The 54,816-nt window shown below is 63.6% G+C and carries 57 protein-coding genes, 1 tRNA gene and 1 riboswitch (1 of these 59 only partly in view); of the genes, 28 read left to right on the top strand and 30 right to left on the bottom strand.

Going from position 1 to position 54,816, the window contains the following annotated elements:
• On the top strand, positions 1–509 hold the 3' end of the coding sequence (locus tag FJ979_RS24190; RefSeq protein WP_140584041.1) for a TIGR02302 family protein. It extends 2,086 nt beyond the left edge of the window; the window shows 509 of its 2,595 coding nt (coding positions 2,087–2,595); the start codon falls outside the window, past its left edge; its stop codon occupies positions 507–509.
• 41 nt (positions 510–550) lie between these two features.
• Positions 551–922: a glyoxalase superfamily protein gene (locus FJ979_RS24185; RefSeq protein WP_140584039.1), complete on the top strand. Its 372-nt coding sequence runs from the start codon at positions 551–553 to the stop codon at positions 920–922.
• On the opposite strand, the gene FJ979_RS24180 is transcribed toward FJ979_RS24185, so the two are convergent.
• Positions 901–1,782, bottom strand: a complete 882-nt coding sequence (locus FJ979_RS24180; RefSeq protein ID WP_140525428.1) for a LysR family transcriptional regulator — start codon at positions 1,780–1,782, stop codon at positions 901–903. The two genes, FJ979_RS24185 and FJ979_RS24180, sit on opposite strands and share 22 nt — an antisense overlap.
• Positions 1,783–2,004: 222 nt before the next feature.
• On the opposite strand from FJ979_RS24180, the gene FJ979_RS24175 reads away from it, so the two are divergent.
• A complete protein-coding gene (locus FJ979_RS24175; protein ID WP_181168586.1) occupies positions 2,005–2,946 on the top strand; it encodes a DMT family transporter in 942 nt (313 codons plus the stop codon).
• Here the strand turns inward: FJ979_RS24175 and FJ979_RS24170 are convergent, their stop codons facing one another.
• The 3 genes from FJ979_RS24170 to FJ979_RS24160 all read right to left on the bottom strand — a co-directional run bounded on the left by FJ979_RS24170 (position 2,947) and on the right by FJ979_RS24160 (position 4,701).
• Positions 2,947–3,318 carry a response regulator gene (locus FJ979_RS24170; protein WP_181168585.1) on the bottom strand — a complete coding sequence of 124 codons (372 nt, stop codon included), beginning with the start codon at positions 3,316–3,318 and terminating at the stop codon, positions 2,947–2,949.
• Positions 3,319–3,427: 109 nt separating this feature from the next.
• Positions 3,428–3,970, bottom strand: a complete 543-nt coding sequence (gene hpt / locus FJ979_RS24165) for a hypoxanthine phosphoribosyltransferase (RefSeq protein WP_140525426.1) — start codon at positions 3,968–3,970, stop codon at positions 3,428–3,430.
• An 89-nt stretch (positions 3,971–4,059) separates the two neighbouring features.
• A complete protein-coding gene (locus FJ979_RS24160) occupies positions 4,060–4,701 on the bottom strand; it encodes a hypothetical protein (protein WP_140525425.1) in 642 nt (213 codons plus the stop codon).
• A 301-nt stretch (positions 4,702–5,002) separates the two neighbouring features.
• Between FJ979_RS24160 and ftsE the strand changes: the two genes are divergently transcribed.
• From ftsE to FJ979_RS24145, 3 genes are all read left to right on the top strand, one after another.
• Positions 5,003–5,662, top strand: a complete 660-nt coding sequence (ftsE, locus tag FJ979_RS24155) for a cell division ATP-binding protein FtsE (RefSeq protein ID WP_027023302.1) — start codon at positions 5,003–5,005, stop codon at positions 5,660–5,662.
• Positions 5,655–6,641, top strand: coding sequence for an ABC transporter permease (locus tag FJ979_RS24150; RefSeq protein WP_140584038.1), 987 nt, complete (start codon positions 5,655–5,657; stop codon positions 6,639–6,641). Before ftsE ends, FJ979_RS24150 begins: the two co-directional genes overlap by 8 nt.
• 99 nt (positions 6,642–6,740) lie before the next feature.
• Entirely contained in the window at positions 6,741–7,454 is a 714-nt protein-coding gene (locus FJ979_RS24145) for a YdcF family protein (RefSeq protein WP_140513884.1), read from the top strand.
• 9 nt (positions 7,455–7,463) lie between these two features.
• Here the strand turns inward: FJ979_RS24145 and FJ979_RS24140 are convergent, their stop codons facing one another.
• Positions 7,464–8,096, bottom strand: coding sequence for a pyridoxamine 5'-phosphate oxidase family protein (locus tag FJ979_RS24140; protein WP_140525423.1), 633 nt, complete (start codon positions 8,094–8,096; stop codon positions 7,464–7,466).
• A gap of 25 nt (positions 8,097–8,121) precedes the next feature.
• Positions 8,122–8,592 carry a DUF1348 family protein gene (locus tag FJ979_RS24135; RefSeq protein ID WP_140525422.1) on the bottom strand — a complete coding sequence of 157 codons (471 nt, stop codon included), beginning with the start codon at positions 8,590–8,592 and terminating at the stop codon, positions 8,122–8,124.
• Positions 8,593–8,705: 113 nt separating this feature from the next.
• Here FJ979_RS24135 and FJ979_RS24130 point away from each other — a divergent pair, with 113 nt between their 5' ends.
• The gene (locus FJ979_RS24130) at positions 8,706–9,608 is read left to right on the top strand and encodes a LysR family transcriptional regulator (protein WP_140525421.1); all 903 of its coding nucleotides are present in this window, start codon (positions 8,706–8,708) and stop codon (positions 9,606–9,608) included.
• A gap of 122 nt (positions 9,609–9,730) precedes the next feature.
• A complete protein-coding gene (locus FJ979_RS24125; protein ID WP_140525420.1) occupies positions 9,731–10,519 on the top strand; it encodes a 1-acyl-sn-glycerol-3-phosphate acyltransferase in 789 nt (262 codons plus the stop codon).
• A gap of 40 nt (positions 10,520–10,559) precedes the next feature.
• Here FJ979_RS24125 and FJ979_RS24120 read toward each other — a convergent pair whose 3' ends face one another.
• The 3 genes from FJ979_RS24120 to FJ979_RS24110 form a co-directional block, all read right to left on the bottom strand.
• A complete protein-coding gene (locus FJ979_RS24120; protein WP_140525419.1) occupies positions 10,560–11,186 on the bottom strand; it encodes a LysE family translocator in 627 nt (208 codons plus the stop codon).
• Positions 11,187–11,272: 86 nt separating this feature from the next.
• Positions 11,273–12,220, bottom strand: coding sequence for an aldo/keto reductase (locus FJ979_RS24115; RefSeq protein WP_140525418.1), 948 nt, complete (start codon positions 12,218–12,220; stop codon positions 11,273–11,275).
• Positions 12,221–12,338: 118 nt separating this feature from the next.
• Positions 12,339–12,860 carry a gamma-glutamylcyclotransferase gene (locus FJ979_RS24110; RefSeq protein WP_140500781.1) on the bottom strand — a complete coding sequence of 174 codons (522 nt, stop codon included), beginning with the start codon at positions 12,858–12,860 and terminating at the stop codon, positions 12,339–12,341.
• Positions 12,861–12,997: 137 nt separating this feature from the next.
• Here FJ979_RS24110 and FJ979_RS24105 point away from each other — a divergent pair, with 137 nt between their 5' ends.
• Both FJ979_RS24105 and FJ979_RS24100 read left to right on the top strand, forming a co-directional pair.
• The gene (locus FJ979_RS24105) at positions 12,998–13,996 is read left to right on the top strand and encodes a DUF2125 domain-containing protein (RefSeq protein WP_140525417.1); all 999 of its coding nucleotides are present in this window, start codon (positions 12,998–13,000) and stop codon (positions 13,994–13,996) included.
• Between the two features lie 9 nt (positions 13,997–14,005).
• Positions 14,006–14,935 carry a sugar kinase gene (locus FJ979_RS24100; protein WP_140525416.1) on the top strand — a complete coding sequence of 310 codons (930 nt, stop codon included), beginning with the start codon at positions 14,006–14,008 and terminating at the stop codon, positions 14,933–14,935.
• Here the strand turns inward: FJ979_RS24100 and FJ979_RS24095 are convergent.
• The gene (locus tag FJ979_RS24095) at positions 14,932–15,867 is read right to left on the bottom strand and encodes a prephenate/arogenate dehydrogenase family protein (protein WP_181167284.1); all 936 of its coding nucleotides are present in this window, start codon (positions 15,865–15,867) and stop codon (positions 14,932–14,934) included. The two genes, FJ979_RS24100 and FJ979_RS24095, sit on opposite strands and share 4 nt — an antisense overlap.
• Before the next feature lie 6 nt (positions 15,868–15,873).
• Entirely contained in the window at positions 15,874–16,983 is a 1,110-nt protein-coding gene (hisC, locus tag FJ979_RS24090; protein WP_140584036.1) for a histidinol-phosphate transaminase, read from the bottom strand.
• Between the two features lie 136 nt (positions 16,984–17,119).
• Positions 17,120–17,197, top strand: a riboswitch (SAM riboswitch).
• A gap of 119 nt (positions 17,198–17,316) precedes the next feature.
• Here hisC and FJ979_RS24085 point away from each other — a divergent pair.
• Positions 17,317–18,486, top strand: coding sequence for a homoserine O-acetyltransferase (locus FJ979_RS24085; protein WP_140513895.1), 1,170 nt, complete (start codon positions 17,317–17,319; stop codon positions 18,484–18,486).
• Between the two features lie 58 nt (positions 18,487–18,544).
• Positions 18,545–19,159: a methionine biosynthesis protein MetW gene (gene metW / locus FJ979_RS24080; RefSeq protein WP_140500775.1), complete on the top strand. Its 615-nt coding sequence runs from the start codon at positions 18,545–18,547 to the stop codon at positions 19,157–19,159.
• Between the two features lie 111 nt (positions 19,160–19,270).
• Here the strand turns inward: metW and FJ979_RS24075 are convergent, their stop codons facing one another.
• The 3 genes from FJ979_RS24075 to FJ979_RS24065 form a co-directional block, all read right to left on the bottom strand.
• Entirely contained in the window at positions 19,271–20,074 is an 804-nt protein-coding gene (locus tag FJ979_RS24075; RefSeq protein WP_140584034.1) for a DUF1194 domain-containing protein, read from the bottom strand.
• A 105-nt stretch (positions 20,075–20,179) separates the two neighbouring features.
• Positions 20,180–22,003 carry an ABC transporter ATP-binding protein/permease gene (locus FJ979_RS24070; RefSeq protein WP_140584033.1) on the bottom strand — a complete coding sequence of 608 codons (1,824 nt, stop codon included), beginning with the start codon at positions 22,001–22,003 and terminating at the stop codon, positions 20,180–20,182.
• A gap of 139 nt (positions 22,004–22,142) precedes the next feature.
• Positions 22,143–22,931: a methyltransferase domain-containing protein gene (locus FJ979_RS24065; protein WP_140500772.1), complete on the bottom strand. Its 789-nt coding sequence runs from the start codon at positions 22,929–22,931 to the stop codon at positions 22,143–22,145.
• A 153-nt stretch (positions 22,932–23,084) separates the two neighbouring features.
• Here FJ979_RS24065 and gloB point away from each other — a divergent pair, with 153 nt between their 5' ends.
• A complete protein-coding gene (gene gloB, locus FJ979_RS24060) occupies positions 23,085–23,852 on the top strand; it encodes a hydroxyacylglutathione hydrolase (RefSeq protein WP_140560165.1) in 768 nt (255 codons plus the stop codon).
• Positions 23,853–23,875: 23 nt separating this feature from the next.
• Positions 23,876–24,316 carry a cupin domain-containing protein gene (locus tag FJ979_RS24055; protein ID WP_140584031.1) on the top strand — a complete coding sequence of 147 codons (441 nt, stop codon included), beginning with the start codon at positions 23,876–23,878 and terminating at the stop codon, positions 24,314–24,316.
• Positions 24,317–24,331: 15 nt separating this feature from the next.
• On the opposite strand, the gene FJ979_RS24050 is transcribed toward FJ979_RS24055, so the two are convergent.
• The 3 genes from FJ979_RS24050 to FJ979_RS24040 are packed head-to-tail and all read right to left on the bottom strand — an operon-like array spanning position 24,332 to position 26,733.
• Positions 24,332–25,006: a lysoplasmalogenase family protein gene (locus FJ979_RS24050; RefSeq protein WP_140525411.1), complete on the bottom strand. Its 675-nt coding sequence runs from the start codon at positions 25,004–25,006 to the stop codon at positions 24,332–24,334.
• Complete coding sequence (locus tag FJ979_RS24045) at positions 25,003–25,917, bottom strand: EamA family transporter (RefSeq protein ID WP_140525410.1); 915 nt, start codon at positions 25,915–25,917, stop codon at positions 25,003–25,005. Before FJ979_RS24045 ends, FJ979_RS24050 begins: the two co-directional genes overlap by 4 nt.
• Positions 25,918–25,944: 27 nt before the next feature.
• The gene (locus tag FJ979_RS24040; protein ID WP_140500767.1) at positions 25,945–26,733 is read right to left on the bottom strand and encodes a DUF3108 domain-containing protein; all 789 of its coding nucleotides are present in this window, start codon (positions 26,731–26,733) and stop codon (positions 25,945–25,947) included.
• A 251-nt stretch (positions 26,734–26,984) separates the two neighbouring features.
• Here FJ979_RS24040 and rpmB point away from each other — a divergent pair, with 251 nt between their 5' ends.
• The 3 genes from rpmB to FJ979_RS24025 all read left to right on the top strand — a co-directional run bounded on the left by rpmB (position 26,985) and on the right by FJ979_RS24025 (position 28,812).
• Positions 26,985–27,281, top strand: coding sequence for a 50S ribosomal protein L28 (rpmB, locus tag FJ979_RS24035; RefSeq protein ID WP_140500766.1), 297 nt, complete (start codon positions 26,985–26,987; stop codon positions 27,279–27,281).
• Positions 27,282–27,444: 163 nt separating this feature from the next.
• The gene (locus FJ979_RS24030) at positions 27,445–28,128 is read left to right on the top strand and encodes a queuosine precursor transporter (protein WP_140500765.1); all 684 of its coding nucleotides are present in this window, start codon (positions 27,445–27,447) and stop codon (positions 28,126–28,128) included.
• Between the two features lie 3 nt (positions 28,129–28,131).
• Positions 28,132–28,812 carry a hypothetical protein gene (locus tag FJ979_RS24025; protein ID WP_140584029.1) on the top strand — a complete coding sequence of 227 codons (681 nt, stop codon included), beginning with the start codon at positions 28,132–28,134 and terminating at the stop codon, positions 28,810–28,812.
• Positions 28,813–28,948: 136 nt separating this feature from the next.
• On the opposite strand, the gene FJ979_RS24020 is transcribed toward FJ979_RS24025, so the two are convergent.
• The 4 genes from FJ979_RS24020 to FJ979_RS24005 all read right to left on the bottom strand — a co-directional run bounded on the left by FJ979_RS24020 (position 28,949) and on the right by FJ979_RS24005 (position 33,614).
• Entirely contained in the window at positions 28,949–29,977 is a 1,029-nt protein-coding gene (locus tag FJ979_RS24020; RefSeq protein WP_140584028.1) for an esterase-like activity of phytase family protein, read from the bottom strand.
• Entirely contained in the window at positions 29,974–31,872 is a 1,899-nt protein-coding gene (cobT, locus tag FJ979_RS24015; RefSeq protein ID WP_140513907.1) for a cobaltochelatase subunit CobT, read from the bottom strand. Before cobT ends, FJ979_RS24020 begins: the two co-directional genes overlap by 4 nt.
• Before the next feature lie 11 nt (positions 31,873–31,883).
• Positions 31,884–32,870, bottom strand: coding sequence for a cobaltochelatase subunit CobS (cobS, locus tag FJ979_RS24010; RefSeq protein WP_140500761.1), 987 nt, complete (start codon positions 32,868–32,870; stop codon positions 31,884–31,886).
• Between the two features lie 123 nt (positions 32,871–32,993).
• A complete protein-coding gene (locus FJ979_RS24005; RefSeq protein ID WP_140500760.1) occupies positions 32,994–33,614 on the bottom strand; it encodes a J domain-containing protein in 621 nt (206 codons plus the stop codon).
• A 183-nt stretch (positions 33,615–33,797) separates the two neighbouring features.
• Here FJ979_RS24005 and FJ979_RS24000 point away from each other — a divergent pair, with 183 nt between their 5' ends.
• A complete protein-coding gene (locus tag FJ979_RS24000) occupies positions 33,798–34,100 on the top strand; it encodes a BolA family protein (RefSeq protein WP_140500759.1) in 303 nt (100 codons plus the stop codon).
• Positions 34,101–34,155: 55 nt separating this feature from the next.
• Here FJ979_RS24000 and FJ979_RS23995 read toward each other — a convergent pair whose 3' ends face one another.
• Positions 34,156–34,962, bottom strand: a complete 807-nt coding sequence (locus FJ979_RS23995) for an alpha/beta hydrolase (protein WP_140584026.1) — start codon at positions 34,960–34,962, stop codon at positions 34,156–34,158.
• A 341-nt stretch (positions 34,963–35,303) separates the two neighbouring features.
• On the opposite strand from FJ979_RS23995, the gene FJ979_RS23990 reads away from it, so the two are divergent.
• Genes FJ979_RS23990 through FJ979_RS23980 form a run of 3 tightly spaced genes read left to right on the top strand, consistent with a single transcriptional unit; the run spans position 35,304 to position 40,138 of the window.
• A complete protein-coding gene (locus FJ979_RS23990) occupies positions 35,304–37,253 on the top strand; it encodes a PrkA family serine protein kinase (protein ID WP_140584138.1) in 1,950 nt (649 codons plus the stop codon).
• A gap of 19 nt (positions 37,254–37,272) precedes the next feature.
• Positions 37,273–38,583, top strand: a complete 1,311-nt coding sequence (locus FJ979_RS23985) for a YeaH/YhbH family protein (protein ID WP_140565840.1) — start codon at positions 37,273–37,275, stop codon at positions 38,581–38,583.
• Positions 38,584–38,593: 10 nt separating this feature from the next.
• Positions 38,594–40,138 carry a SpoVR family protein gene (locus tag FJ979_RS23980; RefSeq protein WP_140500756.1) on the top strand — a complete coding sequence of 515 codons (1,545 nt, stop codon included), beginning with the start codon at positions 38,594–38,596 and terminating at the stop codon, positions 40,136–40,138.
• A gap of 47 nt (positions 40,139–40,185) precedes the next feature.
• On the opposite strand, the gene FJ979_RS23975 is transcribed toward FJ979_RS23980, so the two are convergent.
• Genes FJ979_RS23975 through FJ979_RS23965 form a run of 3 tightly spaced genes read right to left on the bottom strand, consistent with a single transcriptional unit; the run spans position 40,186 to position 42,868 of the window.
• Positions 40,186–41,079, bottom strand: coding sequence for an HlyC/CorC family transporter (locus tag FJ979_RS23975; RefSeq protein WP_140500755.1), 894 nt, complete (start codon positions 41,077–41,079; stop codon positions 40,186–40,188).
• Entirely contained in the window at positions 41,076–42,260 is a 1,185-nt protein-coding gene (gene aroB / locus FJ979_RS23970) for a 3-dehydroquinate synthase (protein WP_140584024.1), read from the bottom strand. Before aroB ends, FJ979_RS23975 begins: the two co-directional genes overlap by 4 nt.
• Positions 42,257–42,868 carry a shikimate kinase gene (locus FJ979_RS23965; RefSeq protein ID WP_140584023.1) on the bottom strand — a complete coding sequence of 204 codons (612 nt, stop codon included), beginning with the start codon at positions 42,866–42,868 and terminating at the stop codon, positions 42,257–42,259. The genes aroB and FJ979_RS23965 overlap by 4 nt, the downstream gene beginning before the upstream one ends.
• Positions 42,869–43,076: 208 nt before the next feature.
• On the opposite strand from FJ979_RS23965, the gene FJ979_RS23960 reads away from it, so the two are divergent.
• The 5 genes from FJ979_RS23960 (at position 43,077) to FJ979_RS23940 (ending at position 47,032) form a co-directional block, all read left to right on the top strand.
• Entirely contained in the window at positions 43,077–43,229 is a 153-nt protein-coding gene (locus tag FJ979_RS23960) for a histidine kinase (protein WP_140513945.1), read from the top strand.
• A gap of 22 nt (positions 43,230–43,251) precedes the next feature.
• Complete coding sequence (locus tag FJ979_RS23955; protein ID WP_140584021.1) at positions 43,252–44,169, top strand: site-specific tyrosine recombinase XerD; 918 nt, start codon at positions 43,252–43,254, stop codon at positions 44,167–44,169.
• Between the two features lie 98 nt (positions 44,170–44,267).
• Entirely contained in the window at positions 44,268–45,218 is a 951-nt protein-coding gene (locus FJ979_RS23950; RefSeq protein WP_140500751.1) for an acetyl-CoA carboxylase carboxyltransferase subunit alpha, read from the top strand.
• Positions 45,219–45,470: 252 nt separating this feature from the next.
• Positions 45,471–46,790, top strand: coding sequence for a murein L,D-transpeptidase family protein (locus FJ979_RS23945; protein ID WP_140513913.1), 1,320 nt, complete (start codon positions 45,471–45,473; stop codon positions 46,788–46,790).
• Between the two features lie 11 nt (positions 46,791–46,801).
• On the top strand, positions 46,802–47,032 hold the full coding sequence (locus FJ979_RS23940) for a sulfurtransferase TusA family protein (RefSeq protein WP_181168327.1): 231 nt from the start codon (positions 46,802–46,804) through the stop codon (positions 47,030–47,032).
• 12 nt (positions 47,033–47,044) lie between these two features.
• Here FJ979_RS23940 and FJ979_RS23935 read toward each other — a convergent pair whose 3' ends face one another.
• Together FJ979_RS23935 and FJ979_RS23930 are read right to left on the bottom strand one after the other, a co-directional pair.
• Positions 47,045–48,166 carry a GTP-binding protein gene (locus FJ979_RS23935; RefSeq protein ID WP_140560155.1) on the bottom strand — a complete coding sequence of 374 codons (1,122 nt, stop codon included), beginning with the start codon at positions 48,164–48,166 and terminating at the stop codon, positions 47,045–47,047.
• Positions 48,167–48,169: 3 nt separating this feature from the next.
• Positions 48,170–49,330, bottom strand: a complete 1,161-nt coding sequence (locus FJ979_RS23930) for a D-alanyl-D-alanine carboxypeptidase family protein (RefSeq protein ID WP_140525774.1) — start codon at positions 49,328–49,330, stop codon at positions 48,170–48,172.
• 201 nt (positions 49,331–49,531) lie between these two features.
• Between FJ979_RS23930 and FJ979_RS23925 the strand changes: the two genes are divergently transcribed.
• Together FJ979_RS23925 and FJ979_RS23920 are read left to right on the top strand one after the other, a co-directional pair.
• Positions 49,532–50,695, top strand: coding sequence for a M20 aminoacylase family protein (locus FJ979_RS23925; protein ID WP_140525775.1), 1,164 nt, complete (start codon positions 49,532–49,534; stop codon positions 50,693–50,695).
• 85 nt (positions 50,696–50,780) lie between these two features.
• A tRNA-Arg gene (locus FJ979_RS23920) sits at positions 50,781–50,857 on the top strand.
• A 218-nt stretch (positions 50,858–51,075) separates the two neighbouring features.
• Here FJ979_RS23920 and FJ979_RS23915 read toward each other — a convergent pair.
• The 3 genes from FJ979_RS23915 to FJ979_RS32860 all read right to left on the bottom strand — a co-directional run.
• On the bottom strand, positions 51,076–52,857 hold the full coding sequence (locus tag FJ979_RS23915) for a hypothetical protein (RefSeq protein WP_140525778.1): 1,782 nt from the start codon (positions 52,855–52,857) through the stop codon (positions 51,076–51,078).
• 368 nt (positions 52,858–53,225) lie between these two features.
• Positions 53,226–54,365 (bottom strand): helix-turn-helix transcriptional regulator, encoded by a 1,140-nt coding sequence (locus tag FJ979_RS23910; protein ID WP_140584019.1) that lies wholly within the window; start codon positions 54,363–54,365, stop codon positions 53,226–53,228.
• Between the two features lie 204 nt (positions 54,366–54,569).
• Positions 54,570–54,816: hypothetical protein (locus tag FJ979_RS32860; protein ID WP_210239737.1), on the bottom strand; the 247-nt coding region annotated here is incomplete at its 5' end.

Here is a 54,816-nt window from a genome sequence, read left to right as displayed (position 1 = left end):
AGCCGATGACGCCGCAGGAATTCGCCGACGCGCTGAAGCAGTTGCAGGAAGGCCAAGGCCAGCTGAAGAACGACCTCGAACAGTTGAAGAAGGGGCTCGAGGGCATGGGCATGGAGCCCAATGAAGGATTTGGCGAGGCGGGCAAATCAATGGGCAATGCCGAGCAGGCCCTGGGCGATGGTGAAGGTGATCAGGCCGTTGGCCACCAGGGCCGCGCTCTGGAGGCGCTGCGCAAGGGTGCCAAGGACATGATGAAGCAGATGCAGGCCATGCAGGGCGACGAAGGCGGCAGCGAGGAAGGCGGTCGCCAGCAGAACGCCGATCGCGATCCGCTCGGCCGGCCGCGTGCCAGCCAGGGTCCCGATTTCGGCGATTCGGTGAAGGTGCCGGACGAGATCGACGTGCAGCGCGCCCGCCAGATCCTGGAAGCGATCCGCAAGCGGCTCGGCAATGCGCTCAGCCCCGATATCGAGCGCAGCTATCTGGAACGGCTGCTGGAACTGAAATAGGGATCGCCGCCGCGGCATCCGCTGGGAGCGGCTGCAACATCATGCCCAAACTCGGAACAGTGACGCCCATCCTGCGCATCTTCGACATTGCCAAGGCCCACGAGTTTTACGTCGGCTTCCTCGGCTTCCAGGTGCTGTGGGAGCACCGCTTTGACGACAACGCGCCGCTTTACATGGCGGTCGGCCGTGACGGCTGCATCCTGCATCTGAGCGAACACCATGGCGACGGCGCGCCCGGCATCGCCATGCGCATCAAGGTCGAGGACATCGCCGCCCTGCATCGCGAGCTGATCGGCAAAGCATACCGTTTCGCCGGGCCGGGCCTGGAAAAGACGCCGTGGAAGACCCGCGAGGTGTCGGTTGCCGATCCGTTCGGCAACCGGCTGCATTTCTACGAGGATGCGGCCGGCTGAGTCTGCCTGTTGACGAACGCCTCGCGGATCGCCTCTTGCATGCCGTCGATCGCCTCGCCCGACGCATTCGGGTTGCGATGCATCACCACATTCGAGGAATCGATGTCACCGAAACCGTCGGCCGACGTCAACTCCCGGCAGCCGTCCGGAATGTTGCTGCGCGAAATCGGTGCGATCGCCAGTCCTGAGGTCACGGCAAGCTTCAGGCCGCCGGTCGTGTCGCTGGTGTAGGCGACACGATAGCCAAGCCCGCGCTGCTCGAGCGATTTGATGGCGAAATCCTTGCACCAGCCGGCTCGGTTATAGAGAGCGATCGGCACCGGACGCTCCTCATGCATGTTATGCAGGATCGATGTCACCCACACCGTCGGATCATGCATCAGCACCTCGCCGCCTGAAGGATCCTGCCATTCGAACACCACGCAAAGATCGAGTTCGCCGGCGGCAAGCGCCGCTATCTGCGCCCCCGAATGGGCATAGCGCACGGTGACCTCGACCTTGGTGTGACGCTTCGAGAACGCGCCGAGCGCGCGCGACAGGATGGCATGGCCGTATTCTTCCGGAATGCCGATCCGCACCGGCCCGCCGAGCGGCGCCGCCGCCATCGACGCGGCCGTCTCGTCGAGCAGCGAGACGATGCGGCGGGCATTGACGATCAGCTCGCCGCCGCGCCGCGTCAGCGCCACGCCGCGCGACCCGCGCTCGAACAGGCTGTCGCCGATGACGCTTTCGAGCTTCTTCATCTGCATCGAAACCGCCGATTGGGTGCGGCCGGCCTGCTCGGCCGCCTTGGTGAAATTGCCTGCTTCGACAATGGCCACGAAGGTGCGCAGGAGATCGCTGTCGAGAGTGGGCCGCATCCCGTCCGCCATAAGGAATTTTGATTGCTGGTATCATTCCAATTCGTTTGCAACATGTCAAACACGGGATGATAGTTGCTTCACCCATTGGATATGTGGCTGAGGATTCGGCCACGGACCAATCAACAGTCCTCACTCATGCCCGCTGCCCGAAACGGTGGCGGGTTCTTTTTAGCTTGCTGCAAGCTTGCTTGCGTCCTGGTACGGGAGCTTGGGATCCTTATGCGCAATCGGATGGTGCTCGGCATGCTGAGCCTGTGCCTGGGCGTGTTGGTCTTCTCGTTGCAGGACCCGCTGGTCAAGGCGGTGTCGGGCGGCTACCCCGTGACCGAGGTGATGGCCATCCGCGCGGTCGTCGCCCTGCCGATCCTGATCGTGCTCGTCCATGCCGATGTCGGGCTGCGTGCGATCCTGTCGCGGCGGTTCGGCGTGCTGACCATGCGCGCCTTCATTCAGTTCACCTCCTACACCATGTACTACCTCGCCATCGCCGCCTTGCCCCTGGCCGATGCCGTGGCGCTCTATTTCATGGCCCCGCTCTGCATCATGGTGCTGGCCGGGCCCTATCTTGGCGAACGGGTCTCCTGGCAGACGCTGGCGACCGTGTTGATCGGGCTGCTTGGCGTCGTCGTGATGCTGCGCCCGGGTGCGGGACTGTTCGACTGGGCGGCGCTGCTGTCGCTGGGCTCCGCGGTGCTCTACGGCTTCTCGCAACTGATGGCGCGTAAGATCGGCGACACCGAATCCTCGACCGTGATGGCTTTCTACCAGAACGGTGCCTATCTCGCCGGCGCCGCACTGGTCGCAAGCCTGTTCTGGCTTGCCGGCATCAATCATGCCGCCCATCCCAGCCTGGAATTCCTGGTGCGGCCCTGGCTGTGGCCGACGCTGCCGGATTTCCTCAAGATGGCCGCCTGCGGCTTCGTCGCCTCCGCCGGCATGATCTTGCTGTCGCAGGCCTACCGGATGGCGCCGGCCAACCGCGTCGCCACCTTCGAATACACAGGCATCCTGTGGTCGCCGCTGTGGGGTTTTCTGTTCTTCGCCGAAGTGCCGCGGTCGACGACCGTGATCGGCGCTGCCCTTATCATCGGCGCCGGCCTGCTTGCGCTCAACACCGGACGGCGCAAGCTCCCGGTACTCGTCGCTGCCGATCCCGCCTGATCAGGCGAAAATGCTCAGCGCCCGTTCGACGCGTGAACGGATTTCGGCCAGCGTGAACGGCTTCTGCACGACGTCGAGGATGATGCCGTTCAACTCCTCGGCGCGCTCGCGCTGATCGGCATAGCCGGTCATCAGCAGGATCTTCATCGACGGGAAAAGACCCGAAGCTGCAATCGCCATCTCGATGCCGTCCATCTCGGGCATGCGGATGTCGGAGACGACGAGATCATAGCCGCCCTTCGCGGCGCGTATCAGCGCCAGTCCTTGCGCGCCGTCGGCGGCGATGTCGATTGCGTGTCCGGCGCGTTCGAGCGCCCGGGCTGCGAGGGTGCGGACGGACTCATCGTCCTCAACGATCAGAAGCTTTGCCATGGCCGGCATGTTTGGCGAGCAAACGTTGACTTTTTCTGAAGGGCCCGGCGCTCCGGCATGGGTTATTTTCTTGAAGCCGTTAAGGCCTTTTTCAGTATTTGCCGCTGCCTCACGCATCGCCTTTGACGACGCCGACGAACGGCAGTTCGCGAAAGGCGTGCGCGACATCCATGCCGTAGCCGACGACGAAATAGTCGGGGCAGTCGAATCCGATATAATCGGCATTGAGGGTGGTCTGGCGGCGCATGCGCTTGTCGAGCAGCACCGCGATGGCGCAGCTTCTGGCGCCGCGTGACAGCATCAGGTCGCGGGTGAAGCTCAGCGTCTTGCCCGACTCCAGAATGTCGTCGATCAGAAGCACGTCGCGGCCGGCAACCTCGTTGTCGATGTCGCGCAGCACCCTCACCTCGCCGCTTGTGGTGCCAGCGCCGTAGCTGGAGATGAAGATGAACTCGACCTCCGGCGACAGGCCGACATCATGCATGGCGCGGATAAGGTCTGCGGCGAAGATGAACGAGCCCTTCAGCACCGAGATCACCAGAAGATCGTGATAGTCGTGCCCGGCGATCTCCTTGGCGAGTTCGAGATTGCGCCGGGCGATGGCCGACGCCGAAAACAGGACCTCGATGTCCTTGCCGCGCACAACTGGCATTCTTCGTCCCTTCAAGATTTTCAAAGGCCTTCGCGCACAGGAAGCGCTGACATCAGCCGTTTGCGGGCCGGCCTCACCTGTCGCACATGCTATTCCGCGAAGGTGACCGACACCGTCCTTACGCCGTTTCTAGGCACGTCAAGCCGGCTGGCAAAGCCGAATCTTTCACTTGGCGCCAATGAGCGGCTGGATGTCCCCAAAGTATAGCGCGTTGTGCGCCCGTCATTGCCGGTGACGCGGATCTCGAGCGGCGGCAGCGTCGCCGGACTTGCACCGTCATTGGCGGCCTCGCCGTCGACGAACAGCACGGGGTTCGCCCCAGACGCGTCCACGCGGGACGTCACCCCTGAAATGCTCAACGCCGAGCCCGGTCCGCCCGCGGCGGGCGGCGCCTGGCGCACCAGTGCATGCCCGCCGGAGACCCAGAAGGCGGCAAAGGCGGCGCCGACACCGGCGATCCAGAAGATCGGACCGCCGCGCGGCGCCGGCGGCCGCACTGGCGGCGGCTCGGGCTTGCGCAGCATGTCCATGCCTTCGAGGGATGGCATGGACATCACGCGCCGCGGTGAAATGGCTTCGGCATGGGGCGCGGCCCGCGGCACCACCACATAGTCGGCATCGACGATATCCGCCGCGCCAGCGCGCAGGATACGCTCCGGCGCGGCATTTGCCGGCGGATCGGTCATGATTTCGCCGGAAACCGGGCGCGCGGTTCGATCCTCAGCCATCATGGCCCCAGCATTGCAGCACGTTCGCTTTTCGTTTCTTTTGCGTAAAGGCAAATGGTTAACGCTTCCCCACCGGAGCCCTTGTGACGAGCCGAAACAACCCGCTAATTAACCGCCGGTTAACCATGCCGGCCGATGGTCTTTTCCCAGAACAGGCCGGCTTGCCGCCGACGGATTCCGATTTCAGGTCAAATCGACCTGAAATCTGAATCCGCCTCCGAACTAGAGTGATAGAGAATGATGTCGCCCGAAAACCGCCTCACACTTTTCGGCATCACGCTCTAAGAATTTCAGGTCGCCGAAAGTGATTCGCTTCGAAAATGTCGGCCTCCGCTATGGCATGGGTCCGGAAATCCTCCGCGACATTTCCCTGCACATACCGGAGCGCTCGTTCCAGTTCCTGAGCGGGCCTTCGGGCGCCGGCAAGACGACGTTGCTGCGGCTTCTCTTCATGTCGCTGAAGCCGACGCGTGGGCTGATCACCATCTTCGGCAAGGACCGCTCGCGCATCTCGCGCGCCGAACTGCCGCATCTCAGGCGTCGCATCGGCGTGGTGTTCCAGGATTTCCGCCTGCTCGACCACATGACCACCTATGAGAATGTCGCGTTGCCCTTGCGCGTGCGCGGGCGCGAGGAAGCGAGCTACCGCACCGACGTCACCGAGCTGTTGAAATGGGTCGGGCTCGGCGAACGCATGCATGTGCTGCCGCCGGTCCTGTCGGGCGGCGAGAAGCAGCGGGCCGCGATCGCCCGCGCCCTGATCGAGCAGCCGGAGATCCTGCTGGCCGACGAGCCGACCGGCAATGTCGATCCGCCGCTGGCGCGACGCCTGCTCAGGCTCTTCATCGAACTCAACCGCCTGGGCACCGCCGTGGTGATCGCGACCCACGATCTCGGCCTGATGGAGCAGGTCGATGCGCGCCGCATGATCCTGGCCGGCGGGAGGCTTGATATCTATGACTGAGCTTTCCGCCGAACACCTCGACGCACAGGCCGACGAAGCGGCCGCGCCAAGGCCGCGCGTCCAGCGCAGGATGGCGCCCATCGTGCCGGCGCAGAACATCGCCGGCCGCGCCCTGGTGCTGGTCATCGCCATAATGACCTTCCTGTCCTGCCTGACCTTCGGCGCGGTTACCCTGGTGCGCGACACCGCCTCGGTCTGGGAAAACCAGATCTCGCGCGAGGCGACGATCCAGATCAAGCCGGTCGACGGCCTCGACATGGAGGCAGCCCTTGCCCAGGCCTCGCAGATCGCCGGCGAATTCCCCGGCGTGAAGGCGACCAGGATCATCGACCGCGACGCGACCGCCAGATTGCTGGAGCCGTGGCTGGGTTCGGGCCTCAACATCGACGAACTGCCGGTGCCGCGGCTGATCATCGTCACCATCGACGAGAGCAACCCGCCCGATTTCGCCGCCATGCGCGCCGCGATCACGCCGAAGCTGCCGAGCGCATCGCTTGACGATCACCGCACCTGGGTGGACCGGCTGGTGGCCATGGCCCGCACCACGGTGACCATCGGTATCGCGGTGCTGGCGCTGATGCTCTCGGCGACGGTGCTGACCGTGGTGTTCGCCACGCGCGGCGCCATGGCCGGCAACGGCCACATCATCGAGGTGCTGCATTTCGTCGGCGCCGAAGCGCGTTTCATCGCCCGCGAGTTCCGTCGCCATTTCCTGATCACCGGCATGAAGGGCGCGGCCGCCGGCGGAGCCGCCGCGGTCGCCGTCTTCATCGTCTTTTCCTGGTGGTCCTCGCGCAACATGGCGACCCCGCAGGCCGACCAGGCGACTGCGCTATTCGGCAACTTCGCCATCGGCTCGGCCGGCTATCTCGGTGTCGTGCTGATGGTGCTGGTCATCGGCGCGCTGACGGCTGCAACCTCGCACGCCACCGTCGTCGCCTATCTCAGCGACATCGACGTGCGCCAGCCTGAAGCATGACGACGTCGAATAACCAGGATCGATCACGCATGAAGAACCGCCGTAACGCAAATTGCGATTTTTACCTACCAAAGGCCGCATTTCGGGATTAACCATGCCATGATGGAGGTGCGGGACTCGACCAGTACCGTTGGACCGATGCCGGCGTTGGCGGCGCGTCCGCATGGACGCGGCCGGGTTTCGGCCGTGCTGCGCGTTTCTTCTTTCGCCTTGCTTGCCCTGGTCGCCCTGTTTGCCGGCGGCTTCGGCTGGTTCGCCAACACCGTCAGCCATCTGACCACCCCTGCCAACCCTGCCAGGGCCGACGCAATCATCGTGTTGACGGGCGGCCAATCGCGCCTCGATGCGGCGATGGAACTGCTGGCGTCCGGCAAGGGCGCGCGGCTTTTGATCAGCGGTGTGCATCCCTCCGCCAGCCGACGCCAGCTTCAGGCCGCGACTGGCGGCGACATCAGGCTGTTTTCCTGCTGCGTCGACATCGACCGCGCCGCGCTCGACACGATCGGCAATGCCGAGGAAAGCGCCAAATGGGTCGAGAGCCATGCCTATGGCACGGTGATCCTCGTCACCAACAATTACCACATGCCGCGCAGCCTGCTGGAAATGGGCCGGCTGCTGCACAAGGCCAAGCTCGAACCCTATCCGGTGGTCAACAGCAATCTCGACAATGGCGGCTGGCTGACCAAGCCGCGGGCGCTGCGCGTGCTGTTCACCGAATACAATAAATATCTGCTGGCATTGGCGCGCGGCATCGTTCCGGTGAAGCCGACGCCGGACGGCATCGCGTTGGCCGAGATCGCCGCCGGCAGCTGAACCTGCTCGTCATTTGGTGACGACGGATCCCGGCGCCTGCCGCAGGCGAGCGACTTCCTGTTCGAGCCGTTCGATCCGCCTGTCGCGTTCGGCCAGCGCCGCCGCCACGTCAGCGGCCTCGAAACGCTGCGGAATGTGCTGCGGACAATTGGCATCCCAGGTCGCCACGGTGAACAGGATGACCTGTTCGGGCCGCGCCGCATAATCGCGCGGCATCAGCCTCGCCGTCAGCTCGGCGTCGCCCTCCACCACGCGCGCGCTGCCCCAGATCTTGACGCGCTGGCGATGGGCATAGTCGATGAGGAACAGGAAGGCCTGCGGATTGTCGGCCAGATTGCCCTGGGTGATGAACTGTCTGTTGCCGGCGAAATCGGCGAAGCCGATCGTCTTTTCATCGAGCACCTTGAGGAAGCCGGCGGGCCCGCCGCGATGCTGGATATAGGGCTGGCCGACGCCGTTGGCCGTCGACAGGAAGACGCTGGTCTGCATCTCGATGAAGGCGGCAAGATCGGATGCGATCACCGACTGCCAGCCACCGCGCTCCTCGACCCGGGAATAGGCTTGGCGCGAGCCCTTGCGGGCCTGGATCGCCTTGACGGTCGGCGTGAAAGCCACGTCGCTGGTGAAAGCATGCGCGCCCATCGATAGCCTTTCTTGCCCGGAGGGGTTAGAGCCCGAGTTCCGACAGCGACGGATGGTCGTCGGGCCGCCGGCCGAGCGGCCAGTGATATTTACGGTCGGCAGTGCCGATCGGCAGGTCGTTGATGCTGGCGATGCGCAGTCGCATCAGCCCGTGTTCGTCGAATTCCCAGTTCTCATTGCCATAGCTGCGGAACCAGGAGCCGCTGTCGTCGTGCCACTCATAGGCGAAACGCACGGCGATACGGTTGCCGTGGAAAGCCCAGACCTCCTTGATCAGCCGGTAGTCGAGCTCCCGGCTCCATTTGCGCGTCAGGAAAGCCTGGATGGCATCGCGGCCTTGCAGAAACTCGGCACGATTGCGCCAGCGGCTGTCCGCCGTATAGGCAAGTGCGACACGGGCTGGATCGCGCGAGTTCCAGGCATCCTCGGCCATGCGCGCCTTCTGCGCGGCGGTTTCCGCGGTGAATGGCGGCAGCGGCGGGCGATCTTGCGACATGACAATTCCTTTCTTGACCCAGGCCGTCTGCGTCACGCCCAACATGGAGGCTTCCATCAAGCAGATGTAGATGCCATATTTGTAATCTATCCTTCCAATTTCCGGAAGAATCGATGGACCGGCTCGAAGCCATGTCGCTTTTTGTCGCCGCGGCGGAGGCCGGCAGCCTGTCTGCCGCCGCGCGCCGTTTTCGCATTCCGCTGGCGACGGTCAGCCGCAAGGTTTCCGACCTGGAACGGCATCTCAAGACCCGCCTTCTGAACCGCTCCACCCGCCGGCTGACGCTGACCGATGCGGGCCAGGCCTATCTTGCCGCCTGCCGCCGCATCCTGGGCGAGGTCGGCGAGGCCGAGCGCATGGCGGCCGGCGAATACAGCGCCCCGACGGGCGAACTGGCCATCACCGCGCCGGTCGTCTTCGGCCGCCTGCATGTGCTGCCGGTCGTGACCGGCTTCCTCGCCGCCTATCCCGACGTAGACATCCGCCTGACGCTGGCCGACCGCATAACCCAGTTGGTCGAGGACCATTTCGACCTCGCCATCCGCATCGGCCGGCTTCCCGACTCCAGTTTTGTCGCCATGCGGATCGGTACGATCCGCCGTGTCGTTTGCGCGAGCCCCGGCTATCTGGCCGAACGCGGCGCCCCGACGGCGCTTGCGGACCTCGAGTCCCACAGCTGCATTACCTTCGAAGGGCCGGGCGCGCTCTCGACATGGAGCTTCACCGTCGGGAAGGCCGAGATGCCGATTCGGGTCCGCTCGCGGCTTCAGGTCAACACCGCCGAAGCTGCGATCGATGCCGCGCTCGCCGGCGTCGGGCTGACGAGGGTGCTGTCCTACCAGGTCGACGCGGCGGTGCGGTCAGGCGCGCTGCGCGTGCTGCTGCGGGAGTTCGAACCGGAACCCTGGCCGGTAAGCCTGGTGCACGCAGGCCACGGCTTGCTGCCGGTCAAGCTGCGCGCATTTCTTGACTTCGCCGCCCCGCGCCTGAAAGAAAGGCTGGCGCGGCTGATGTAGCGCGGCTGGGCCGTGGGCGAAGCCGAAATGTCTTTCGGCGCCGTTCGGGGGCATCTTCGGCCATTTCCTTTTTGCGCCCGCTTGGTGTAACCAACGCACACCTCCTTACCGGGCCTCCCCCAATGCTCCAAGTCCGATCGCTGGCGTTCAACTTCGTCTTCTACATCAATCTGATCGTCCAGATGATCCTCTGGACTCCCTATTATTTCCTGTCGCCGCGCCATCGCGCCTGGTTCGTGCCGAAGTTCTGGTCGCGCACCTCGATGTGGCTCTACGACAAGATCGCCGGGACCAAGAGCGACATCACCGGGGTGGAAAATCTGCCCGAAGGTTCCTTCATCCTGGCGCCCAAGCACCAGTCCTTCTGGGACGCGATCGCCTTCTTCCCCTATCTCCAGGATCCACTCTACATTCTGAAGCGCGAGCTGACCTGGATTCCGTTCTTCGGCTGGTACATCCTGAAAATGCGCATGATCCCGGTCGACCGCGGCAGCCGCTCCAAGGCGCTGAAGGCGGTGGTTGCGGCGACCAAGGAAGAAATCGCGCGCAACCCGCGGCAGCTCATCATCTATCCCGAAGGCACCCGCCGCGCGCCCGGCGACGAACCCGCCTACAAATACGGCATCGTCGAAATCTATGCGCAGCTCGGCATTCCCGTGGTGCCGGTCGCCCATGTTGCCGGCCTCTATTGGCCGCGCCGCAAGTTCCTGCGCTATCCCGGCACCATCAAGGCGCGCTTCCTGCCGCCGATCCCGCCGGGCCTGGACAAGGAGGAATTCATGCGGCGGCTGATCGGCGAAACCGAAACCGCCTGCGACCAGTTCCTCATCGACGCGTCCCGTGCACCCAATCCGCCCGCCTTGCCGCCGACGGCGGTCAAGCGGCTGCGGGAACTCGGCGCCAAAGCCTGAAGTGCGGCCTTCGGCGCGCCGATGGCGGCTCGCGCAACGTTCAAGCGAACACAGCCAGTGCGGTCGTCAGCACCAGCGTCGCGGCAAAGACCAGATTGATGATGCGCGAAGCCACCGGCCTGCGAAGAAAGCGCGCGAAAGCAGCGCCCGCAAGCAGCCACACGGCATGGATGGCGACGATCATGCATGCGAGAGCGGTCAGCTTCGGCCCGGTGCCGATGGCGCCGGCGCCCGAATCCGCGGACGCGCCGGCGAACACCGCGGCGATGGCCACATAAGCCTTCGGGTTGGCCACCGCCAGCAGGAACCCGCCGGTGAATGTCGGTCGCGCGGCCTCGCCGGCATCCGCCGCCAGGGGCGGCGCGCTGGCAATCTTGAACGCGAGATAGAGGATATAGGCAGCCGACGCCGCGACAAGCAGCGGCGCGAGCGGCGGCATCGCGGCAAGCATGGCGCTCACCCCGCTTGCCACGACCAGAAGCACGGTGATCGTGCCCAGGATGACCCCCAAGGCGTAGCTCAGGGAACGGCGCAGGCCGAACGCCGCGCCGACGGCGATGACGCTTATCGTCGCCGGTCCCGGGCTGCCCATGACGGCCGTAGCGGCAAGCATCAGCGCAACGAGCTGACGCCACATATCCGGCTGCGAAAAAAGCGGGCCTGCCATCCGCGCCTCCTGTCTTGCCAAGCGTCAATGACGGTATGGCAAGGTCGGGGCGACCGTCTTGGACGATCGTGCGCGCTGCTGACGGCTCAGCCGCTCGCCTTGTCGAGCTCGGCCATGTCGTCGGCGCTCAGCTCCAGCGACACCGCCTTGATCAGGCTGTCCATCTGTTCAGGCTTGGTGGCGCTGGCGATAGGCGCGGTGACGCCCGGCCGGGCAATGACCCAGGCAAGCGCCACTTCCGCCTGTTTGGCCGAATGCCTGGCGGACACCGCGTCGAGTGCCGCGAGGATGCGCATACCGCGCGCATTGAGGTAATCTTTCACGCCGCCGCCGCGCGGGCTTTGACCGAGATCGGCCTCGCTGCGGTATTTGCCGCTCAAGAAACCCTTGGCCAGGCTGAAATAGGTGATCACGCCGATGTCCTCCGCCATGCAGAGATCGCGCAGCGGGCCATCGAACGACGAGCGGTCGTAGAGATTGTATTCCGGCTGCAGCACTTCATAGCGCGGCAGGCTGCGCAGGCTTGCCACGTCGAGCGCGGCGCGCAACTGGCCGGCGTCGAGATTCGAGCAGCCGGCATAACGGATCTTGCCCTTGGCGAGGAGCTTTTCATAGGCGCCGAGGGTTTCCTCATAGGGCGTGGTTGGATCCGGCCAGTGCGACAGATAAAGATCGATGAACTCGGTCTGAAGCCGCTTCAGCGAAGCATCGACGGCCTTTTCGATGTAAGCGGCGGACAGGTCCTTGTGGCCCTGTCCCATGTCCGAGCCGACTTTGGTGACCACCACGACCTTATCGCGGTTGCCGCGGTCCTTCATCCATTTGCCGATGATGGTTTCCGATTCGCCGCCCTCGTGGCCGGGCACCCAGCGCGAATAGGCGTCCGCTGTGTCGACCGCGTTCAGGCCGGCGCCGACGAAGCGGTCGAGCAGGTCGAACGACGTCTTCTCGTCGGCGGTCCAGCCGAAGACATTGCCGCCCAGAACCAGCGGCGCGATGGAAAGGTCGGTGCGACCGAGACGGCGTTTCTGCAAGGCTGATCTCCGTGTTGGTGGGATTGGGCGGCTATCGCCCGTTGAGAGTCGGAGCCTAACCTAGGTCTCGCCGCATCGAGGTCAAAGACCTCGCCGGATTTTTCCGCAAGCCAGCGCTTCACAAAGGCGCGATCCGCCTGGCCACGTCTTCCAACCAGTGATCGCGGATGCCGAGCGCCCGGAGATGGTCCAGCGTGCTCGACACATAATCCTCATTATTGCCGGACTGGCCGACAGCGCCGCGCACCACATCAGCGGCGTGGGCCGCATCGAGCGCACCGGCATACTGCTCATGATTGCGGTCGACGATATAGGCCACGGCCTCGACCGTGCCGCCGCCGTCAAGGCGGACATTGAGCATGCGCTCGAGATAGACATTGGTGACCAGCTCGCGCTCACGCAGATAGGCGATGACCTCGTCCCGCAACTCGCCCGGCACCCGGAAAGCCAGCCCGACGCAGGAACCCCCGCGGTCAAGGCCGAGCACCAGCCCCGGACGTTCCCGCGTGCCGCGATGCACGAAGGAATAGACGCACAGCGCGCGACGATAGCCATGCAGGCGCGCCCGCCTTGTCTCGACATGCGCGAACCCCGGCCGCCATATCAACGAACCATAGCCAAACACCCAAAAATCGCCCATATCGCCGTGCCTGATTGCGTAAGAATGGCAACACCACACCGGAATCGGTGTTTTTTCCGTCCATCTCTGTCTACCTTTTGTCGTTGCCAGAATCGACAGCCCGCCCACAGCCCCCATGCGTGAACGAGAACCGCAGCATGACGTCCACTGACGAACGCCAGCCGAAGCATCGCCGCCGCCTGTTCTGGCTTGCAGCGTTTGTCATCGCGCTGTTCGCCATCTACAGCGGCGGCTGGTTCTATCTCGCCGACAGGGTCCGGAGCGAAGCCGACAAGGCGATCGCCACGCTCAACAAGAGTGGCATCGAGGCCGGCTGCGCCAATCTCCAGGTCAGCGGTTATCCCCTGAGCTTCGCCGTCTCCTGCGACAATCTTGCTTATGAGGACGACGCCAAGAACCTTGCCGCCTCTGCCGGCTCCTTCAACGCCGTCGCCCAGATCATCCAGCCGCTGTCGCCGGTCGCGGACCTGCGCGGTCCGCTCAGGACCTCGGTTCCGGGCATGGTGCCGCTGTGGATCGACTGGGATGATCTTAAGGCCAACGTCAAGCTCTCATGGCCGCTGCCGCGACGCATTTCGCTCACGGCCGAGGGCCTGTCCGGCCAGACCGATCCGGCCGACGACACCGATCCGGTGCAACTGTTCAGCGCCGGCAAGGCGGCGGGCCAGCTGCAGCCGAACGGCAGGGATATCGACTATATCGGCAGCTTCGGCGATCTGGAGATCGACCCCGATGCGATCGGGGGCCGCGTCCTGCCGCCGCTCGACGCCAGTGGCGAGGCGACGCTGAAGAACGGCCTGGCCCTGATCGGCACGCAACTGAAAAGCCTGCGCGGCCAGGCCGTCGAGATCCGCAGGCTGGATTTGTCGTCGGGCACGGCGCACGTCGCCGTTTCCGGGCCGCTGTCGGTCGACACCGAGGGCCTGGTCGATGCCGATCTGATGATCAGGCTGAAAGACCCGAAAGCCGTGGCCGCCATTCTCGGGGCCGCCATACCCGAACAGAAGAACCAGATCGAACAAGGCTTTGCCGCCCTGGCGCTGCTCGGCAACGAACCGTCGATGCCGCTTAAGGTGGTCAAGGGCAAGGCCTCGCTCGGCTTTATCCCGCTGGGCAAGATCAAGCCGGTCGACTAAGCATCCCCAATGGACAGACCGGCAAAACTCCTGAGCGTCGGCGCGCTGACGCTCGACACCATTCTTCGCGTCGAAGCGCTGCCCATCCATCAGGGCAAGTTCATGGCCGCCGATGGCGTCCAGATCGCTTCCGGCATGGCCACGAGTGCCGCCTGCGCCGCACGCCGGCTGGGCGCCGAAGTGTGGCTTTGGGCGAGCGCCGGCGATGATCAGGTCGGCAACCAGCTGATATCGGGCATCGAGGCGGAGGGCGTCGATTGCAGCCTCGTCCGTCGCGTCCCCGGAGCGTCCTCGGCGCTGGCCGCGATCCTTGTCGACGGCCATGGCGAACGCATCATCGTGCCTTTCTACGATCAGCGCGCTCAGGCCGATCCCGACGGCTTGCCGGTCGCCGATCTCACGGCTTTCGATGCCGTGCTGGTCGATGTGCGCTGGCCGGGTGCTGCGGCGCTGGCGCTCAGCGCTGCGCGCGCTGCCGGCCGCCCTGGGATCCTCGATGCCGACACCGCGCCATTGGCAGTGCTGGAGCGGCTGTTGCCGCTCGCCTCGCACATCGTCGCCTCCGAACCGGCGGCGCGCATCGTCTGCGGCCAGGCGCTGGACCCGCAGGCCGCATGCGCCGACCTTGCGTCGCGCACCGACGCTTTCGTCGCGGTAACCGCCGGCGGGGCTGGAACCTGGTGGCATGACAGGCAGGCCGGTTGCGTACGCCACGTCGCTGCGCCAAAGGTCAAGGTGGTGGATACGCTGGCAGCCGGCGACGTCTTTCATGGCGCATTCGCAGCCGGATTGGCGCAAGCCATGCCGATCGAGCAGGCGCTACGCTTTGCCAGCGCGGCCGCAGCGCTCAAATGCCAGCGCTTCGGCGGCAGGCTGGGCGCGCCCGATCGTGCCGAGACACTGGCGATGATGGCGGCGACCTGGCCTGAAGGAGCCTAGTTTTTCGCCGGATGCTCGACCGCCTGGCGACCGAAATCCGGCACGTCGATGTCCTGGCCGGCCTCGATGATCGAGCGTCGCACGGCGCGGGTGCGGGTGAACAGGTCGAACAGCTTGTCGCCGTCGCCCCAGCGGATCGCCCGCTGCAGAAAAGCCAGATCCTCCGAGAACCGCGCCAGCATTTCCAGGATCGCGTCCTTGTTGTGCAGGCACACGTCCCGCCACATGGTCGGATCGGAGGCGGCGAGGCGCGTGAAGTCGCGGAAACCGGAAGCGGAATATTTGATGACTTCCGTCTTGGTCACCGATTCCAGGTCATCGGCGGTGCCGACGATGTTGTAGGCGATGATGTGCGGCAAATGCGAGACGATGGCCAGCGTCATGTCGTGATGCTGCGGATCCATCGTGTCGATGTTGGCGCCACAACGGCGCCAGAATTCGGAAAGCCTTTCCAGCGCGTCCGGATCCGTGTCCGGCAGCGGGGTGAAAATGCACCAGCGGTTGTCGAACAGATCGGCGAAACCGGCATCGGGCCCAGATTTCTCCGTGCCGGCCAGCGGATGGCCGGGAATGAAATGCACCCCACCGGGTATATGCGGCTGCATCTGTGCGATCACGGAAGCCTTGGTCGAGCCGACATCGGTGACGATGGCGCCCCTCTTCAGCGCCGGCGCGATCTCTTGCGCCACCGCGCCGGACGAGCCGACCGGCACCGAGACGATAACCAGGTCGGCATCGCGGACCGCTTCCTTGGCATCTATGGCGTAGGAGGAGCCCAGCCCAAGCTCTTGCGCCCGCGCCAGCGTCGCGGCGCTGCGCGTCGAGATGGCGACATGGCCGGCCAGGCCCTCGCGGCGGATGACGCGGGCCAGCGACGAGCCAATCAGGCCGATGCCGACCAGCGCGATCTTTTCGAACATCGGTGATGCCATGGCGTTCTAGCTTTTCAGGAATGTCGTGAGTGCCGCGACAACGCCGCGATTGGCCTCTTCGGTGCCGACCGTCATACGCAGTGCGTTGGGAAAGCCATAGCCCGAAACACGCCGCAGTATGTAGCCGCGCTGGGTGAGATAATCGTCCGCCGCCGCGGCCGAATGCTTGCCGTCGTCAGGAAAATGAATGAGGAGGAAATTGCCGACGCTCGGCGTCACCCGCAACCCGAGCCCGGTCATCTGTTCGCTCAGCCAGGCCAGCCAGGTCTCGTTATGCGCGACGCTACGCTCGATATGGGCGCGGTCGCGGACGGCGGCGATGCCGGCCTCGATCGCCGTCGCATTGACGTTGAAGGGACCGCGTATGCGGTTGATCGCGTCGACGATGTGCATCGGCCCATACATCCATCCGATCCGCGCCCCGCCAAGTCCGATCTTGGAGAAGGTGCGGGTCATGACCACGTTCTGAGAGCTGCCCGCGAGCTCGATGCCGGCCTCATAGTCGTTGCGCCTGACATATTCGGCATAGGCGGCATCGAGCACCAGAAGCACGTTCTTCGGCAGGCCGGCATGCAGGCGGCGCACCTCCTGGAACGGCACGTAAGTGCCGGTTGGATTGTTGGGATTGGCGAGGAACACGATCTTCGTACGTGGCGTGACAGCCGCCAGGATCGCATCGATGTCGGCGCGCTCCTGGGTCTCCTTGACCGCGACAGGCGTCGCACCCGCCGACTGGATGTAGATCTTGTAGACCATGAAGGCGTGTTCGGTGAATATGGCCTCGTCGCCGGGCGCGAGATAAGTCTGCGCCAGCAGGCCGAGGATCTCGTCGGAGCCGTTGGAACAGATGATGTTCTGTGCGTTCAGACCATGCACCTCGGCGATTGCTTCGCGCAGGCGCCGGGCGGTGCCGTCGGGATAGACGTCGAGCTTCGCGGCGACCTCGCGCGCGGCCTCGATTGCCTTCGGCGAGGGGCCGAGCGGGTTCTCGTTCGACGACAGCTTGTGGACCTTGTCCACCCCGGCGGGGGCCGAGCTCTTGCCCGGCACATAGGCCTGGATGTCCATGATGCCCGCGCGCGGGGTTGGACGTGCCTTGTCCGGGGTCTGGCTCATATCGCAAAATCCGTCGAGAACGCTTCCGTCCTGGAAGCCGCTGCGGAAATACAAGCCATGGCCGGCAATGTCGAGAGGTGGCAGTGGTGCCAGCAGGCGGCATTGACGGCGAGGCAGGTGAGTTCTAGAAGGGCAGCGACAGTTCCGTGGTGATTTGGCCGGTCGGCTTGCAGCCACGTTAAACAATTCGCTAAAGGGCCGTTTGCGCGACGTAACCGGCTTTGCGAAGGCAATGCCGGTTTTTTATTGTCTGCGGCCGGCCGGACGAACGCGTCGGCGGCGCGGAGATCGGCAGCGATTTCCGCAAGGCAAGGGTGCAGCAAGAGAGACGAGATGGCCGCTCAGCGCGCTGGCAGAACCAACAACGAGGCAGACCAACCGTCGAGTCCGGTCGTGCGCTTCGGCGCCGACAAGCCGCTCAAGCTCGACGCCGGCACGCTGCTGTCGCCGTTCCAGATCGCCTACCAGACCTACGGCACGCTGAATGACGCCCGTTCCAACGCCATTCTCGTATGCCACGCTTTGACCGGCGACCAGCATGTGGCCAGCACCAATCCAGTGACCGGCAAGCCGGGTTGGTGGGAAGTGCTGATCGGCCCCGGCAAGATCATCGACACCAACCGTTTCTTCGTCATCTGCTCAAACGTCATCGGCGGCTGCCTCGGTTCCACCGGCCCGGCATCCACCAATCCCGCCACCGGCAAGCCTTATGGGCTCGACCTTCCGGTCATCACCATCCGCGACATGGTGCGTGCCCAGCAGATGCTGATCGATCATTTCGGCATCGAAAAACTGTTTTGCGTGCTCGGCGGGTCGATGGGCGGCATGCAGGTGCTGCAATGGGCGTCGAGCTATCCGGAGCGTGTTTTCTCGGCGCTGCCGATCGCCACCGGCGCGCGGCATTCCTCGCAGAACATCGCTTTCCACGAGGTCGGCCGGCAGGCCGTGATGGCCGACCCCGAATGGCATGGCGGCAAGTATTTCGACCACGGCAAACGCCCGGAAAAGGGGCTCGCCGTGGCGCGCATGGCCGCCCACATCACCTACCTGTCGGAAGCAGCCTTGCACCGGAAGTTCGGCCGCAACCTGCAGGACCGCGAAGCGCTGACCTTCGGCTTCGACGCCGATTTCCAGATCGAGAGCTATCTGCGTCACCAGGGCATGACTTTCGTCGACCGCTTCGACGCCAATTCCTATCTCTATATGACGCGGTCCATGGACTATTTCGACCTCGCCGCCGACCACGGCGGCAGGCTGGCCGATGCTTTTGCCGGCACCAAGACCCGCTTCTGCCTGGTGTCGTTCACCTCGGATTGGCTGTTCCCGACCGAGGAGAGCCGCTCGATCGTCCATGCGCTGAATGCCGCCGGCGCGTCGGTGTCCTTCGTCGAGATCGAGACCGATCGCGGGCACGACGCCTTCCTGCTCGACGAGCCGGAACTGTTCGCCGCCATCAATGGCTTCATCGGCTCGGCCGCGCGAGCGAGAGGGCTCGGCGCATGACCCCGCAAAATTGCAGACCTGTCCATCAAGGGTCACGCACCACGACAAGGGGCAAGCCATGAGCGTCAACCGCGCCCAGCGCGTCGATCTCGAGGTGATCGCCGGTCTGATCCCGCCGCAATCGCGGGTGCTGGACGTCGGCTCCGGCGACGGCTCGCTGCTCGAGCTTTTGCAGGAAACCAAGCAGATCGACGGCCGCGGACTGGAGCTGTCGCAGCGCGGTGTCAACGAATGCGTGGCGCGCGGCCTTTCCGTCGTTCAGGGCGACGCCGACAAGGATCTTGAATTCTATCCCGACAAGGGTTTTGATTTCGTCGTCCTGTCGCAGACCTTGCAGGCGACCCGCAACCCGAAGCTCGTTCTCGACGAACTGCTCAGGATCGGCGAACACGCCATCGTTTCCTTCCCCAATTTCGGCCACTGGCGGGTGCGCCTGTCGCTGTTCGTCAAGGGCCGCATGCCGGTGACCAAGGACCTGCCCTATTCCTGGTACGACACGCCGAACATCCACTTCTGCACCATCCGCGACTTCGTCAATCTGTGCGAGGAGCTTGGCGCGACCGTGGAAAGGGCGACCGCGCTCGACGCCAACGGCCAGAAGATCGGCCTGTCGATGCCATGGTGGTTCTGGAACTTCTTCGGCCAGCAGGCGGTGTTCTTGTTGAAGCGATAAGGGCCATCCCGGAGGTGGCTATGACACCCCCTTTTCGGGCGAAGTCGAGCTGCAGGCTGATCTCTGCGACGAAGGTCATCAGCAGGTTGGAACGCATAGCCCGGCGAAGGCTCAGCGATCGAGCTCCGGGAAATACGGATCCGACAAGAACCGTCTGTCGCGTTCGCCTTGCAGGCAGTCGATCGGAGCCTCGGCTTCGGCGGGAATGATCCTGGTCTCGTTCTGAACGCCGCTCACTTCGAGAATCAGCTTGCGCCGGATTGCCGTCGAAAATTCGGCGGCTGTATAAATCGGCAGCACGAAGGAGCCCGGCCCGCCGGTGACGCACTGGGCGTAATACCGGTCGAGGTGGCTGAAGGTGGACGATGGATTGATCAGGATCGGCAGGCCGTTGATGACGATGCCTCTGGCGTTTGCCGCATCCCGCGTGGCGGTGACGGGCGGCCCGATATTGTTCGGTCCGTCACCGGAAATATCGATGACGCTGCGTTCGCTTTTGTAAGCGGTGCGGTCGAAGAGCCCCGCGCCGAAGGCGAGCGCGCCGGAGATCGACGTGCCGCGGAAGCTGCGGAACGGACGAGCCGCTATCTTGTCGGCAAAGGCGTTAGCGCTCTCGGCGCCGTCGATGACCTGCCAGCCGATGAGCGCGTCGTCGCGCACAGTGCCGGCCCATTCGAAATAGGTGAGCGCGATGCGACCGGCGTTCCCGGCGCGGACCGCCTTGATGAAGTCGGGATGACGCAGCGCCTCCACATAGCCGGCGCGCTGCAGGGCGAACTCCTTCTCGTCCATCGACAATGAGATATCGACCGCCAGCACCAGTTGGACATCAACGGCCAGACTATCCGGCGCAGGCGCAGTCACGGCGGCCTCGGTGCAGGCCAGGCAGGCAAGCAGGCTGAGAGCATCAAGCATGGCCGGCTCAAGCGATGTTTCCGCCGCAATCTTCCGTCGCGATCACGGCGAAATAAAGCTGCCGCATGGCGTGCCGCGGGCCAGCCCGAACAGATGCCGGAAGTGCTATTTCTTGCGGCGAGGAGCGGCCGGCGGCGGCTCGATCGCGCCTGCCCTTATACGCGCGGGCTTCAGGGCCGGCACGCTGGACGCCTTTACGATGGTCAGCGCGCGCGGGAAGAACTGATTGTTGTGCTGCCCGCGGCCGATATTGAGGATCGTCGCCCCGCCCAGCCGCTTCTCCAGCGTCGACAGGACCCGCCGCAGTGTCGGTCCGTCGAAGGCATCGAGAGCCTCATCGATGATCACCCATTTCGGCTGCCGCAGCACGAGCCGGGCGAAGGCCAGCAGGCGCAGTTCGTCGTCGGCCAGTTCATGCTCCCAGCGCGCGCTACGGTCGAGCGACGACGACAGGCGCTCCAGGCCGATCTCGGCCAGCACGGCCGAGATATCGGTATCGCTTGCCGGCGCAACCCCGTCCACGCGGTCGAGCACTTCGCGCAGCGTGGCGGTTGGGAAGTAGGGCGTGCGCGGCACGAAGATAGGCACCTCCCCCGCCGGCATGCCGATGCGCCCGCTCCCCCACGGCCACAGGCCGGCAATGGCGCGAAAGAACAGCGTCTTGCCCGCGCCAGGCTCGCCGGTGAGCATGACGCGTTCGCCGGCGTGGATCTCGACATGCTGGTCGGCGAGCCTCGTGCAGCCCCCCGGCGAGGCCACTTCGAGTTTCTCGAAGGTCAGCTTGCCGTTTGCATTCTCGCCGAATTCGATGCGCCTTTCCTGGTCGTGCAGCACATCGGTCTCATCCAGCGCAATGCGGAAATCGGCGACGCGCATCAGCGTCGCGCGCCAATCGGCGATGCTGCCGATATTGTTGATGAACCAACGCAATGAAGAATGGACCTGATTGAAGGCGCCGACCGCCATCATCAGTCCGCCGAAGCTGATATCGCCCGCGAAATAGACCGGCGAAGCGACCAGGATGGGAGCCACCACGGTGATCCAGCCATAGGTGTCCGTCACCCAGGCGAGATTGATCTGGGCGTTATAGATGCGTCGCATGGCGCCGAGCACGGTGCCCAGGTCGGTTTCCAGCCGCCGCCTGGCATCGGGCTCGCTTCGGGCGAGCGCGATGGCATCGATGTTCTCGTTGACGCGCACCATCGAGGAACGCAGCTCCGCCTCGCGTGTGTAGCGGTCGCTGTTGAGGTGGATCAGTGGCCGTCCGACCAGCCAGCTCAGCCAGGAAGCCGTTCCGGCATAGAGGATGGCCGCCCACACCATGTAGCCCGGTATGGCGAGCGATGTCCCGCCGACATGGAAGACGAAGCCCGAGGACAGCTCCCACAACACGCCGACGAAGGAGATGAGCAGGATTAAGGATTGCAGCAGACCCACGCCAAGATCCGTCGACAGGTCGGAAAGATGGCTCGCATCCTGCTGCATGCGCTGGTCGGGATTGACTCCGATGGCGCCCGCATGCGCCAGGCGAAAGGCGCGCGCCGGCCGCATCCATCCATTGATCAGATCGAGCGTCAGCGCCTCGCGCAGCTTCAGCCGGATCGTCTGATTGAGCCAGGTTTGGCCGACATTGAGCACAAGAAGCCCACCGGCAATGGCGGCAAAAATGGCGAGCTGGTGCAGGAAGGCCTGCATGTCGCGACGTGCAAGCGCATCGTAGAAAGGCTGGTTCCAGCGGTTGAGCAGAACCTGGCCGATCGAGGTCGCGACAATGACGGCAACCATTCCGATGGAGGCCCAGCGTAGCCTTTTGCGGACCGGCGACCCGGCAAGCGCCAGCTTGATCGTCGCCACCTGATCACGCAGGCTCGAAGCTTCGACCGCAGCGATAGGCCGGGCAGAGGCATCATTGTCCGGATAATCGGCCATGAGCTGAAGTCCTTGCGTTCAAAAGCGGTGCTGAAAACCGGATGAAGTGTAGTGACGCCACCGGTCACTCAGCCAGGCTGCGAGCCCGTCAGCGACAGATAGGTCGCGAAATGCCGTCCGGCGCAAGTTTCCGGCATGATCACGAAGGTGTCATTCGCGGACTCGGCGATGTCGTGGCCCCGGTCTCTATTCGCCGGCCGAGCCGCGTTGCTGCATGCGGCGAAAGCACCGGCACGAAAACGCGTCGCGAAGCGCGCTGGGCGGCCGGCACGCCCTGATAGAGCCGCTTCTGCGCCTCGACCACGATGACGCCGGAGAAGATCGGCCACAGCCGCCGGCCGGCGCGCTCCAGCATATTGTGGAAGCGCATCATGAAACGCCGCCGCGATGGCGGAAAGAACAGGGCGTCGGACCAGGCGGCGGGCGTGAAATTCGCCTCGCGCAGCAATTCGGTGAGCTGACCGCGCGAGAAGGGCCTGCCATTGCCGAACGGCGTATGTTCGAACCGCGCCCAGACGCCGCGCCGGTTGGGCACGACGATGACCACCCGGCCGGCCGGCGACAGCACGCGCCAGATCTCGTTCAGCGTTTCGCGCGGGTTTTCGACATGCTCGAGCGAATGCACGAGCAGCATGCGGTCGATGCAGGAATCGACCAGCGGCAGTTCCTCGTCGAAAACCAGAGCCGTCGCCGTCGGTCCCGCCGCCGGCCAGACCACGGCGCCCTGCGTCGCCGGCATGAAGGCGAACACCCGCTCGGCGTCGCTGCCGAACCGTTCCAGCCAAGGCAAGGTGTAGCCGAGCCCGACAAGCCGCTCATTGGGCACGGTGGCCCATATCGATGACAAGGCCATGGTGATCGAATGCTCGGCGAAGCGACCGAGCGCTGTCGAATAGAAGGAGCGGAGATCGACGATGTCGGAATGCATGTCAGGGATGTAGCCGCGATATCGGCGGGTTTCAACAAAAGGCCGCGACGTCCCGAGATCCCGGATGTCGAATGACATCCTGACATTAGTCATCTCCGGGATGACATCCGCGCGTCGGCGTCCTATGTCTGCGGCGAAAGATGGAGAGATGCGATGGCGGTCGAAATCGAACAGTTCATGTGCCGCAGCGACAATTTCGGCGTGCTGGTGCATGACCCCAAAAGCGGTCAGACCGCGCTTATCGATGCGCCGGAAGAAGCGGCGATCCTGGCTGCGGTCAAGCGCACCGGCTGGACGCCGACGATGATCCTGACCACGCATCACCATGCCGACCATGTCGAGGCCAATCTGGCGCTGAAGCAGCGCTTCAAGCTGCGCATCGTGGGTCCCGAAGCCGAAAAGGCCAAGATTCCCGGCATTGACGACACTGTCGAGGACGGTTCGATCCTGCATCTCGGCGAGGAGCGCATCGAAGTGATCGCCACCCCCGGCCACACCGCCGGCCACGTCTCCTATCACCTGCCGGCATCGAAAGTGGCGTTCACCGCCGACACGCTGTTCGCGCTCGGCTGCGGGCGGCTGTTCGAATGCAAGCCGCCGGTGATGTATGGATCCCTGAAGAAGCTCGCGGCACTGCCTGCCGCGACCGTGATCTATTGCGGGCACGAATACACGCTCGCCAACGCCCGTTTCGCGCTGAGCGTCGACCGGACCAATTCGGCATTGAAGGAACGCGCGGCAAAAATTGAAGCGCTGCGCGCCGATAACAAGCCGACGCTGCCGACCACGATCGGCGAGGAATTGTCGACCAACCCTTTCCTGCGCTGGCACGATCCGGCAATCCGCAGGCATCTCGGCATGGAGAAGGCGTCGGATGTCGAGGTTTTTGCCGAGATCCGCAAGCGCAAGGATAATTTCTAGGCCAAGCGACACTGGTCGAAACCATGACGAGTTCCGCAGAAATCATCGCCATCCTTGGCATGAAGCCGCATCCGGAAGGCGGCTGGTACACGGAAACCTTTCGCGACGGTGGCGGCGGAGCTCGAGGCCACTCGACGGCGATCTATTTTCTGCTGGAGCAGGTCCAGGTTTCCGCCTGGCATCGCGTCAGGGATGCAGCCGAGGCCTGGCACTTCTACGCCGGCGCGCCGCTGGCGCTGTCGATATGGGAAGAAGGCGGCCCAAAGGCTAACCGGGTGATCGAGCAGGTGCTCGGCATCGAGCTTGCGGCCGGCGAGCGGCCGCAAATCGTCGTGCCGGCGGGCTGGTGGCAATCGGCGCGCAGCCTGGGCGAGTGGACCCTGGTCGGCTGCACCGTGGCGCCGGGCTTCGACTTTGCGGCGTTTGAACTGGCGGAGCCTGGTTGGCGGCCTAAACAGCTCTGACGCAGCCGGAAACCCTTAGCGCAGCAGGAAACCAAGCGTGATCACGAGCTGCGCGGCGTAGTAAAGCACCCAGACCGCCAAACGCATCCAGGCGCGATGTGGCGAAATGGCGGCCGCCAGGAAGCGTTCCGTGGCCAGCAGCGCGTCGGACGCCATGAACAGCACGGCACCGCCGATAACAGCGGCACTGCTCGTCGTCAGCGCCGAAATGCCCATGGCGAGGATGGCCGCGACATAGCCCGCGATCGGCGCTCGCAGGGCCGGGCCGACGCGGCGCCACAGCGCCGCCAGCATGAGAATAACGAATACCGCCATCGCCAGTGCGATTGCCGCGCGCCAGGGTTCGGCCCCCAGCACTCCCAGCCCCTCGCCCCTGCGCAGGAACAGCACGACATAGACGATATGCGCGGCGAGAAAGCTGCCCAGCCCGCCGAGAAACATCTTTTCGCCATCCCGCGACAGGAAGGCGTCGCCGATGGCGCTCAGTGCAAGGGCGGCGACCAGCAGCAGCGGCCCGCCCTGCATCGCCGCCAGCACGGCAAGCATGGCCACGGCGAGCGTTTTTGCCGCCGAACGGGCGAGCGTCGGCGCCATGCCTGATGTGAAGGCGTAGACAACCGCCGCCACCAGGGAAAAGATCAGCGTCGCATTGGCGTTGCCGTCGATGCCGCCCGGAAACGGCATCGTCATGCCCGGGCTCCGCCTTCGGATGCCCCGGCTCCGCCTTCGGCAGCCGCAGGCTTGCGCAGGAACAGCGATTTTGCCGCCAGGGCAGCGCCGCCGGTGATGAGCACGCAAGCGGCGAGGATGCGCAGCGACGGTTCGGCGACGCCGGCCGCGATCAACACCAGCGTCGACAGGAGCGGCGCGGCATAGCTTGCCGCGCCCAGCACCTGGATGTTGCCGCGCTTGACCCCGACATCCCAGGCATAGAAGGCTGCCCCCACTGGCATCAGGCCGAGCCCGAGCACGGCAAGCCATTGCCCGGCACTCGCGGGCAGCACCGTCTCTTCCAGCGCCAGATGGCAGGCAAGCGACAACAGCGCGGTCGCCGCGCAGAACCAAGTGACGATGCTGGTCGGCACTGACGGGAAACGCCGCGACAGGAGCGAATAGGACGACCACAGCACGGCGCAGACGGCAGCCATGGCGTAGCCGAAGGCATAGCGCGCGTCGAAGGCGAGGCCGCCGCCCTTGGTGACGATGAGGACGGTGCCGGCAAGGCCAAGCAGCGCGCCGACGATATGGTTCCAGGCCAGCCGCTCGCCCGGCATCAGCGCCGAGCCGAGCACGATCAGCAGCGGCCACAGATAGGCGATCAGACTGGCCTCCACCGCCGGCGCGTTGCGCAGCGCGGTGAAGTAGAAAAAGTGGTAGCCGAAAAGGCCGGCAATGCCGATCACCCAGACCTGGCGAGGTATCCTCTGGCTTTTATCCGCGGCCGGCATGAAAAGGCGCGCGAAAAGCCCGACCCCGGTGCCGATCGAGAAGGTGATCGCCGACAAGAGGAACGGCGGCACCTTGCCGGATGCGTCCGTAAGCAACGCCAGCAGTGCCCACATGGCCACGGCCGAAAAGCCGATCAGTGTCGCGCGCCCCATTCTGTCTCCAGCGGCGCGCGTGGCGCCTTATTGTATTGCTTCGAAACGCCTGGCGCTGATGGTCAAGGTGCCGATCTGCGTCCCGACCGTCGCGCGGATCGGCGCATATACCCCGGTTTGGCCGAGCGGCGCAAATGTCACCATTATACGGCTTTTGTTCTTGAGGTAGTTGAGCGCCTTGCGGCCCTTGCGGTAGCCGGCCACCGGCTCGAAACCCATCCGGCATGTGACGGTGTCGCCCTTGTAGCCGGGCACCGAGATCGACCCTTTTGAAGCGTAGCTCAGCGTCAGGTTGGCGCGCATCTCGCCGTCATACAGCCTCACGGTGCGGCCGCAGACCTTGTCGAGGCTGCCGGCATGGATGACGGTTGCCGCCATCGGATCGAGCACCGATGCCAGGTCGCCGGCGCCAAGCGGCACCCAACTGTCGGGATCGCGCTTTTCCGGCGCGGGAACGACCGTCGTCGAGATGACGTTGCCATTGGCAAAACGAATGTCGATGGCGGAGGCTTTCTTGCCGGAAGTGTAGTCCGCGCGGAACGCCTGCGGCACCATCTTCTGGCCCGAAATCGTACCCTTGGACGAGATCGTGCCGCGCGTGTCATCGAACAGCTTGGCGAGACCGGCCGCGGAAACGCTGCCGTCGATCGAGTAGACGCCGTTCTCATAATGGCTTGAAAAGCTTGATTTCGCGATAGAAAGGCCCAGAAACGACACTGTGTATTCGCCCCTGAAGGACTGCGGCGAGGCGGCCGTCGCAGGCGACGGCGAGGCGACGGCCAGCGCGGCGGCAAGGGCATGGGGCAAGCGAAGCATGGCGCGATCGGATCCTTGATTTCAACCGGAGGCGGACAACTCCGGTCTGGCATGTCCCTATGGAACCGCTTATACGACGAATTCCGGCCTTAGTATGAAATGCCGCTGGGCCAGGCTGGAGCTTGACGCATGGGCGAAATGCAACTATGGAACGCCAACTTTTTCCATAAGGCCGCTTGACCAGAACCGCGCGCCACCCGGCGTGGGCACGAAGGTTTGGCAGGTCCCCGAGAGAACTGAAGGTTAGAACCATGTCCCGCACCTGCGAACTCACTGCCAAGGCAGTCCAGACCGGCAACAATGTGAGCCACGCCAACAACAAGACCAAGCGTCGCTTCCTGCCGAACCTCGTCAATGTGACGCTGATTTCGGAAGCGCTGAACCAGAATGTGCGCCTGCGCATTTCCGCCAACGCGCTGCGTTCGGTCGAGCATCGCGGCGGTCTCGACGCCTTCCTGGCCAAGGCTGACGTCAAGGAGCTGTCGCAGCGCGCGCGCCTCTTGAAGAAGCAGATCGCCAAGAAGCTCGCCGAGCAGGCTGCCGCGTAAACTGCCTTCAGGCGGGGGACAACCGCCCTGGCCAACCTCTTGTTGGCCTTGGACATCGGGTCGCCGTCCGCAAGGCGGTTTCGGAAATCCGATGCTCGAACAAAGCGAGCGCCATCCGGTTTCGGCATGACGCTCCGCTGGTTCCATTACCCAGGATAAAAAAATGACTTCCTTCTCGCGATACCTGCCCTTCGTGGCCGCCATGGCGCTTGTCGTCGTGGCATCGAATATCCTCGTGCAGTTCCCGATGCAGGGTCGGATCGGCGGCTTGTCGCTGGCCGACCTGCTCACCTGGGGCGCGTTCACCTACCCGTTCTCCTTTCTGGTCACGGACCTTGCCAACCGCCGCTACGGGCCTGCCGTGGCGCGCCGGATCGTCTTTGTCGGCTTCATGACGGCGGTGGTCTGCTCGGTCCTCGTGCCGCCCTTCCTGTTCCGCCATGGTTTCATCGAGTTCGAGACCGCCGCCGACCGGCTGGTGCGCATCGCGGCGGCGTCCGGCGCGGCCTTCCTCACCGCGCAATTGCTAGACGTGACCGTGTTCAACCGTCTGCGCCGACAGAGCTGGTGGCGGGCGCCGATCGTCGGCACGCTGGTCGGCTCGGTGTTCGACACCGTCGTGTTCTTCAGCGTCGCTTTCTCCGCGGCTTTCGCCTTCGTTGGCCCAAGCGACAGTTTTGCGCTGGAAACGGCGCCGCTGATGGGCGTGCTGCCGGTCGAGGCCATGCGTTGGGTCTCTTGGGCGCTTGGCGACCTCAGCGTGAAGCTGATCATCGCCGTCGTGGCACTGATCCCCTATCGGCTGCTCGCCGCCCGCTGGAGCCAGCCGGCTGTTGCTGCGGTCTAGGCCGTGATTCCCTGGATCCAGCTGGACTCCGCGAAAACCCCGGATGGCGCGCAGGAGCTTCGGCTCAAGCGGCGCGGTTCCGAATTCTCGATCATGCTGGGCACCAACGAGTTGATGAACAGCCGCCTCAGCGGCTCGGAAGAAGCGTTGGCCAGGCTCTCCTGTCGGAGGATCGCCGGCCGCAGACAGCCGAGAATGCTGATCGGCGGGCTTGGCATGGGTTTTACGCTGCGCGCCGCTCTCGCCGAGTTGGGCGAGAATGCCGAAATCACTGTCGCGGAGTTGGTGCCGGCGGTCGTCGCGTGGGCACGAGGGCCGATGGCCGAGCTGTTTGGTGGCTGCCTCGACGATCCGCGCGTCATCGTTCGGGAGGCCGATGTCGGGCAGTTGATAAGACCCCGGCCCGCGGCCTGGGACGCCATCCTGCTCGATGTCGACAACGGCCCGGACGGCATCGTTCACAAATCCAACGACGCGCTTTACAGCCTGCAAGGCCTGGCGGCAGCGCGCATCGCACTGAAGCCCGGCGGCGTGCTTGCGGTGTGGTCGCAAGGGCCGGACAGCGGCTTCACCCGGCGGCTGAAGCAGGCAGGTTTCGCGGTCGAGGAGGTGAGCACGCGCGCCAACGGCAAGCGCGGCGCGCGCCATGTCATCTGGATCGCCACCAACGGCTCGCGACCCTGAGCGGACGCCGTCATTTGATGAGTAGTCGACCCCCACTCCGTCGAGTTGCGCTCGACGGAGTGGGGGGAAGGCGTCCGACCAAATCGAAGCCGGCGTTGAATACCTTCAACTTCAGCTTCGCAGTTGGAGCGCCAAATCAGTCCTGGTGCAAAATGAATTCCAGGTAGAGATTGCGCTGCAGGATCGAGTGGTTGTCGTCGGAGATCAGCGACACCATCAGCGCGCCGTCTTCGCGCGTCCAGACGTCGAGCCCTTCCATATTGTCGATCTGGTAGCCCATATCGGCTTCCAGCAGCACCGGACCGTCGGCGACCGCGCCCTTCTCCACGGTCTCGCCATCAACGCTCCGCAGCCGCATCTTGAGGCCTCCTGCCATCGTGAAACTGCGCTCCAGCAGCAGAAGGTCGCCATCCGGCAGGAAAGCCCCATCGGTGATATCGAAATCGCCGTTGCGCTTGACGGTGAAGACGCCCTTGTGCGGACCTTCGATGATGGCGGCATAGATGTTGCCGGCCTTGTCCAAGCTCTTTTCCGACACCACGACCAGGCCACCTTGGTGGCGGCCATTGGCATTGGCGTGGGTGACCGTCTCGAAGCCTCGGTTCCGGCGCAGCTCCCATGCCGGAACCAGGAAATCCATCTGCCTGAACGGCGCCTTCATATCGTCGCGGCCAATTTTGAATTGGGCGACGCGATGGTTGCGCTCGAAACCCACGGTGGCAATGCCGTCCTTGACGGAAAGCCCCTCGGCATCGACTTCCGATTTCTCGTCGATCGGCTGGCCCGATGCATCGACCATCTGTTCCATGCGGAAGTGCCGGATGCCTGACGGGCGCTTGTCCGCATCATGGGTCACGGTGCCGAAGAACCAGAATCCGGTATCGGCGACGCCGACGAAGTCGCGACCGCCTTTCAGGAAACGGAAGGCCGACAGGGCGCCGAAATCGCGCGACGGCGACGTCATTTCCAGCCCGCCGACGAATTCGAGCGGACCGAATTGCTTGTCGGCACGGCCTATACGGAATTCGGTGATCGGGCGGGCCGAGACCTCGACCGGTTCAACCGAGGTCGCGCCGGCCGAACTGGATGGCACCGGGGCTGCACCGGCAAACAGGGCGACGGCGGCGAAAAGCGCTTGTCGAAATCCGCCGTGCGAAAAGATCATCCGGCGCGCCGCATGCCGCCGCGCCGCGTATCGCGTGCGCTTTCCTCGGCGAACAGCGAAGCCAATTGCTCGGTCATGGCGCCGGCCAGTTCCTCGGCATCGACAATGGTGACGGCGCGCCGGTAATAGCGGGTGACGTCATGGCCGATGCCGATGGCAAGCAGCTCGACCGGCGAGCGCGTCTCGATCAGCTCGATGACGGCGCGCAGATGGCGCTCGAGATAATTGCCCGGATTGACCGACAGCGTCGAATCGTCGACCGGCGCGCCGTCGGAGATCATCATCAGGATCTTGCGCTGCTCCGGCCGGGCGATCAGCCGGTTATGCGCCCACAGCAGCGCCTCGCCGTCGATGTTTTCCTTGAGCAGGCCCTCGCGCATCATCAGTCCGAGATTGCGCCGTGCCCGCCGCCAGGGATGGTCGGCCGACTTGTAGATGATGTGGCGCAGGTCGTTCAGCCGGCCCGGATTCGGCGGCTTGCCGTCCTTCAGCCACTTCTCGCGGGCCTGCCCGCCTTTCCAGGCGCGCGTGGTGAAGCCCAAAATCTCGACCGAAACGCCGCAGCGTTCCAGCGTGCGCGCCAGAATGTCGGCGCAGGTGGCGGCCACGGTGATCGGCCGGCCGCGCATGGAACCCGAATTGTCGAGCACCAGCGTCACCACCGTGTCGCGGAATTTGGTGTCGCGCTCCTGCTTGAAGGACAGCGGCTGCATCGGATCGATGACGACGCGCACCAACCGTGCCGGGTCGAGATAGCCCTCTTCCAGGTCGAAATCCCACGACCGGTTCTGCTGCGCCATCAGGCGGCGCTGCAAACGGTTGGCCAGCCGGCCGACGACGCCGGACAGGTTGGCGAGTTGCTTGTCGAGAAAGGCGCGCAGCCGGTCGAGCTCTTCTTCCTCGCAAAGCTCCTCCGCCCCCACCGTCTCGTCGAAAGCTGACGTGAAGACCTTGTAATCGATCTCCTTCGGAAGGTTGGTGAAAGGGTTGTCGTTGCGGCGCGCCTCGCCGGGCGTCTCGGCATCGGCATCGTCGTCGTCGGACAAATCGTCGGCAGTGGCGTCGGAGGCTTCGGTCTCGGCCGACTGCTCGTCGTCAGAGGAAGCCTCGGCATCTTCGGACTGCGACTGTTCGGAGCCGGAATCGTCCTCGCCGCCTTCCTCGCTCTGTTCCTCGCCTTGCGGCTGGTTGTCGTCATTGTCCTCTGAATCTTCTGTCTCCTGCTCGTCGCCGAGTTCCTCGGCCATTTCCATGGAGGCGAGCATTTCACGCACGACGCGGGCGAAGGCCTGCTGGTCGTCGAGCTTGGACGACAGCCCGTCGAGGTCGGCGCTGGCCTTTTCCTCGACCCAGGGGCGCCAGAGCTCGACCAGCCGCTCGCCGCTCTTGGGAATCGGCCGGCCGGTCAGCTTCTCGCGCACCATCAGCGCCAGCGCCTCCTCGATCGGGGCGTCGGCCTTATCCTTGACGTCGACGAGATTGGCCTTGGCGTATTTGTCCTCCAGCATCGAGCCTATATTGTCGGCGACCCCTTGCATGGCGCGGCTGCCGATCGCCTCGACGCGCGCCTGTTCGACCGCGTCGTAGATGGCGCGGGCCGCCTTGCCTTCCGGCGCCAGTCTGCTGTGGATACGCACGTCATGGCAGGCGCGCTTGAGCGCCATGGAATCGCCGAGGCCGCGGGTGATGGCTATGTCGGCCTTGGACGCTTTCTTGGGCAATTCCGGCAGCCGGGCGCGGCTGCCGGCGAGCGCCGGGCGGTCCTTGGCGAAGCCGACTTCCAGCTCCTTGTCGCCGGCGATGGCGCGCATGCAGACGGTGACGGCGCGCTTGAAGCTGTCGGCTTCAGAGCCCGTCTTCGACTTGTTGCGCGTATTGTCGCCCGGACCCGCCATCGAGGCTCTGCTTAGCCCAGCACCACATTGGCGGCGCTCTCCGGCAGATCCTCGCCGAAGGCGCGCTGGTAGAACTCGGCCACCACCGAGCGCTCCAGTTCGTCGCATTTGTTGAGGAAGGTCAGCCGGAACGCCATGCCGATATTGCCGAATATCTCGGCATTCTCGGCCCAGGTGATGACGGTACGCGGGCTCATCACGGTCGACAGATCGCCATTGATGAACGCCGAGCGCGTCATGTCTGCGACGCGCACCATCTTGTTGACGATGTCTTTGCCCTTGCCGTCGCGATAGTGCTTGGCCTTGGCCAGCACGATGTTCACCTCATTGTCGTGCGGCAGGTAGTTCAGCGTGGTGACGATCGACCAGCGGTCCATCTGCGCCTGGTTGATCTGCTGGGTGCCGTGATAGAGGCCGGTGGTATCGCCCAACCCGACCGTGTTGGCGGTCGAGAACAGCCGGAACGCCGGATGCGGACGGATGACGCGGCTCTGGTCGAGCAGCGTCAGCCGACCAGACGATTCCAGCACGCGCTGGATGACGAACATCACGTCCGGACGGCCGGCGTCATACTCGTCGAAGCACAGCGCCACATTGTGCTGGTAGGCCCAGGGCAGAATGCCGTCGCGGAATTCGGTGATCTGCAAGCCGTCCTTGACCACGATCGCGTCCTTGCCGACGAGGTCGATGCGGCTGACATGGCTGTCGAGATTGACGCGCACGCAAGGCCAGTTGAGGCGGGCCGCGACCTGCTCGATATGGGTCGATTTGCCGGTGCCGTGATAGCCCGAGACCATGACGCGCCGGTTGTAGGCGAAGCCGGCGAGGATCGCCATCGTCGTCGCCTTGTCGAAAAGATAGTCGGGATCGATGTCGGGCACATGTTCGCTGGTGACCGAATAGGCCGGCACCACCATCTTGGAGTCGAAGCCGAATTTGTCCTTCACCGACACCGTGGTGTCGGGTAGGTTGGCGATGTCGCGATCGACCTTGTTCATCTCTATCCACGTCTCCACGGGCGAAACGACTGATTTCGCCGGCAATCGATTTTCTCCGGGGGCGGTCTTAGAGCCTTTTCCACCCTTATGAAAGTTGGAAAACGACACGAACCGTTGGGTCGCTCAGCACAAACCCGCCTGCTTGAGCACGCGATAGGCCTGGAGCACATCGCGGAACCGGTCTTCCGAACCTCTGTCGCCGCCATTCGCATCCGGATGGTGACGCTTCACCAGTTCCTTATAGCGCGCCTTGATCTCCTTGCCAGTCGCCTTTGTATCAAGGCCAAGCGTTTCCAGCGCCTTGGCCTCAAGCGGCTTGGCCTTGCGCTCGCGCACCTCGCGGGGATCTTTCGGCCCCTTGAACAGGTCGAACGGGTCGCGCATCCGGTTGTAGTAGCCGGCGCGGCCGGAGCGCATCTGCGCCATATCGGGAGACGAGCGCGTCGAGGCGCCGTTGACGCCCATCTTCCAGGTCGGCCGATGGCCGGTCATCGCCTCCTTCTGGAAACGGGCGACCTCGGTGTCCGGAACGCCGGAAAAATAGTTGAAACCCTTGTTGTACTCGCGCACATGGTCGAAGCAGAAGCGGAAATACTCGCCCTCCTTCATGCGCCCGACCGGAGCGCGATGGGTGCCCGCCTCCTTGCAGCCATCCCACTGGCAGATCGGCGCGTGCGACTTCAGCTCCGCGTCCTTCTCCTGGCGGATGCGGATCTTCTCGAAATATTTGGGATACGGCTTCATCTAACCCATTTATGGGGCGTTCGCAGATGCGAAACAAGAATTGACATTTTCGCGATGATCGCCCTAACCGCTGAATCGCGGCATAAAGCAGGCGAAGGACCGATTTTGTTGAAGCGCGACATGCAACGAAGTCGGTTCGGCTTCCGCGATCCCGCTGGCGATATGTGGTGAAGGGAGACGGCAATGTCCATACAGGCAACCATGGAAGACAAGTTGAGCAAGGCATTTTCGCCGGAGCGGCTGGTCGTCATCAACGAAAGCCATCTGCACGCCGGCCATCATCATGTGGAATCCGGCCACCAGGCTACGTTCGACGGCACCGGCGAGACGCATTTCCGCGTCCGCATTGTTTCGCCGGATTTTGCCGGCATGAGCCGCATCGAGCGCCACCGCGCGGTCAACGCGCTTTTGGCCGACGAATTGAAGGCTGGCCTGCACGCGCTGGCGATCGAACCGGCGGCTCCCGGCGAAAAGACGCGCTGGTAGGCCGGTCCTCCTCGCTCCTCGCGGTGACGTTCAGAGCTCCGTTTCGATGCCGCAATCACCCAATCGCCGATTTCAGGAATGCCAGTGCCGCCCCGGTCAAGGCGTCGCCATCCTCGCCGAAATCGCGGTTGATCGACATGTGCGTATAGGCGCTGCCGTCGAACAGCGTCACCTTGGTGCCGGTGGCGCGCAAGCGCTCGGCGAACGCCTTGGAGTCCCCGTCCCGGCCCGAAGCGCCTGAGTAGGCGATGAAGGTCGGCGGGTGCTTGCGGCCATCTACATAACTGGCCGGCGACAACGCCGCCCATTGCGCGGGATCGGGGAAGGCCCGCGCATAGGCCCCCGCCATGCCGCCATTCCTGGAAAGCGCGGTGAGGTCATAGGCCCTGGTGTCGTCGAGAAGCAGCGCGGCGACACCCGGTAGACCGCCGCGCATGCCGGTCAGCGCAACGAGGTGGCAACCGGCCGAATGGCCCATGGCCACGATCCGCCTGGCATCGCCGCCATGCCGGGCAATGTTGGCGCGGACATAGGCATAGGCCTTTTCGACATCGTCGGCCTGGGTGGCGACCTCCGCTTCGGGCAGCATGCGATAGTCGATGGAGACCAGGCAAAACCCGTTGGCGAGCAGGAAGGCCGGCTTCGCGTTGACCTGCGAGCGCTTGCCGGAGCGCCAGGCGCCGCCATGGACGAAGAAGACGACCGGCAATCCGCGTGCGCCATCCGGCGCATAGATATCGAGCTTGGCCGGCCCGTAATCGAAGGTTGTCGGCACGGGTTGGCGCTGGCCCCATGCGACCGATGTGCCCAATGGCAACATCGCCGCCGCGGACACCAGAATAAGGCTTCGTCGATCGATCATCGCAATCTCCCGATCGTTGGGCCCGATATGTAGACGAGGAATGCCCGCACGCACCACGAGCATCCCGTTAGACTTGGGAGTGCTCAACGATCTGATTCAACACCGTACCAGCCGCATCAATGCACTCGCTTTGCCGTTCGGTTCACGAAATCGATATTTGCCCTTGACGGTCTCCTCTGGCCATCACCACCTGAGATATCAGACGAGCATTGTAACTGTGTGCTGTCCAAGTTCGATGCAGATACACGCTCTCTCTCCAATGTGGAGGGAACCACAATGCATCCCGGTAGTTGAATGAGATGAGCCGGGCGGCAGCCAGAATGGCTCTGAGGGCAACCATCATGGGTGAGAACCAGTCCGACGTCTTCGATCTGTTTTCGGAGATTTATGCAAACGCGGGCCAGGAGGAAATAAGCCTCCAGCAGTATCTCCTTGCCTGCCGGGAAGACAAGTCAATGTATGCCTCGGCGCCGGAACGGATGGTCGAGGCAATCGGCGAGCCGAACCTGGTCGACACCAGCAAGGACGAGCGGCTCGGCCGCATTTTCTCCAACCGCACGGTCAAGGTGTATCCCACCTTCTCCGATTTCTACGGAATGGAGGATACGATCGAACGCATCGCCGGCTATTTCCGCTATGCGTCGCAGGGGCTCGAGGAGCGCAAGCAGATCCTCTATCTCCTCGGCCCTGTCGGCGGCGGCAAGTCCTCCCTGGCCGAACGGCTGAAGAAACTGATGGAGGAACGCCCGATCTACACGCTCAAGGCCGGCAATCAGATCAGTCCGATTTTCGAGTCGCCGCTCGGCCTGTTCCATCCCGATCGCATGGGCGATCTGCTGGAGGACAAATACGGCATAGCCCGGCGTCGCCTCAACGGCATTATCTCGCCCTGGGCGGCCAAGCGGCTTGATGAATTGTCTGGCGACATTTCCAAATTCAGCGTGGTGAAATTGATGCCCTCGCGGCTGCGCCAGATCGCTATAGCCAAGACGGAGCCTGGCGACGAGAACAATCAGGATGTCTCGGCTCTGGTTGGCAAGGTCGACATCAGACAATTGGAGGATTTCAGCCAGTCCGATCCGGACGCTTATTCCTACAGCGGCGGGCTGAACCGGACCACGCAAGGCCTGCTCGAATTCGTCGAGATGTTCAAGGCGCCCATCAAGGTCCTGCATCCGCTGCTGACGGCGACCCAGGAAGGCAGCTATAACGGCACCGAGAATTTCGGCGCCTTCCCCTATCAGGGCATCATCGTTGCCCATTCCAACGAATCGGAGTGGCAACAGTTCAAGAACAACAAGAATAATGAGGCCTTTCTCGACCGCATCCTCGTGGTCAAGGTGCCGTATTGCCTGCGGATCACCGAAGAAAGGCATATCTACGAGAAACTGTTGCGCGAGAGCGAGCTGGCCGGCAGCCCCTGCGCACCTGAAGTGCTGGATATTCTCAGCCGGTTCACGGTCTCGACCCGTCTTGCCGAGCACGACAATTCGCCGCTCTACACCAAGATCCGCGCCTATGACGGCGAAAACCTCAAGGAGGTCGACCCCCGGGCCAAGTCGGTTCAGGAATATCGCGACGCCGCCGGCGTCGACGAGGGCATGACCGGCGTAAGCACGCGCTTCGCCTTCAAGATCCTGTCGCAGACATTCAACTACGACACCAACGAGGTCGCGGCGGATCCCGTGCACCTGATGTACATCCTGGAAGAGGCGATCAAGCGCGAGCAGTTCCCAAAGGAGACGGAAGCGAGCTATCTCGAGTTCATCAAGTCGGAACTGGCAACGCGCTATGCCGAGTTCATCGGCCACGAGATCCAGAAGGCCTATCTGGAATCGTACAGCGAGTATGGCCAGAACCTATTCGACCGCTACATCGCCTATGCCGATGCCTGGATCGAAGATCAGGACTACAAGGATCCCGATACGGGCCAGATCCTCAATCGCGAGATATTGGACAAGGAATTGTCGCAGGTCGAAAAACCGGCCGGCATCGCCAACCCCAAGGATTTCCGCAACGAAGTGGTCAAGTTCACGCTGCGTGCCCGGGCACGCAACCACGGCCGCAACCCATCATGGACAAGCTACGAAAAGCTGCGCGAGGTTATCGAGAAGCGCATGTTCGGCCAGGTCGAAGATCTTCTGCCGGTGATCAGTTTCGGCTCCAAGCAGGACAGCGTCACGGAAAAGCGGCACAATGAATTCGTGCAGCGCATGGTGCAACGCGGCTACACCGAGCGGCAGGTACGGCGGCTGGTCGACTGGTACATGCGCGTGAACAAGGCGGGCTGAGAAAAGCCCGGATGGTTCCATGCCGATCTTCATCGACCGCCGCCTCAATCCGAAGGACAAGAACCTGGGCAATCGCCAGCGCTTTCTCAGGCGCGCGCGGGAAGAACTCAAGCGGAGCATCCGTGACCAGATAAGGACGGGCCGGATCGCCGATGTGGACAGCGGGCATGCCGTGCCGATGCCTCACAGAGGCACCAGCGAACCGACCTTCAGCGATGCCAGGGACAGCGGCCGGCGCCAGCACATCCTGCCAGGAAACAGGACGTTCATTCCCGGTGACCTGGTGCCCAAACCCGGGCAGGGCGGCGCAGGCTCCTCGTCGCCGGGAAACACGGCATCCGAGGACGACTTTCGCTTCGTGCTTTCGCGCGAGGAAGTTCTCGACCTCTTTTTCGAGGATCTCGAACTGCCGGATCTGGTCAAGCTCAATCTCAAGCAGATACTCGCATTCAAGCCAAGGCGGGCAGGTTTTGCGGCAACAGGATCACCGACCAACATCAATGTCGGGCGCACGATGCGAAACAGCCACGCCCGCCGTATCGCGCTTGGGCGCCCAAAGCAGCCGGAGCTGGATGAGATCCTCCGGCAGCTCGCCAAACTGGAATCGAAGCCGCCAAACGCCGCGACCCGCGAACGCATCTTGACTTTGCGGGAGGAACTCGAGCGGCTGGAGCGCCGCCGAAAGCGCATTGCCTTTGTCGATCCCGTCGACATCCGCTTCAATCGCTTCGACCCGCAGCCGGTGCCGAATGCCAGCGCCGTCATGTTCTGCCTGATGGACGTCTCCGGGTCGATGGGCGAGCGCGAGAAGGATTTGGCCAAGCGCTTCTTCGTTCTGCTGCACCTGTTCCTGACCCGACGCTATGAGCGCACGGAGATCGTCTTCATCCGCCACACGCACGAGGCCCAGGAGGTGGACGAAGAGACATTCTTCTACTGCACGCAAAGCGGAGGCACGGTCGTTTCCACCGCGCTGGAGGAAATGCAACGCATCATAGAACAACGCTATCCGGCCACGGAGTGGAACATCTATGCGGCCCAGGCTTCGGACGGTGACAATTTCGCCACCGACTCGCAGCGCTGCATAGAACTGCTCCACGGCAAGCTCATGCGCCTGTGCCAGTATTTCGCCTATGTGGAGATCATCGACGAACGCGAAAGTCATATTTTCGGCTCGACCGAAAATGGCACCTCGCTCTGGCGCGCCTATAGCGCCGTCGAGCAAAAATGGCCGAACTTCCAGATGAGGCGCATCGCCGCTCCGGCCGATATCTACCCGGTATTTCGCCAGCTTTTCGCCAGGCAGCCGGCTATGGCCAAGAGCGCGTAAGGGGTGCCGGATGGCTGGCCAGGCCAACAAATCGGGGTTGCTTTTCTCCGGATCCGACTGGGATTTCAAAAAGCTGTCGCGGGTCTATGAGGAGATCGAGGCGATTGCGGTCGACCAGCTTCATCTCGACACCTATCCGGTGCAGATGGAGGTCATCTCTTCCGAGCAGATGCTCGACGCCTACTCGTCGGTCGGCATGCCGCTGATGTACCGGCATTGGTCGTTCGGCAAGCATTTCCTCTACAACGAGCTTCTCTATCGCAAAGGCGGTCGCGGGCTGGCCTATGAATTGGTCATCAATTCCAATCCGTGCATCGTCTACCTGATGGAGGAAAACACCATGGCGCTGCAGGCCTTGGTGACTGCCCATGCAGCACTTGGACACAATCACTTCTTCAAGAACAATTACCTTTTCCGCCAATGGACGGATGCCGGAGGGATCCTGAGCTATCTGGACTTTGCCAAGGGCTACATCGCCCGGTGCGAGGAGCGGCACGGCCTGGCCGCCGTGGAAGCCATTCTCGATTCCGCTCACGCGCTGATGGAGCAAGGCGTGTTCCGGTATCACCGGCCGCCGAAACTGTCGTCGGAGCAGCAGCGCGAGGGACTTCGCGAGCGCCTCGAATACGAGGAGCGTTCCTACAATGACTTATGGCGCACCCTGCCGCCCGCGCAGGACGCCGACAACTCCGAAGCGGGCGATGAAGGCGTGTCGGAGCGGAAGAAATCGCTCAATCTGCCCGAGGAAAACCTGCTCTATTTCCTTGAGAAGAACAGCCTTGTCCTCGAACCCTGGCAGCGCGAGATCCTCAGGATCGTCCGCGTCATTGCGCAGTATTTTTACCCGCAGCGGCAAACCCAGGTGATGAACGAAGGCTGCGCCACTTTCGTGCACTACACGCTCATGAACATGCTGTTCGACCGTGGCCGGATCACCGAAGGCGCGATGCTCGAAATCCTGCGCAACCACTCGAACGTGATCTTCCAGCCATCCTTCGACGACCAGCGGTTTTCCGGCATCAACCCCTACGCGCTCGGGCTTGACATGATGCAGGACATTCAGCGCATCTCGACCGAGCCGACAGCCGAAGATCGCGACTGGTTCCCGGACATAGCCGGCCGTGGCGACTGGCTTGAGACGCTGCTCGACGCCTGGGCCAACCACCGCGACGAATCCTTCATTCGCCAGTATCTCAGCCCGACCTTGATACGAAAATGGCGGCTCTTCGTCCTGGCCGATGGAGCCGACCAACCGCACTACGAAGTCGCATCGATCCACAACGAGCGGGGCTACAACAACATACGCGCCGCGCTGGCCCACAGCTATGATGTGGGCGCGAGCCGGCCCGACATCCAGGTTGTGGACGTGGACCTGCTCGGCGACCGGCATTTGCGGCTACAGCACAAGGTGAAGAATGGGGTCGTGCTGGAGAATGACAGCCGCGACGCGACCCTTCGCCACATCCGGCATCTCTGGGGCTATGAAGTCAGCCTGGCGGCCGTCGACGCCGACACCGACGCAATGGTCGGCGAACGCTCGACCAAGGACTGTTGAGCATCAGGGATGACGCGGTTGTGCGTGTCTGCGACACGATGGACCGTTCAGCTGTCGCCTGCCGGCCTGATCCTGAGCCTGGCGACGCGGTTCTTGTCGCGTTTCATGACGATGAAACGCTTGCCGTGGAAGGTGAAGGCCTGCTTCTCCTCGGGGATCGACTGCGTCTCATGGATGACTAGGCCGGCGATGGTGGTTGCCTCCTCGTCCGGCAGGTCCCAGTCGAGCGCCCGGTTCAGGTCGCGGATCGGCACGGTTCCGTCGACGACGACGGAACCGTCCGCCTCCTGCTTGACGCCCTGTATGTCGACATCGTGCTCGTCGGCGATCTCGCCGACAATCTCCTCGATGATGTCCTCCAGCGTCACCAGCCCTTCGACCTCGCCATACTCGTCGACGACGACGGCGAAATGCGCCTTGCGGCGCAGGAAGGCGTTGAGCTGTTCCTGCAATGTCGTCGTATCGGGCACGAACCAGGGCTTTGACGCGATCTTCATCACATCGATCCTGGAGAAGTCGTTGCCGACATCGTTGAGGGCGCGCAGCAGGTCCTTGGCGTGCAGCACGCCGACAATGTTGTCGAGCGACCCCTTCCACAAAGGCATGCGGGTGTGCGGGCTCTGCAGGATCTCGCGCACCACGGCTTCCGGTGCATTGTCGGCGTTGACCGAGCGCATATTGGTGCGGTGGACCATGACGTCGGAGACTTCGAGCTCCTCGAGGTCGAACAACCCGCCGATGCGATCGCGCTCCTCGCGCACCACCTGGCCGTCACGGCGGAAATCGTCGACGGCGCCGCGCAGCTCGTCCCCGCTCGAACGCTGCGGCTCGATGCGCGACAGTTCATAGCCGAAAGCGGCAAGCAGGCGCGTGCGCATGGCGACGGCCAACAGGATGAGGACGGCAAGGAAAGCGACGACGATCCAGCCGGCCCCGTTCATTTCGGACGGCTTCCTTGCCTGTCCGGACGGCTTCCTTGCCGGCCCGGACGGCTTTCCGTCGCGCTCGGGTGGTTCTCCCTGAGGAACGAGAGCACTTCCGAGGCCGGCACGTCCTTGGCGATGAAGGCCTCTCCGATGCCGCGCGTCAGGATGAAGGTCAGCGCGCCGCGCGACACTTTCTTGTCCTGGGTGATGAAGCCAAGCAGCGCATCGGCGTCGGGCAGTTCGCCGGGGATATCGGCCATCCGCCACGGCAGTCCCACCGTCTTGAGATGCGCCTCGACGCGCGCCGCATCGTCGGGACTGGCCAGGTTGAGCCGCGACGAGAAGCGATGCGCCAGCGCCATGCCGATGGCGACGCCTTCGCCATGCACGAGGCGGGCGCCGTCATATCGGGTGGCGGCCTCCAGCGCATGGCCGAACGTGTGGCCGAGATTGAGGAGCGCGCGGTCGCCGGTCTCGAACTCGTCGCGGGCAACGACATCCGCCTTGGCGCGGCAGGCCTCGGCGATGGCCTCCACCCTCTCCGGTCCGCCGGCGAACACGCTGGCCCAGTTTTTCTCCAGCCAGGCGAAGAATTCGGGCCGGTCGATCAGCCCGTATTTGGCGAGTTCGGCATAGCCGGCGCGAAATTCGCGGATCGGCAGCGTATCGAGCACTCCGGTATCGGCCAGCACCAGCTTCGGCTGGTGGAAGACGCCGACCAGGTTCTTGCCGCGCGCGCTGTTGATGCCGGTCTTGCCCCCGACCGAGGAATCGACCTGCGCCAGGAGCGAGGTCGGGATCTGCACGAAGTTCATGCCGCGGCGCACGATGCCGGCGGCGAAGCCGGCCAGGTCGCCGATGACGCCGCCGCCGAGGGCGATGACGACGTCGCCGCGTTCCAGCTTCGCGGCCAGGACGCCGTCCACCACCTCTTCGAGATGCGCGAAACTCTTGGTTTTCTCGCCGGGCGGCAGCGTGATCACGGCGGGCTCGATGCCGCTCTCCAGCAGACCGGCCTTCAGCGTATGGAGATGCGCCGCCGCGACGTTTTCGTCGGTCACGACTGCGGCGCGTCGGCCCGGCAGGCGGCGCGACATCTCGGCGCCGGCGCGCGACAAAAGCCCCGGCCCGATCAGGATGTCGTAAGCCCGCTCGCCGAGTCCGACCTCGACGGCAACGGCTGCATTGGCGTTCACGGTTCGACCTCGCCCGCGGGAGTGGTCTGGGCGATATCGAAATGCCGGCACAGCGCCTCCACCACCTCGGCCGCGATGACTTCCTTGCGGTCGTCGCGGGTCGGCACGGTGACGTCCGATGTCGCATAGACCGGATAGCGTTCACTCATCAGCCGCTCGAGCACGCCACGCGGATCGGGGCTCTTCAGCAGCGGCCGGTTCTGTTTCTTGGAGACCCGTTCCATCAAAAGGTCGAGTTCGGCCTTCAGCCATACCGACACGCCATGCGCCGCTATCGCCTCGCGCGTCTGTGCGTTCATGAAGGCGCCGCCGCCGGTCGACAGCACCTGCGGGCCGTTTTCCAGCACGCGCAGGATGACGCGCTGCTCCAGCGCCCGGAACTCCGTTTCGCCATAGCGTTCGAACAGTTCCGGAACGGTCATGCGCGAGACGTTTTCGATCTCCTGGTCGCTGTCGATGAAAGGCAGCGCCAGCACGGTGGCGACCTTGCGGCCGATCGCCGTCTTGCCGGCGCCCATCAAGCCGACAAAGACGATGGAGCGGCCGCCAAGCCTGCCCAGCAGCGCGGCATGGCTCCCGCCCGGAGGATTTGCTGGTAGCGCGTTCATCAGCCTCGAAGCCCTCTTTGCCGGCGTATCGACATGAAAAGCCCGGTTGCGTCAAGCGCACTGAGGCAGGCTGGCCTCCCGCGAGCGAGGAACCGGCTGCATTGGAAGTTGCCGGCGCGCTTCAGCTTCTTGCTTGAATTGGCCGGATTGGCGTCCCATAAGGGCACAGGGTTTGGAAAACGCAGAACAAGAAGACGGGCGAAGATTGATGCCGACACTGTTTCGCCTTGTCGTGATAACAGCGATTCTGGCGGGCATCGCCTATGGTACGATGTTCGCGTTGGTGATGTTCGTCGAGCCGAAAAAGGCGGAAATGAGCGTGCGCATCCCTGCGGAAAAGCTAAACCCAAAGAAAAACTGAGCCCGAAGAAAAACTTCAGGAAATGAACAGCGCCGCCCGCATCGAAGCCTTTCTGGAGATGATGAGCGCCGAGCGGGGTGCCGCCGAAAACACGCTTTCCTCCTATCGCCGCGACCTCGATGACGCTTCGCAGGAAATCCCTGGGGGTCTTGCCGGCGCCGGCGCCGCGGACATCCGCGCCTATCTCGACGACATCGCCGCACGCGGCTTCGCACCGACATCGCAGGCACGCAAATTGTCGGCGATCCGCCAGTTCTTCAAATTCCTCTACGCCGAGGGCCTGCGCGGCGACGACCCGACCGGCACGCTGGACAGCCCGAAAAAAGGCCGCCCGCTGCCGAAGACCATGAGCGAGGCCGACACCGGCCGGCTGATCGACCGCGCCGCGCAGGAGGCCGGCGATGCCGGGCTCGGCGACAGCGACAGGCTGGCGGCGCTGCGTCTGCACGCGCTGGTCGAAGTGCTTTATGCGACAGGCCTGCGCGTTTCGGAACTGGTCGGCTTGCCGGTGACGGTGGCGCAGCGCGATGATCGCTTCTTCATGGTGCGCGGCAAGGGCGACAAGGAGCGCATGGTGCCGCTGTCGGCCAAGGCGCGCGCGGCGATGCGAGCCTGGCTCGCCGCCCGGGCCAAGGTGCCCGCTTTCGCCGACAGCCCGTTCCTGTTTCCTGCCGCGTCGGACAGCGGCTACCTCTCGCGCCAGGTCTTCGCTCGCGACCTCAAGGGGCTGGCGGCCCGCGCCGGCATTGCCTCGGCCAAGATCTCGCCGCACGTGCTTCGCCATGCTTTCGCCAGCCATCTCTTGCAGAACGGGGCCGATCTCAGGGCCGTGCAGCAACTGCTCGGCCATGCCGACATATCGACGACACAGATCTATACCCATGTGCTGGAGGAGCGATTGGTGCGGCTGGTCAACGATCATCACCCGCTTGCCGACTAGACCTCATATCGCTATGTGAGGGCGACGTTCCATCGCCCGGAGCCCCGGATTTCAGGGTCCCGCCAGTCTTTGCTTCCGACGTATCGGTCCGCTCAAGCATGTACAACTACCTCGATTTCGAAAAGCCGGTGCAGGATCTGGAACTCAAGATCCTGGAACTGAAGAAGCTTGCCGAGAACGGCGAGGCGGTCGATGTCGCCGACGAGATCAGCAGGCTCGAGAAGCGGTCGCGCGATGCCCTGCGCGATCTCTACAAGGCACTGACGCCATGGCAGAAGGTGCAGGTGGCGCGCCACTCCGACAGGCCGCACTGCGTCGACTACATCAAGGGCCTGTTCAGCGATTTCACGCCGCTCGCCGGCGACCGCAATTTCGGCGAGGACCAGGCGATCGTCGGCGGCTTTGCCCGGTTCCGCGGCGAACCGGTAGCGATCCTCGGCCAGGAGAAGGGCTCCGACACGGCGAGCCGGCTGAAGCACAATTTCGGCTCGGTGCGCCCCGAAGGCTATCGCAAGGCCGTGCGGCTGATGGAGCTTGCCGACCGCTTCAAGATCCCGCTGCTGACATTGGTCGACACGGCCGGCGCCTATCCCGGCGTCGGCGCCGAGGAGCGCGGCCAGGCCGAAGCCATTGCCCGTTCGACTTCGGCCTGCCTTGCGCTCAAGGTGCCGTCGATTTCGGTTGTCATCGGTGAAGGCGGTTCAGGCGGCGCCATTGCCATCGCCACCGCCAACCGCGTCTACATGCTGGAACATGCCATCTATTCGGTGATCTCGCCCGAGGGCGCGGCCTCCATCCTGTGGCGCGACACGACGCGCTCCAAGGACGCGGCGACCAACATGAAGATCACCGCCCAGGACCTTCTGGAACTGAAGATCATCGACGCCATCATTCCCGAACCGATCGGCGGCGCCCAGCGCGCACCCGAAACGGTGATTGCCGCGACGGGCGACCTCATCGCCAGGACGATGAAGGATTTTGCCGGCGCCAACATGGATTTTCGCGAGCAGCGCCGCGAGAAGTATCTGGCAATGGGCCGCAGCCTCTGACCACGATTTGGCGGCTCAACCGGGCCGCCGCAAGCCGCCTCCACGGCAACGCTCCACGGCAATGTGGCGGCGATGAGCAATTTCGCCACAAAAATGCCGCCGGATTCGGTTCAATGGAATTGCCGTGAGGGGTGGCCGAGGCTTGCGGTAAGGAATTTTCAAGGTTAACGGGCTTACGGTCCGTCTGTGTTCAGCATGCGGGCTCGGCCGTTTCGAAGCCATTGGCCCGAAAGAGAAGACGTAGCCTTATCCATGTTTGCCAAGCTTGCCCGCACCGGAATTCTCATCACCGCGATAGCCGTCGCCGGCTGCAATGATTCGTCGATGAAGGATTTTGCCCCGGAGGCCAACAAGCCCCTGCCCGACAAGATCCTGGCCGACATGAGGGCCAAGGGCATGGTGCGCACCTCCTCGGTGATGGCGCGCATCTTCAAGGAAGAGGGCAAGCTCGAAATCTGGAAGGCCAAGACCAACGGCCGCTACGACATGGTCGCCAGCTACGATATCTGCAAATGGTCGGGCAAGCTGGGGCCGAAATACACCGAGGGCGACCGCCAGGCGCCGGAAGGTTTTTATACCGTGCGTCCGGCGCAGATGAACCCGCGCTCGAACTATCATCTGTCCTTCAACATCGGCTATCCCAACGCCTATGACCGCGCCAACGGCCGCACCGGCTCCAACCTGATGGTGCACGGCGCCTGCTCGTCTTCGGGCTGCTATTCGATGACCGATGCCCAGATCGAGCAGATCTATGCGTTCGGCCGCGATGCCTTCCAGGGCGGCCAGACCGAGTTCCAGATCCAGGCCTTCCCGTTCCGCATGACCGCCGCCAACATGGCGCGCTACCGCAACGACCCGAATTACGAATTCTGGAAGATGCTGAAGGTCGGCTACGACAATTTCGAGATCACCAAGGTACCGCCGAAAGTCGACGTTTGCGAGAAGCGCTACGTCTTCAACCAGGTGGCTCCCGAAGGCACCACATTCAATCCGACCGGCCCCTGCCCTGCGTCCACGCAGCCGGATTCGCTGAAAAGCGCCTACAGTGCTTATCAGAGCACGTATGAGGCTGCGTTCAACGGCGCCCTCAAGGCAAGCACGCCGGCGCCCAAGCCCACCATCGCCGGCATCAAGGAAGCCAGCATCGTCTCCGACTGGTCCAAGCGCCGTGCGCGCGGCGAGCGCGTGCCGATCGACCCGCCATCGCTCAACTCGGACGGCTCGGTCACCGAGACGGCGCGCATGGGCCGCATCGATTCGCCCGCCGGCCGCAAGATGGCCGCGCTCGATGCCGAAAAGGCCGCGAAGCAAAAAGCCGAGGAGCAGCGGCTGGCCGCGATAGAAACTGCCAAGCAGGCCAAGGCGCAAGCGCTGGCCGAAAAGGAAGCCGCCAAGGCGCAGGCGCTGGCCGAAAAGGAAGCGGCCAAGACCGCCAAGGAAGCCCCTGTCGCCACCGCGACGATCGAAGCGCCGGCCGAGCCCGCACCGCCGGCCGAAACGCAGGCCGCGAGTGCCGACGAGAGCCGCGTGACGAGGCTGAAGAACAAGCTGCTCGGCATGTTCGGCGGCTGACATTTTTCGCCGTGACCGACGTCACCGTCTACGATCTGAAGGGGCTGAACTGCCCTTTGCCGGTGCTGAAGGCGAAGAAGCGGCTGGCCGGGATGCGCCCCGGCAGCCGGCTCTGGCTGGAAACGACCGATCCGCTCGCCGTTATCGACATTCCGGCGTTCTGCGCCGACTCTGGTCATCATCTCGTAGAGACATCCGCCATATCAGGCGGTCACCGCTTCCTGGTCGAGCGCGGCGAATAGCTGTCGTAAAGGTCAGCGTCCCGCGATCGCCAGGGGATTGTTCTCCAGCGCCGCGCGGTCGGGCGTGTCGATCGAGGGCCGGTTGGTGAAGGCGGCAAACAGTCGCCTTACATAGTCTTCGGGCATGTCGAGCGTGATCAGCACCAGCCGGGTGCCGCGCTGGCCGTCCGGCCAGGACGGCAATCGAGCCGGCGGATGCAGGATTTTCTGCACGCCATGCACCACCAGCGGCCGCGACGGATCTTCCTCGAGTTCGATGACGCCCTTCATTCGCAGCAGGCGCTCGCCATGCGTGGAGCGCAAAAGATCGAGGAACATCTCGATGGCCGAGAACGGCACCGGGCCGTCATGCACCAGGGAGTGGGTGCGAATGCGCTGATCATGCCGGTGCCCGTGGTCGTGGCCGTGCCCGTGGTCATGCCCGTCATGATCATGATGATCATGATGATCATGGTTATGCATCGCTTCTTCGCCGAGCCAGCGCCGCACATCGGCGGATTTGGTCGCCGGGTTATAGAGGCCGCAGTCGAACAGCGCTGCGACGCTCGTTTTCGCATCGTCGACAGCCAGCAGTTCGGCGCCCGGATTGATCTGCCGCAGCCGCGTCCGCAGCGCTTCCGGTCCATCCGGACCAGCGACCAGGTCGGTTTTGGAGAGCACGATGCGGTCGGCGACGGCGACCTGCTTGACCGCCTCGACATGGGCGTCGAGCGTGGCATCGCCGTTGGCCGCGTCGACCAAGGTGATGACGCCGTCGAGCCGGAAAGCCTGGACCAGTGCCGGATGCGCCATGATCGATTGCAGCACCGGTGCCGGATCGGCAAGGCCGGTGGTCTCGACGATGACGCGGGCAAGGCGGGCGATGCGGCCGGTCTGCAGCCGGTCGACCAGATCGGCCAGCGTGTCGACCAGTTCGCCGCGTACCGTGCAGCAAAGGCAGCCGTCCGAAAGCTGGATGATGCCATCGGACGCCTGTTCCACCAGCAGGTGATCGATCGCCACTTCGCCATATTCGTTGATGATGACGGCCGTGTCGGCCAGCGCCGGGTCCTTCAGGAGCCGGTTGAGCAGCGTCGTCTTGCCGGCGCCGAGAAAACCGGTCAGCACGGAAACAGGGATGGGAAAACCGCTCATTGCCTAGTTCGCAACCTTGACGGGTTGGTCGCCCTGCGCAGCCGAGCCCGCCACCGTCGGGCCGGCGCCGGGCGCCGGTCTGTCCGGCCGCCAGGTCGGAATAGGCACGTCGGCATATTCCTGGCTGCCCTGGGCGAGCATGGCCAGCGGGGTCGGGCCGGTCGCGCCGCCAAGCCCGACGGCAACCAGCGTCGGCACATGGTCGAGCTTTTCCTGGTAGGGCGATTTCGGCACGTTCTTGGCGACGGCGGGCGGCGCCTCGGACTGCTCCGCCGGCGCCTTCTTCTTGCAGACCTCGTCCCGCATGTCGTTGGGCGAGATGGTGTCGCCGTAGGGCGCCAGCGTGGCAATGGTGGCCGAGCCGGCGGCAGGCGTATCGAAACCCTGGTCGAGCAGTTTGGCCGCGGCCTCGGCACGGGTGATCGCCGACTTCTCGCCGAGCACCACCGCCACCAGCGTGCGGCCGTTGCGGGTCGCCGAACCGATCATGTTGAAGCCGGAGGGGCAGACGAAGCCCGTCTTCATGCCGTCGGCCCCGGGATAGCGGCCGATCAACAGGTTGTAGTTGGGGATCGCCCTCTTGCCGACCGCAAGCCCCTCGATCGAGAACCACGGCGCATATTGCGGAAACTCGCGGCGGATCGCCGTCACCAGCACGGCCAGGTCGCGCGCTGTGGTGTACTGGTCCGGCGAATAAAGCCCGTTCGGATTGACGAAATGCGTTCCGTTCATGCCGAGCCGGACCGCTTCGGCGTTCATGCGCTCGGCAAAGGCTGCCTGCGATCCCCCGACATTCTCGCCGACGGCCATGGCGATGTCGTTTGCCGACTTGACCAGCATCATCTTCAGCGCATTGTCGAGCCGCATCACCGAGCCTGGCTTGAAGCCCATCTTGCTCGGCGGCTCGGCGGCGGAATGTTTCGTTACCTTGATCGGCGAATCGAGCCGGACCTCGCCGGCCGCTATCGCCCGGAAGGTCACATAGGCCGTCATCAGCTTGCTCAGCGATGCCGGGTACCAGCGCTTGAACGCGTCCTGATGCTGGAGGATCTTGCCGCTGTTCAGGTCGAACAGCACGACCGGATTGGCCAGCGCCGGCCCGGCCAGCGCCGAGAACGCCACGGCGCCCGCGCAGAATAGTTTGAGGAAATGCCTGTGCCGCATGATCGAATCCGAAATCGCCTCTTGCCGTAGTCGCCCCTGGCTCCGTAAGATTTACGCGATCGCCAGCAAAATGAGTCCGCCCTCAAAAACGGACCGCATTGTTGCGGTGCTATTTACTCTATGTGACGTCAACATGGCAAAGTGCCTGACGATCACAATTGCAAGGCAGCGGACCTGCCCCAACAGCGAGATGGAACCATCATGCCAATCCTGAACCGTGCCGCCGAAATGCAGGACGAGGTTGCCGGCTGGCGACGATATCTGCACCAGACCCCGGAACTGAATTTCGACGTCTTCAAGACAGCCGCCTTCGTCACCGAGAAGCTGAAGGCCTTCGGCTGCGACGATGTGGTGACGGGGCTGGGCAAGACCGGCGTCGTGGGCATCATTCGCGGCCGCCAGGGCGAAGGCGCCACCATCGGCCTGCGCGCCGACATGGACGCGCTGCCGCTTAACGAGATCACCGGCAAGCCCTATGCCTCGACCGTTCCCGGCAAGATGCATGCCTGCGGCCATGACGGCCATACGGCGATGCTTTTGGGTGCGGCGAAATATCTCGCCGAGACGCGCAATTTCGCCGGTTCGGTGGCGGTCATCTTCCAGCCGGCCGAAGAAGGCGGCGGTGGCGGCAACGAGATGGTCAAGGACGGCATGATGGAGCGTTTCGACATCGCGAAAGTGTTCGGCATGCACAACATGCCGGGCCTGCCGGTCGGCCAGTTCGCCATCCGGCCGGGCCCGATCATGGCGGCGACCGCGGAATTCACCATCACCGTGAAGGGCCGCGGCGGCCATGCGGCGATGCCGCACGGCACGATCGACCCGATCGTCATCACCAGCCAGTTGGTCGGCGCCCTGCAGACGATCGCCTCGCGCAGCACCGACCCGGTCGAAGCGGTGGTGGTGTCGGTGACCAAATTCCATGCCGGCGACGCCTACAACATCATCCCGGAATCGGCGGAGATCGCAGGCACGGTGCGCACCTTGCGCAAGGAAATCGCCAAGAAGTCGGAAGAGCGCATTCGTGCCATCTGCGACGGATTGGCCACGGCCTTCGGCGCGAAGATCGAGGTCGATTACCAGGCGAACTACCCCGTAACCTTCAACCATGCGGAAGAGACGGTTTTTGCCAGCGACGTCGCGGCAAACGTCGCCGGCGACGCTCATGTCCACCGCGGCATCCAGCCGGTGATGGGCGGCGAGGACTTCTCCTACATGCTGGAAGCCAGGCCCGGCGCCTTCATTTTCATTGGCAATGGCGACACCGCCGGCCTTCACAACCCGGCCTATGACTTCAACGACGAGGCCATCCCGCACGGCATGAGCTACTGGGTGAAGCTGGCCGAAACCGCGCTCGCCGCCTGAGGCCTGGCGGCGGCAGGGGCGGGCCGATTGTGTTCGGCCCGCCCCTTGGCGAAACGATCGGAAGCGGCTATGTGTCGGGCCGCGTGGTCCCGTAGCTCAGTAGGATAGAGCGGCAGATTCCTAATCTGTAGGTCACAGGTTCGATTCCTGTCGGGATCACCACGTTTTGCTGCTTAAGCCGGATACTGTCGGACCTGAATCGGACTGAAACCAGAGCCGATCACCGGGGTCGCATCGGTCATCTGTACGGAACCTGCATGCGGATTCCTACCCTTCGAATAACGTCAGAAAAGCGCTTGCAGACGTTCCGACAAATCGGAAATTGGGTGATTGGTTGGAGCCCGGTCGACGGACCGCAGCGGTCCCGTCCGGGATGAGGTTCAGAGCCGTTCCAGCGTCAGCATGCCCGGATCGCCCTTCCAGGCTTTGGAAAGTTCGTCCGCGGCTTTCGTTGCGGCGGCAGTATCGCCTTGGGCCTCCGCCGCCTGCTGCAGCCCGAACAGTGCCCAGGCGCTGCTGCGTGCGCGGTGGAGCGCCGCCACAAACTCCTTCGCCGCGTCCGCCGGCTGACCGTTCTTGAGGAGGGCGGCACCGAGGGACTGCCGCACGGGATAATACCAGTACGGAGGCTCCATGTAGGGGATCGTGTCCTCCGTTTCGACCGCTTTCTTCCAGAAGGCTATCGAGCCGCCGACGTCATTCTCGGCCTGCGCAGCGCGGGCACGTACGACATCTTCGGCCACTTGCAGGACCGACAATGCCGGGATTCCCCAGGCATCGTGCACCGACCAGTCGGTTTCCTGAGCGATCTTGTGGATGGCGTCCGCCTCGACTCGCGCGCCCGAGGCGTCCTTCTTCTCGGCCAGGGCGACGCCGCGCGCATAGTGCCACATCGATGTGATGTAAGGCGGCGCGCCGGCCGGCTCGGCCTTAGCCAGGATCGCATCCGGTTCGGCATATTGCGCCCAGGCGAAATACGGAGCTGCCTTCACCGGCTGCACGATCGGTATTGCCGTGGCCACCTCGTTAGTCAGAAACTTGTCCAGCTTCTCAGCCTCTGCAAGCACCGTCTTCGAGTCACCGAGGAGCTGGGCCGAAACCAATACGAAGTGCACGTTGTGGGAATAGTAGCCGAGCGGATAGACACCGGTAGCGCCGGTTTCGGCGAGATAGGTCTCGTCCACTTTCGAGGCAGCTTCGTTGGACTTCAGCGAATCCGTGTAGCGGCCGACGCGATAGTAGATGTGGCTCGGCATATGGACGATGTGTCCGGCCCCCGGCATCAGCGCTGCTAGCCGGTCCGCGTAGGGCTCGGCGCGCTCCGGACGATCCGAGGCCTCAACAAGATGAATGTAGAGGTGAATAGCCATCGGATTGTCGGGCTTCCTGGCGAGAACGCCTTCCAGCCGCCTCTGGATGTCGGCGGTGCGGCCCTTGGGTTCCTTGCCGCCCGGCTGCCAATAGTCCCAAGGCTGCGTGTCCATGCCGGCCTCTGCGGCCAGCACAGCGAGTTCGAGATCGTCAGGATATTTGTCGGAAAGCGCCGCAGTTGCATCGGCGAAGGCGGCGTTCAGGGTGTTTCGATCGGCCTTGGGATCTTCGGAATACCGCGTGGCGACCGCCTCGATCAGTCCCCGCTCCTTCTCGGTGGCACCGGATGAAAGCGCCTGCGCCTTTCGAAGAGCAGTGATCGCTGGTGCATTTGCGGTGGGATCCATCGGCACGTTGATGTTCGGGCCCAGGACCAGTGCCTCGCCGAGGAAGCACATCGCACAGTCGGGATCGAGGCTTTGTGCCTTGCGGAAGGCGCGTCGCGCCTCCGCGTGATTGAAGTTGGTGGCGAACCGCAGCCCCTGGTCAAAGTATTTTTGGGCATCGGCGCTCTTTGTGCTGATCGGATAGCTCAGGGAGCCCAGGTCATCCCACAATGGCGGCTGGGCCTCCTCGTAGGCCTTCAAGTCTTGCGGGGCCAGTGATTGGCCGGCAGCGGCCAGAGCGACGCAGTGTGTGATGTCGAGTTCCCCCGGCAACGATACTCTTGGCGCCGCAAGCTGCGACTGCAACGGACTGTCCGCGGCGTAAGCAATGGCAGCACCTGTGCCGAAACTCATTAAGGCAATAGCTGTCCATCCTGCACTTGGCAGGCAAGCACGCAGTTTCATCTGAACCTCCTGGCGTTCGGTACGATCGGCAAGCTCCGATCAGCCCTGTCTTTCCAATTCTCGATCGGAGGTGCGGGCGTTGATGATCCGCCTCGCGCCGCCGTTTGGCAATATATTTCCTACTGCTAATGTAATAGCGGACGCGATGTTTTCTGCTCACCTCTTCGGCCCGAAGGCACTAGTCGGACACCAGAGGGATTCAGGCACGCGCCGTTGCAAAAACCAAATATCGTCTGACCGCCCGCCCCGCTTGAGACGTATCGGATCGAGACCGGCGCCTGTTGTTGTGAAGTGCCACGGCCCCGATTCAGCGCAGAGTGCAACCCTTGGACCGTCAGGGCTTCACCCGAACGGGTGACACCGCGACTTCAATGCGTGGAGGACCCTTGGTATCGGGACAAGAGCTTCGCGAGTTCCGCCTGACTTCCGGTGCTTGTTTTCGAGAATATTGCACGGAGCTGGGTTCTGGCGGTTTCACGGCCAATTCCCAGGGCAGAGCTTGCCGCGCCGATACCTCGGCCATCGGCAAGGCGGCAGGCCAGCCGCGTTTCGGCTGCTGTTAGTTGAAAGGCGTGCCTTATCAGTTGCTTGGGTAGCGCCGTTTCGGCCACAAGATCGGTAAAATAGAGGAGCGCGTCTCCGCCGTTAAAGAGGTCATGGACGAACGAGGTCATCGGAATGGCTTCAGCAAGAAGCCATGGCGAACCCTCGCGAGCAATCAAAACGGGCTCCCCGTCGCTCAAGTCGCCGCATTGGCTGACCACGCCTGCGATCAATTTCTGCAAGCGTGAATCACTGGGCCGATCTGCCGCCCGGAGACGACCACCGTGGATAACGAGGCCAGTACCAAGCAGAGCTTCCGCGTGTTTATTGTAGCGGGTGACGCGGCCTCGGCAATTCAGCAACAGCGCTGCGCTTCCCATCCGATCCAGAATGGCCAGGTTCGGTTCGACTGCCGTGTCCCAAACCTTTTCCGCAGCACTGATGATGCGAACCATCGACGGAACGATCGCCAAGAAATCCTCGGCTTCATTCCGGTAGAATGGCCCCTTATGAGCGTCACGAAACATCGAGAGCATCCACCTTCGATCCTTCACCATGAAGTCTATTGCAGCCCACCATTCCCGGTCGCCTGGACGCGCGATTTCTTGGTAATAAGGGAGAACCTCGCGCTCATCACGAGTGGTGATCTCATCCTCGACAACGAAGCTGTCTGTCAGTTTTGCCAACCTCTTGCGCGGTCTACGTTCATGCGGATCGGGAGCACCTTCGATTCTTTCGATCCAAAGGGCGGCGAATTCGGCATGTTCGGTCGAATCGGGTCTGAGCGCGGTCGGCGACCGCTGATCGCTACGAAACGGGTGAGTTGGATCGCAGGTGCGGATAACGCAACTTGTGGCTCCTAGGGAGTGGGCCAGCATTTGAAGCGCTGCGGGCCACTGCCTAAACTCGAACGCGGCGTCGTAGCAAGCCTCGATCGCAGCGGCAATGTTCCGATTGTCGGACATAGGATTTGCGTCGCGATCCCGGTTTCTCGCCCTTTTTCTCCTCATGGCCCGTCGACGGCCCTCCAGCTACAGGCCCCGCAACCGGCTCCGGCCAGGGATGTTTATTTCCCGCGGCCATGCTCGACAGACGGTCAGCTGAGGACCTATCGTCAGACTGACGCATCGAATGAGAGATAGCTACATTAGCATAATAGCCACGCAACTTCACCGATGCTTCTCGACGAAATCTCTGCACGCAGGTGAAAGCCGTTCGATCTGGCTTTCAAGGTCGCATTTACCCATCGGTTTCGTCGGGCAAAACCGTGCGTAGTCGCGGCGACATCCCTTGCCTTCGAAAATTTTGAAAGATCTTACCTGCGTAGGGTTTGTTGCGTTGACTGAACTGGGTATCAGCCCGGTTTCGATCTCCATCGCACCGTCACGACTTGACCCCTTGCTTCCACCCTTGCCC

Origin of the sequence: Mesorhizobium sp. B1-1-6 (assembly GCF_006443035.1) — a bacterium.
Lineage (GTDB): Bacteria > Pseudomonadota > Alphaproteobacteria > Rhizobiales > Rhizobiaceae > Mesorhizobium.
This window is presented reverse-complemented; position numbering and strand designations above follow the sequence as displayed.

What these genes read in the sequence shown, in the direction of transcription:
- FJ979_RS24185 (WP_140584039.1), top strand. Translation starts at nt 551, where the DNA reads ATGCCCAAACTCGGAACAGTGACGCCCATCCTGCGCATCTTCGACATT.
- FJ979_RS24180 (WP_140525428.1), bottom strand. Translation starts at nt 1,782, where the DNA reads ATGCGGCCCACTCTCGACAGCGATCTCCTGCGCACCTTCGTGGCCATT.
- FJ979_RS24175 (WP_181168586.1), top strand. Translation starts at nt 2,005, where the DNA reads ATGCGCAATCGGATGGTGCTCGGCATGCTGAGCCTGTGCCTGGGCGTG.
- FJ979_RS24170 (WP_181168585.1), bottom strand. Translation starts at nt 3,318, where the DNA reads ATGGCAAAGCTTCTGATCGTTGAGGACGATGAGTCCGTCCGCACCCTC.
- hpt (WP_140525426.1), bottom strand. Translation starts at nt 3,970, where the DNA reads ATGCCAGTTGTGCGCGGCAAGGACATCGAGGTCCTGTTTTCGGCGTCG.
- FJ979_RS24160 (WP_140525425.1), bottom strand. Translation starts at nt 4,701, where the DNA reads ATGATGGCTGAGGATCGAACCGCGCGCCCGGTTTCCGGCGAAATCATG.
- FJ979_RS24150 (WP_140584038.1), top strand. Translation starts at nt 5,655, where the DNA reads ATGACTGAGCTTTCCGCCGAACACCTCGACGCACAGGCCGACGAAGCG.
- FJ979_RS24145 (WP_140513884.1), top strand. Translation starts at nt 6,741, where the DNA reads ATGATGGAGGTGCGGGACTCGACCAGTACCGTTGGACCGATGCCGGCG.
- FJ979_RS24140 (WP_140525423.1), bottom strand. Translation starts at nt 8,096, where the DNA reads ATGGGCGCGCATGCTTTCACCAGCGACGTGGCTTTCACGCCGACCGTC.
- FJ979_RS24135 (WP_140525422.1), bottom strand. Translation starts at nt 8,592, where the DNA reads ATGTCGCAAGATCGCCCGCCGCTGCCGCCATTCACCGCGGAAACCGCC.
- FJ979_RS24130 (WP_140525421.1), top strand. Translation starts at nt 8,706, where the DNA reads ATGGACCGGCTCGAAGCCATGTCGCTTTTTGTCGCCGCGGCGGAGGCC.
- FJ979_RS24125 (WP_140525420.1), top strand. Translation starts at nt 9,731, where the DNA reads ATGCTCCAAGTCCGATCGCTGGCGTTCAACTTCGTCTTCTACATCAAT.
- FJ979_RS24120 (WP_140525419.1), bottom strand. Translation starts at nt 11,186, where the DNA reads ATGGCAGGCCCGCTTTTTTCGCAGCCGGATATGTGGCGTCAGCTCGTT.
- FJ979_RS24110 (WP_140500781.1), bottom strand. Translation starts at nt 12,860, where the DNA reads ATGGGCGATTTTTGGGTGTTTGGCTATGGTTCGTTGATATGGCGGCCG.
- FJ979_RS24105 (WP_140525417.1), top strand. Translation starts at nt 12,998, where the DNA reads ATGACGTCCACTGACGAACGCCAGCCGAAGCATCGCCGCCGCCTGTTC.
- FJ979_RS24100 (WP_140525416.1), top strand. Translation starts at nt 14,006, where the DNA reads ATGGACAGACCGGCAAAACTCCTGAGCGTCGGCGCGCTGACGCTCGAC.
- FJ979_RS24095 (WP_181167284.1), bottom strand. Translation starts at nt 15,867, where the DNA reads ATGGCATCACCGATGTTCGAAAAGATCGCGCTGGTCGGCATCGGCCTG.
- hisC (WP_140584036.1), bottom strand. Translation starts at nt 16,983, where the DNA reads ATGAGCCAGACCCCGGACAAGGCACGTCCAACCCCGCGCGCGGGCATC.
- FJ979_RS24085 (WP_140513895.1), top strand. Translation starts at nt 17,317, where the DNA reads ATGGCCGCTCAGCGCGCTGGCAGAACCAACAACGAGGCAGACCAACCG.
- metW (WP_140500775.1), top strand. Translation starts at nt 18,545, where the DNA reads ATGAGCGTCAACCGCGCCCAGCGCGTCGATCTCGAGGTGATCGCCGGT.
- FJ979_RS24075 (WP_140584034.1), bottom strand. Translation starts at nt 20,074, where the DNA reads ATGCTTGATGCTCTCAGCCTGCTTGCCTGCCTGGCCTGCACCGAGGCC.
- FJ979_RS24070 (WP_140584033.1), bottom strand. Translation starts at nt 22,003, where the DNA reads ATGGCCGATTATCCGGACAATGATGCCTCTGCCCGGCCTATCGCTGCG.
- FJ979_RS24065 (WP_140500772.1), bottom strand. Translation starts at nt 22,931, where the DNA reads ATGCATTCCGACATCGTCGATCTCCGCTCCTTCTATTCGACAGCGCTC.
- gloB (WP_140560165.1), top strand. Translation starts at nt 23,085, where the DNA reads ATGGCGGTCGAAATCGAACAGTTCATGTGCCGCAGCGACAATTTCGGC.
- FJ979_RS24055 (WP_140584031.1), top strand. Translation starts at nt 23,876, where the DNA reads ATGACGAGTTCCGCAGAAATCATCGCCATCCTTGGCATGAAGCCGCAT.
- FJ979_RS24050 (WP_140525411.1), bottom strand. Translation starts at nt 25,006, where the DNA reads ATGACGATGCCGTTTCCGGGCGGCATCGACGGCAACGCCAATGCGACG.
- FJ979_RS24045 (WP_140525410.1), bottom strand. Translation starts at nt 25,917, where the DNA reads ATGGGGCGCGCGACACTGATCGGCTTTTCGGCCGTGGCCATGTGGGCA.
- FJ979_RS24040 (WP_140500767.1), bottom strand. Translation starts at nt 26,733, where the DNA reads ATGCTTCGCTTGCCCCATGCCCTTGCCGCCGCGCTGGCCGTCGCCTCG.
- rpmB (WP_140500766.1), top strand. Translation starts at nt 26,985, where the DNA reads ATGTCCCGCACCTGCGAACTCACTGCCAAGGCAGTCCAGACCGGCAAC.
- FJ979_RS24030 (WP_140500765.1), top strand. Translation starts at nt 27,445, where the DNA reads ATGACTTCCTTCTCGCGATACCTGCCCTTCGTGGCCGCCATGGCGCTT.
- FJ979_RS24020 (WP_140584028.1), bottom strand. Translation starts at nt 29,977, where the DNA reads ATGATCTTTTCGCACGGCGGATTTCGACAAGCGCTTTTCGCCGCCGTC.
- cobT (WP_140513907.1), bottom strand. Translation starts at nt 31,872, where the DNA reads ATGGCGGGTCCGGGCGACAATACGCGCAACAAGTCGAAGACGGGCTCT.
- cobS (WP_140500761.1), bottom strand. Translation starts at nt 32,870, where the DNA reads ATGAACAAGGTCGATCGCGACATCGCCAACCTACCCGACACCACGGTG.
- FJ979_RS24005 (WP_140500760.1), bottom strand. Translation starts at nt 33,614, where the DNA reads ATGAAGCCGTATCCCAAATATTTCGAGAAGATCCGCATCCGCCAGGAG.
- FJ979_RS24000 (WP_140500759.1), top strand. Translation starts at nt 33,798, where the DNA reads ATGTCCATACAGGCAACCATGGAAGACAAGTTGAGCAAGGCATTTTCG.
- FJ979_RS23995 (WP_140584026.1), bottom strand. Translation starts at nt 34,962, where the DNA reads ATGATCGATCGACGAAGCCTTATTCTGGTGTCCGCGGCGGCGATGTTG.
- FJ979_RS23990 (WP_140584138.1), top strand. Translation starts at nt 35,304, where the DNA reads ATGGGTGAGAACCAGTCCGACGTCTTCGATCTGTTTTCGGAGATTTAT.
- FJ979_RS23985 (WP_140565840.1), top strand. Translation starts at nt 37,273, where the DNA reads ATGCCGATCTTCATCGACCGCCGCCTCAATCCGAAGGACAAGAACCTG.
- FJ979_RS23980 (WP_140500756.1), top strand. Translation starts at nt 38,594, where the DNA reads ATGGCTGGCCAGGCCAACAAATCGGGGTTGCTTTTCTCCGGATCCGAC.
- FJ979_RS23975 (WP_140500755.1), bottom strand. Translation starts at nt 41,079, where the DNA reads ATGAACGGGGCCGGCTGGATCGTCGTCGCTTTCCTTGCCGTCCTCATC.
- FJ979_RS23965 (WP_140584023.1), bottom strand. Translation starts at nt 42,868, where the DNA reads ATGAACGCGCTACCAGCAAATCCTCCGGGCGGGAGCCATGCCGCGCTG.
- FJ979_RS23960 (WP_140513945.1), top strand. Translation starts at nt 43,077, where the DNA reads ATGCCGACACTGTTTCGCCTTGTCGTGATAACAGCGATTCTGGCGGGC.
- FJ979_RS23955 (WP_140584021.1), top strand. Translation starts at nt 43,252, where the DNA reads ATGAACAGCGCCGCCCGCATCGAAGCCTTTCTGGAGATGATGAGCGCC.
- FJ979_RS23950 (WP_140500751.1), top strand. Translation starts at nt 44,268, where the DNA reads ATGTACAACTACCTCGATTTCGAAAAGCCGGTGCAGGATCTGGAACTC.
- FJ979_RS23945 (WP_140513913.1), top strand. Translation starts at nt 45,471, where the DNA reads ATGTTTGCCAAGCTTGCCCGCACCGGAATTCTCATCACCGCGATAGCC.
- FJ979_RS23935 (WP_140560155.1), bottom strand. Translation starts at nt 48,166, where the DNA reads ATGAGCGGTTTTCCCATCCCTGTTTCCGTGCTGACCGGTTTTCTCGGC.
- FJ979_RS23930 (WP_140525774.1), bottom strand. Translation starts at nt 49,330, where the DNA reads ATGCGGCACAGGCATTTCCTCAAACTATTCTGCGCGGGCGCCGTGGCG.
- FJ979_RS23925 (WP_140525775.1), top strand. Translation starts at nt 49,532, where the DNA reads ATGCCAATCCTGAACCGTGCCGCCGAAATGCAGGACGAGGTTGCCGGC.
- FJ979_RS23915 (WP_140525778.1), bottom strand. Translation starts at nt 52,857, where the DNA reads ATGAAACTGCGTGCTTGCCTGCCAAGTGCAGGATGGACAGCTATTGCC.
- FJ979_RS23910 (WP_140584019.1), bottom strand. Translation starts at nt 54,365, where the DNA reads ATGTCCGACAATCGGAACATTGCCGCTGCGATCGAGGCTTGCTACGAC.